This is a genomic window from Oribacterium sp. oral taxon 078 str. F0263 (assembly GCF_000469565.1).
In the GTDB taxonomy this organism is placed as follows: domain Bacteria; phylum Bacillota; class Clostridia; order Lachnospirales; family Lachnospiraceae; genus Oribacterium.
Genome location: NZ_KI273099.1, coordinates 47,153 through 103,246 on the forward strand (window position 1 = coordinate 47,153; position 56,094 = coordinate 103,246).

Here is a 56,094-nt window from a genome sequence, read left to right on the forward strand (position 1 = left end):
TCAGGCAGACTCGGAGCGTCCTTGAGTCTTCTCTTCGAGAAGTGCCTTCCGAAGGGAGGTCGGCTGATGCCTCCCGGGCGAAGCCGAGTCTCTGAGCGCAGAAGTCTGCCATCAGGCAGACTCGGAGCGTCCTTGAGTCTTCTCTTCGAGAAGTATCTCCCGAAGGGAGATCGGCTGACGCCTCCCGGGCGAAGCCGAGTCTTGAGCGCGGATGCAGCGAAGAAAAAGCGCAGAAGTCTGCCATCGGGCAGATTCGGAGCGCATTTATTCGGCAGACTCTTTTACGGCGTGGAAAATTTTGCTATAATAATGATCAAAGCATTGCTTCACTCACGGAAGAATCCGGTGTTTTTTTCTTTCCTTCTTTTTTCCTTCTTTATTTCTTCTTTTTCTTTCTTTTTCTTTTCGATCTCTCAGGTAAAAATTTCGTCCTTTCCCGACGCATCCTTCGGAGGTATTCCATGCTTTTTCGCCGTCCCCTTTTTCATGCCGCCGTTTTCTTTTTTCTGGGGGAGCTGAGTGTCGCCGCAGAGCTTTCCTCCCGGCTTCGGATTTTCTTCCTCTTCTTCGCTCTCCTGCTCCTTTTTTCTCTTCTCCTTCTCTCTTCTCCCGCGCCGCATGGATCTGAAAGCATGCGGATGCTCCGTCTTTTCCCCTGTTCTGACCGCCCCCTTCCTTCCCCAAAGAGGAAAATATCCTGTCCCGGGCGCGCACAGGTCCTATGCCTCTCCCTCCTCCCCTTCCTTTTGGCTGTATTTTCTTACCAAAGGGAAGCCCGCAGACTTTCTCTCTGCCGCGAGCGCCTCTCCGCGCTCTCGGATTTTTCTCTCTCCCTATCGGGGGAGGTGGAGTCCGTCCGGATCCTCTCCGGGAAAAGCCGTCTGATCCTGAAGGATGCCGTGCTCTCCAGCGCCTATGGAAGCGCGGAAGCTCTCCCGGAGGACGCGGATCCGCGTCTTCGCGCCCGCTATTTCTGTCCGGCCGGGCGCCTCCTCGTCTACTGCGAAGGGGAGGAGCGGCTCATTCCCGGACAGAGCGTAAGGCTCCGCGGGAAGCTTCTTCCGGAGCGAAGGGCCAGAAATGAGGGAGAATTCGATTTTTCCCTCTACGAAAAGACACAGGGACTGAGCGGCTCTTTCCGCGCGGAGGAGCTTTCTCTCCTCAGAGACAGCGCATCCCCCTGGCAGCGCTTTTTGCAAAGCGGGAAATATTTCCTCTCCGACTCCCTGAGCGCACTCTATCCAAAGGAGGAGCTTGGAATCTGCAAGGCCGTGCTTCTCGGAGAGAGCGGAGAACTCGATGCCGAGAGCCGGGCGCTCTTCCGGGAGAGCGGAGCCGCACATCTTCTCGCGATTTCCGGCCTCCATCTCTCCATTCTGGGCACCGCCTCCTATGAATTTTTCCGCTTCCTCGGACTCTCTCAGGCCTATTCCGGCCTCTTCGGCGGGATCCTGATCCTCTGCTACGGCATCCTGGCAGGAGCACATGCCTCCATCCTCCGCGCCCTCATCATGCTCCTCCTCCATTTTCTCGAAAGGGCCGCCGGAAGAAGCTATGATATGCTCTCTTCCCTCTCCCTGGCCTTCCTCCTTCTCCTTTGCTTTCAGCCCTTTCTCCTCTTTCACGCGGGCTTTCAGCTGAGCTTCGCCGCTCTGCTTCCGCTCTCTCTTCCGAAGGGCCGAAGAAGCAGGCGCCTTCCCCATAGCCGGGGACAGCTCCAAATGCTGCTCTCCCTCCTCCTCACGGCCCTCAGCGGCAGTCTGAGGCTCTCCCTCTTCCTGATTCCCCTCATGCTCTGGCATTTCTTCCAGTTTCCGCTCTACGGCGCCGCCCTGAATCTCTTCCTCCTTCCGCTCCTTCCCTATCTTTTGGGAAGCATCCTTCTCTCCCTGCTCTTTTATTCTCTCGTTCTGCTGCTCCCTCTCCCTCCGCTCTCCTTTCTCGCCTCCGTCTTTTCGGGGAGCGGCTGCTTCATCCTTTTTCTCTGGCGGAAGCTCTGCCGTCTCTCCCTCTCCCTTCCCTTTTCGCTTATTACTCTGGGGCGCCCGAGGGCGGAGCGAATCCTTCTCGCCTACCTCCTGCTCTTTTTCCTCGGCTTCCTCCGCTCTCTGCCGGAGAAGTCCGGCGGAAAAGGCCGCAGAGGGAAGGCCCCCTTCCGCTTTGGGAGCGTCTTTTCTATCCGCTCTATCCGCTCTATCCGTTCTCTCAGCTCTCTCCTTCCCGCCTCCCTTCCGTCTCCGAGGGCGGCCCTTCGGAAGCTCCTCTCCCTTCTCTCCCTCCTTTTCTTTTTCCTTCTCCTCCTTCCGGAAAGGCCAAAGGGACTTCTTATCAGCGCGATCGATGTCGGGCAGGGGGACGGCTTTCTTCTGGAATGCAAGGGGAAGGTCATGAGCGTCGACTGCGGCTCCAGCAGCAATGAACGTTTCGGGGAGAGGGTACTGGAGCCCTTCCTCCTCTCAAAGGCCGTCCTCACGATCGACACCGCCCTCATTACCCACTGCGACAGGGATCATCTGAGCGGAATCGAATATCTTCTCTCGAAGAGCACGCAGATCCGGATCCGGGAGCTCATTCTTCCGGCTCCCGCGGAGGAGGATCCCCGCTACGGCATCTTAAAGCGCCTTGCGGTCCGGCGCGGGTGCCGGATCCGCTATCTGAAAAACGGGGATATGCTCGCTTTCCCATCCTCTCTCCGCTGCTGCTATCCGGAAAACAATGAGCCAATCGAAGAGGCCAACAGTCATTCCATCGGAATGCTGCTGGCCTATGGGAATTTTCGGATGCTTTTCACGGGAGATATGCCGGAGGAGGCGGAAAAGAAGCTTCTCAAAAACCTTCGGGCCGCCGGAGCCCTGTGCGATATCGATATCCTGAAGGCCGCGCACCACGGCTCCAAGTACAGCTCCTCGGAGGAACTCCTCGACAGCCTGCACCCGGAATATGCGCTCCTCTCCTATGGGAGAGGAAACCGCTACGGTCATCCCCACAGAGAAACGCTCTCCCGCCTTGAGGAAAGGGATATCCTTCCCCTAAAGACCGGAGAGCTCGGAGAGATTCAGATCCAAAGCGACGGAAAGCGGTTCCATATCCTGGCTCCCTTCGCCAAAGGCTGAAGGAAGGCGAAATCAGGAAATCGAACACAGCTTCCGTTCTGCATCGCGGCGATCTCTAATATCCGAAAGAGTAAAGGAATCGAAGCGCCGACCGATCCATTACCTTGGTCCCGGCGCTTCCGGAAAAGCTGAGTCCCTGCACCTTTTTACCGCGGAAGTCGGAGCGAGAGCGTTCTGCATCGGACCGGGAGCGGCAGAAAACGCCGACTCAAAGCTCTTCTATCAGTGCAGCGCCGAGTCCGTTCTGACCAATGTGACAGGAAATCAGGAGAGAAAGCGGTTCCACGACAATTTTTGGATTAAGACGCTTTGGGAAGCTTTCCGAAAGCTCCGATGCGAACTGCTCCGCCTGCTCCGGGTTATCCGTGTAGGCGACCGCCAGATAGCAGTGACTTCCGTCCGGGTCCCCATGCTTTTTTCTGAGGTCCTCCCAGAGCCCGCTGATGATCGCCTCCTTTGCCATCTTCTGTGTGCGGACCTTCGTATAGGAGTCCAGCTTCCCGCCCCTTACGATCGTTAAGACCGGCTTAATGTGGAGAAGCGTCCCGATCGCGGCCGCCATCGGCGTGATCCTCCCTCCCCTTTTCAGATATTTCAGGCTGTCCACCGCGATGAAGATGCTGTTTCTCTCCGCGTTTTGGTTCAGGATATCCCGGATCTCCTCCGGAGCCTTCCCCTCCGCCGAAAGGCGCTTCGCAAAAAGACAGTGCTGCCGCTGTGTGACCGAGACGCCGCGGCTGTCCGGGACGAAAACCCTCCCCGCATATTTCTCTTCTTCCGAGAGCATGAGAGCGGTCTGCGCCGCCCCGGAGAGTCCGGAGGTGAGCGGGACATGGACGACGGCATCATTTTCCTGTAAAAGCGCGTCCCAGAGCTTCATGACATCCTCCGGCGAGGGCTGCGAGGTCGCGATCTCGCAATCCTTCTTCAGCTTTTCAAAGAATTCCTCACGGCTCAGATTGATGTCCTCAAAATACTCTTTCCCGTCGATGCGAAAGGGCATCGGGACGACAGAAATCCCGAGCTCTCTGCTCTCCTTCTGTGAGATTCCGGAACCGGAATCCGTCGAAACCGCTATCCTCATACTTACTGGCCTCCAAACTCCTGCCGCCCTTCTCCTTGGGCAGGCTTCTCTCCCCCATATCCCCTGCTCGGAAACTCCGCATCCCTTCGGCAGCCTTTTCCGCGCCGAAAGCTCCGCCGTCCATCGGTGGATTTTTCACGCTGCCGCCGGATCCGATATCACTCTCCGGCAGCAAGGTCAGGACCGGTCCCGCATTTCTTTCCCGGCCGCTTCTCAAGGCCCCTCCCCGGAGAAAAGGCTGTACTCCCCTCAAAGCTTCCAGAAAAAAATGCCCCTCCCCGCCCGTTTCCGCGCCATTTTTCGCGTCCTTGGGAGCGGGCCTGCCTCTGCTCCTTCAATACTGCCGGTTTTTTTCGTACTGCTGGCTGAACTCTAACAAAAATGCAAAAATCTGTCAATCGCTCCGCTCTTTCCGCCGCATAGAGGGTTTGCTTTTGAGAGCGAAATCATGCTATGATCCTGTTCAAAGTTGAGGAAGCAGAGACGGAGAGAGACAGATCTCGAGACAGGACCGCGAAAGAAAGCGCGGCTCAAAGTCCGGAGAGTGACATGCAAAAAGGCGCGGGGCAAAATGGGGCGGAAGGCGCCTCCCGCAGATAATGAGACAGTCGGAATGAAACAGGGAATCCGGGATCAGGCATCCGGCGGACAGGAGCGGGATCAGGAGCCGCTGTAAATGGAGGAATTTTCATGGTGAAGAAACTGATTTCCTGGAATGTCAATGGGCTTCGCGCCGTGCTCGGAAAGACCTTTCTGAGTGATTTTCACGCTCTGGACGCGGATGTCTTCTGCCTTCAGGAGACGAAGCTTCAGGAGGGGCAGGCGGAGCTCAGCCTCCCGGACTATCACCAATACTGGAACTATGCGGAGAAAAAGGGCTACTCCGGAACCGCCCTCTTTTCGAAGGAGGAGCCCCTGTCGGTGAGCTACGGCATCGGGATCCCGGAGCATGACCGGGAGGGACGGGTAATCAGCGCGGAATTTCCGGACTGCTATATCCTCACGGTCTACGTGCCGAACTCTCAGAATGAGCTCCAGCGCCTTTCCTACCGGATGGAGTGGGAGGATGCCTTCCGGGAATACATCCTCTCCCTGGAGGAGAAGAAGCCGGTCATCTACTGCGGCGACCTCAATGTCGCGCACCAGGAGATCGATCTGAAAAATCCTGCGAGCAACCATCATAACGCCGGTTTCACGGATGATGAGAGGGCAAAGTTCTCCCGCCTTTTGGACTGCGGCTACCTGGATTCCTTCCGCTTCCTCCACCCGGAGGAGCGCGATGCCTACAGCTGGTGGAGCTACCGCACAAAGGCGCGGGAACGGAATGTGGGGTGGAGGATCGACTACTTTGTGGTCTCGGAGAAGCTTCGGGAGCGGATCAGGGGCGCCTCGATCCATCCGGAGATTATGGGCTCCGATCATTGCCCCGTTGAGCTGGATCTCGCAGTCTGCCCTGAAGGCGCAGAGCGCGCGCTCCGCATCCGCGAAAAGGAAGGAGAAAAGCATTGATCGAAATAAAATGCGACGTTCACACCCATACTCTTTATTCCCGGCACGCCTTTTCCACCATTGGGGAAAACGTCCGGGCCGCCTCAGAACAGGGACTGGAGCTCCTGGCGACGACAGATCACTACTCTCCCATGCTCTATCCGGACTATAAGAATCTCAGAAATTATCAATATCTCTGCGTCTCTCATCTGATCCCCCGGGAATGGATGGGCGTAAGCGTCCTCCGGGGCTGTGAAGCGGATATCGTGGATCTGGACGGCCACCTCTTCGGCTATGACATTCCGATCCGGAACAATATCGACGACGATCCCTATCCGGACGGCGAAAAGAGCCTTCTCGAACGGGTCATAAAGCCGATGGATTATGTGATCGCGTCGGTCCACCGGATGAGCTTCACAAAAGACGCAGGGCGCAGGCAGTGTACCGAGCTCTACCTTAAGGCTCTGGAGCAGCCGAAGGTTCTGATTCTCGGGCATATCGGCCGAACCGGTCTTCCCCTCGAGCTGGACCCCATTTTGCTCCGCGCAAAGGAGCTCCACAAGCTGATCGAGATCAATGAGCACTCCCTCAGCGATGAGGGGGAGATCCCGAAGCGCTGCCGTGAAATCGCCGTCCGCTGCGCGGAGCTTTCCGTCCCGATTTCGACCGGAACCGACGCCCATATCTCCTTTAGGATCGGAAAATTCGATAAGGTCCGCGCCATGCTCTCGGAGATCCACTTCCCGGAGGAGCTCATCATGACCCGCTCCCGGGAGAGCTTTCTGGAGAATCTCCGCGCCGCCGGACTTTCTGCGAAAGGATGCTGAACGGACACGACTGCCGGAGAGCGGATTCCCGTCCCATCAGCAGCGGGGTGATTCCCGTCAGCGGCGATTCTTCTCCAGCCTGCCGTTTTTCTCGAGCTCTGTGATCATATCGACCCTCTCCTTATGGCGCCCGCCCTCAAACTCTGCGTTCAGCCAGGCATCCACGATCCTCTTCGCAAGCTCCGTTCCGACGACGCGCGCCCCGAAGCAGAGCACATTCGCATTGTTGTGCCGCTTTGCCATCTCCGAGGAGTAGGGCTCGCTGCAGGCAAAGGCCCGGATGCCCGGGACCTTGTTCGCGGCGAGGGAGATGCCGATTCCGGTGCCGCAGATCGCGATCCCGCAGTCCGCTTCCCCATCCGCCACTGTTTTCGCCACGTGATAGCCCGCGAGCGGATAGGGGTAGCGCTCCGGGCTGTCCGTCCCCACATTCAGGACCTCTATCCCCTTCCTTTTAAGATATTCCGCGATCTCCCGTTTCATCTCCAAAGCCGCATGATCATTTCCTATGACGATTTTCATTCCTCCATCCTTTCCCTCCGCTTGGATGCGAAAAGCCCCTTCGCTCTCCTTTGCATTCTTCCGCCATTCTAAAACATTCCCCCGCAAAAGTCTTGCTTTTTTTCCCGCTCTGGGCTAAGGTGATGAGGGTTTAAAAAGAAGAAAGGACTTTGCCATGAAGATAGAAAATGTAAACAATGTAGAAGGGCTCTTCGAGCTCCTGAACAATCTGAAGGGAAGCGTGGAGCTGGTCTCCCCGGAAGGAGATCGGATCAATCTGCGCTCAAAGCTCGCCCAGATGCTCATGATGTCCCGCCTCCTGGATAAGGCCTATATCAAGGAGCTGGACCTCATCGTCCATGAGCCGGAGGATATGAAGAAGGTCGTGGAATTTATGATGGGAGACGCCCACACGGAGGAGTGATCGATCCCTCCCCCTGCGCTCCTGCGAGTTCAGGAGACGGATCCTCCGGAGAGGATCTGAAAATCCTTTGAGAAATGAATCCGGGAAGAACGTCTTCAGAAAGGGCCCTTTGCCGCGGAGAAGTGAATCATTCGGAGAAGTGAATCATTCGGAGAAATGAATCATTCGGAGAAGTGAATCCGCTCATACAGAGGAGGAAGCATGCAGGAAACCATGCAGGAGAGGTCTTCTGAAAAAGAAGGACTCTTCGCTGATCTCATCGTCGTCGGCTCCGGCCCCGCCGGTCTCGCCGCCTTTGCCGCGGCCTCGGATCAGGGGCTTCAGAATATCCTCTGCCTAGAACGGGAAAAGCTTCCCGGCGGCCGCCTTCGAAGGAAGGATGAGGAGGAAGCGGGGAGAGAGATCTTTCATCGGGCGATCGGAAGCGCCGCCTGCCTGAAGCATTTCCTCTCCCTTCTTGAAAATTATGAGCTCTCCGTCAGCTGCGGCTGCGAGCTCCGGGAAACGAAGTTCTCTGGAGCGGATAGGGAGCGCCCTTTTTCGCTTCTTGTCCGGCAGTATGAAGGAAAAGAGAAGCATTTTTTCTGCCGCGCTTTGATCCTGGCAACGGGAGAAGCGTCCTCTCCCGAAGGACCTACGCTCCTTCCCTGCCCAGGAGAAAGCCCGGAGGCCTCTTCCCGCCCTCTCCCGGCGGGACTTTTCCTCGCGGGAGAACTCCGCCGAAAATGCCCCCTGCCAGACGATGCCGCAAGAGACGGTGCAGAGGCCGGGCGCAGGGCCTCCGACTACCTGCTTTCCGATCAGCCAAAGTCCAGATGATTTCCCTCCGGGTTTTCGATACTCTGGATATAAGCCGCCGGATCTCCGCCGATCAAAATCAAACGGAGCAGCGCCCTCCCGTAGCGCTCAATCATATAGATCCCCGTATAAATGCTGTCTCTCACGATATTTTCCGGAATATCCCCAAACTCCGAGGTAATGTAGACCTTGTAGCGGACCTCCCCGTCCGCATAGTCCAGTTCAAAGTTTCCGTTCCGAAGCCCGTAATTGGCGCGCGTAATGAACTCTGAGACCGCGGCAAAGCGATCCGGCTCCACCTTCAGGTTCAGCACGGAATAGACCTGATAATCGGTCTCACCGACAATAATATAGAGATTGACATTGCCAAGAATATTTTCAAGGTCTACTCCGCTTCGAAAGTAGCCCTTCTCCTCATAATAATCATAGCTCCAATGCTCGTGCTCAAAAAATTCCCGGAGCGACTCCTCTATTTTTCTCATATTCCTGTCCTCCTTTTCAACAGCACTTACACTCTTTTATATAATCCGATATAATCCCGCCATAAAATCTTGCCTCCACTTCCGTGAAAGCACGTCGTGGAGGCAGGCTTATGACACTGAAATCATTATATCAGAAAAAAAGGTTAAAATCTCCGTTTTATTGGCAAAATTTATAGAGGAGGACTGGCTGCATTGATTGTCAGTCGCCGGCCAGGAGCAGCTGCATCGCCTCCCGCTCTCTCTCGGAGAGCTCTTTCAACCTTTCCGAGGCCTCCAGGATATCTCTCCTGTCTTCCTCCTCGGCCACCTTTTCCAGCAGAGCGATCAGCTCTGACCAGCTCCTGGCAATCCCTCGGAAGCGCTCGTATGCTCTCCCTATCCCCTCCCTTTCCGTCAGCTTATAGGCCTCCCCGAGAAAATCCCGGTACAGATTCCGGAAGATCGCTCCGCCGGTTCCGGCTCTTTCCATCAGCATGGCGCTCATCCCAAACTCCTCTTTCCTGTTTTGAGAGCGGTCAAACCAAGCGACAATCTCCCTGCCCGCCTTCTCGATCCCCTTATAGCTCGAATTTTTGATAGGAGGGTTGAGATAGCATTCCGCATTATTTTGTATCGCGCTCTCTATGGCCTCTCTGAGCGGCGTAACCTCTGCTCCCCGCTCTATCACATAATAGAGGTTTCGGGAGGACATGGACCCCCTTTCAGCTCTCGCCTCCGAAAGACTTCTCAGCGAGGTCTTCGCCTCAGAGCCCTGCTGCTCGGTATCCACCAAAAAGGCGGATTCCTCGTCGTAGCCGACGATCGCGACATAGTGCCCCGCAAAGTGAATCGGATGAGAGAAATACTCAAGGTGGTAGCAATCCAGCTTCAGGCCCACCGCTTTTCCGCTGTCCAGAAGCTCCTTCACGGATCTCCACGCCCTCTCTCTGGAGGAGCTCTCCCGCACCGTGAGCCTTAAGCCCAGATTTCTCGCGATATTCTTCGTCAAAAGGTCCGGTTTGATCCTTCCTCCGAGAAAGGGATAGTCCATGGATTTCGTCTTCCAGAAGAAAAATGAGAGTCCCTCCCCGAGGCCGAAGAGCATCGGCTCGCTGAGTTCAAGTCCGATCTGCCGAAGAAGCGTCCCGGTCGCCGTCGTCTCGCAGTGCTGCCCACGATACGGTTTCAGATCCAGTTTCATCCTTTTCCCTCCATTCTTTCCAGCTCTCCCTCCACAAAGTCCAGCTCGGCGCGAAGCAGTCTCTCACTTAAGCGGAACAGACGCCCGGCAGAAGGAGACTTCTCTTCTTCCAGCGGAAGCTTTTTCTGAAGTGCCGCATAATCCCACGCAAGCTGCCGCCTTCTTTCCTCCAGGGCGAGGCGCCATTCCTCATCGCCGATGCAATGGCTGTTCGCAAGACCGGTCATAAGATGCGTATTGGAAGGTCGTCTCTCCGCAATCTGCCTTCTCGTCTCCTCCCTCAGACTTTCCTTCCCGGACTCTGTGATGAAGTAGCGTTTCTTCTCTCTCCCCCTCGACGGCTCCGCCGTGGCCAGTCCCTTTTTTTCCAGCTTTTCCAGCACATAATAAATGGAAGAAAAACCTATGTCCGCCCACTTTCTCATGTCCCGCTTCTCAATAATACCTTCAATCCTATAGCCGTACTCCGGCCCCTCCGAGAGAATTCCCAGAATCAGTTGCTCTGTCGATGTCGTTTTCATACTTTATATTCTAGTACTAGAATATATTTTGTCAAGAACTGTTCCTGAATCAATGGATAGGTCCCCATTTAACGACAGAATATCCCTCAGAGAAGAATCCCGATATAGAGAAGACGGCTCGCCCCAAGCTCCAGGATATCTCCATTTCGGAGAAGCGCAGTCCGGTAGCCGGCCTTCCCCTGAAGCCTCACGAGACCTCTGCACTTCTCCCCGAGAAGCAAGGCCCGCTTCTCCTCTCCGATGATATAGATGACCGCGTGCTCCTTCTCCCGAAGCCCGGGGGAGGAAGGAAGGGAAATCTCCATCAAAGCTCCGCTCCCGATCCGGTTCCACCCATCATAAAGCGCCCAGAGTCTCCCGGCCCCCGCTCCGTCGATACAGAGAAGAAAGCCCTCTACCGCTCCCCGCTCCTCTCTCTCCTGGCCTTCCTCTTTCCTGAGTCTCTCCCACCTCTCCTCCCTCTCTCTTCTAAGATCCTCCTCTCTCTCCTTCTTATAGCGGGAAAAATGCTCCCGGAACTCGGGCTCCCTCTCCGCCCTCTCCCGGTATCCTCTCTCTGTCCTGAGAATTCCGCCCCAGAGCCTTCCGTATTTCCCGTCGAGCTCCAGATAGCGAAATCTTTTCCCGGAGAGCTCCAGGATCATCTTGTCCCGGAGCACTGCCGCCTCGTGGACCATCTCCCCCTCCAGCCGCACGATCCCTCTCCCTCTCGCGGGAAGGAGAGAGCAGCACCTCTTTGTCTCATCATAATAGAAGGCCGCATGCCTTTTCAAAAGGGAGGGCTCATAGAGAAGATCTGCCTCTCCGGATCCCAGATATTGGAGACCGAAGCTGAGCGGGAAAAAGCCTCCTGCCTTCTCATCCGAAAGGGAAAGAAGCAGGGCGGTGCAGGGCCGCTCCTCAGAGACTGAAAGTCCAAAGCGCGCCCGGAGCAGAAAATAGCGCCTCTCCGGAGAGTCCATCCGAAATCCGCAGACCGGACAGATAAAAGGAGAGCGGCTCCGGGAGAACCAGTGCCCCCTGGGACAGATCCGAATATTTGACATGGCTGCTCCTTTTCTCCTCTTCGCCCCGGCTCTTTTCGGCAATCGCTCCTCTTTCTATAGCTTTTCCGGAGTCCTTATGCTAGGATAGCGGGAATGCGAATAGCCTGAGCATTCTTGAGTCTTCTCAAGGAGAAGTGCCTCCCAAAGGGAGAGCGCGGGCTTATATTATGGTAGTGCCGCTATTCCGGCATGAATTATCAAAAGGGGAATGAAAAGCAATGGAAAAGAAGAATAAACGGAGCAGCTTCTCCTCGAAGCTCGGCTTCGTCCTGTCCGCAGCCGGTTCCGCGGTGGGACTTGGCAATATCTGGAGGTTTCCTTACCTCGCCGCAAAATACGGCGGCGGGATCTTCCTCCTCGTCTATCTGCTCCTGGTCATGTCTTTTGGCTATACCATGATCATTGCGGAGTCCGCCCTCGGAAGGATGACCAGAAAAAGTCCCGTCGGAGCCTATCTTCATTTCGGACGCGACTGGATGTTCCGGGCCGGAGGCTGGATCAATGCCGTGATTCCGATCCTCATCGTCCCCTATTATTCCGTAATCGGGGGCTGGGTCTGCAAATACCTTTTCGGCTATCTCCGCGGAGAGGTCTCAGTCCTCGCATCGGATACTTACTTCTCCGGCTTTATCGGAAGCTCTCAGGCGGAACCCTGGTTCCTGCTCTTCTCCCTTCTCACCATGCTCGTCATCTATATGGGAGTGCAGAACGGGATCGAGCGGGTCTCCACTCTGATGATGCCCGTTCTCGTCGTGCTGGCCGTCATCATCTCCGTCTATGCCATCACCCGCCCCGGCGCGCTGAGCGGGGTGAAGTACTTCCTGATTCCGAATCCGAAGAACTTCTCCTGGATGACCGTAGTCGCCGCGATGGGGCAGATGTTCTACTCCCTCTCCATCGCGATGGGAATTCTCGTGACCTTCGGCTCCTATATGAAGGATGATCTCTCCATTGAGGCTGCGACGACCCATGTGGAGATCTTCGACACGGCGATCGCGGTTCTCGCGGGGCTCATGATCATCCCCGCGGTCTTCGCCTTCTCCGGAGGAGATCCCGGCGTCCTGAAGGCGGGTCCCTCCCTGATGTTTATCACCATGCCGAAAATCTTCGCGAGCATGGGCTTCGGCCGCCCGGCGGGCATCATCTTCTTCCTGCTGGTTCTCTTCGCCGCACTGACCAGTGCCATCGCGCTCGCGGAGAGCGCGGTCTCCACCTTCCAGGATGAGCTGCACTGGGGCAGGAAGAGGGCAAGCCTCGTGCTCTTTATCATCATCGCGCTCCTCGGAAGTCTGAGCGCGCTCGGCTACGGCCCTCTCGCGATGGTGAAGATCGTCGACATGCAGTTCCTGGACTTCTTTGACTTTTTGACGAATTCCGTCATGATGCCGCTCGCCGCCATGGCGACCTGTCTCCTCATCGTCCGTGTGATCGGCGTGGACAAGATTGCGGCAGAGCTCACGAAGAACGGGGCGCTCTTTCAAAGAAGAGCTGTCTTTAACTTCATGATTAAGTATCTCTGTCCTTTCTTTGTCGCGATCATCCTCTTCAGCTCCCTCGCGAGTGTGTTCGGACTGATCAGCTTCTGATCTCTCCGTCATCTCTTCCTTTTACGCCGTCCAATGAGGAGCCGCTCCCTTTGCCGCCCCGGCGCTTTGCGATGCGGCATTAGGATGCGGCAGTCGGAGCGAGAGCATCCTGCGTTAGAGCCGCCGCTCGTCAAAGATGCTCATCCCTGCTCCGCACCCTGTTTCCCTGGTTAAAACGCTTGCCGTAGCAGGGAGCTGAAGTAAAATGTAGCTCAGCCTGCTTCGCGCCCTGCTCCCCTGCTTAAAGCGCTTGCCGCGGCAGGGAGCTTACGCAAAATGATGACTCAGCCCTGCTCCGCTGGTTAACGCGCTTGCTGCGCGGCAGGGAGCCGAAGTAAAATGATGGCTCAGCCTGCTTCCCTAGAGCTGCTCGATCCGCTTCATCATATGGTAGAGGTGAGAGGCGGGGAGTCCCATGACATTATAAAAATCCCCGTTGATCCCACGGACATAGCGGGAGAAGACGCCCTGGATTCCATAGGCTCCCGCCTTATCCATCGGTTCCTCCGATTCCGCATAGTCCCTTATCTCCTCCTCTGTCAGCCTGCATATACTGACCTCCGTCCTCTCGGTGAAGCCGAGCTTCTTCACTCCCGCCCTCTCTGAGAGCGGGAGCTTTTGATTTTCAGCTCCGTCCTCCGGGAGAAGGATCAGACTGACCCCGGTATAGACATAATGCGTCTTTCCGGAGAGCTTCCTCAGCATCTCTCCCGCCTCCCGGTGGTCCCCCGGCTTTCCGAGGATCTCCCCCTCCAGGTGGACCACGGTATCCGCCGCAATCAAAAGAGCCTCTCCCTTCACGCGCGCCGCGACATCCGCCGCCTTTTGAAAGGAAAGCTTTCGGACGAGCTCCTCCGGATCGTCCGTATCTCTCTCCTCTTTTAGCGCACTCGGGATGATCTCCGCCTCGATTCCGATCTGCCGAAGGATCTCTCTCCTCCTCGGAGACTGCGATGCCAGTATGATTCGATGCATATCTCTTCCTTTCTTCCTAAATGAAGGTCCTGCCGGAATTCCCGGCCTTCTGCCACTCTATTGTAGCAAAGAAGAGAAGAGGCGCAAGCGATCATCAGCTCAGAAAGATCCTCTTCCGCCCTTCTCTCCCCGGCTCCTCCGTCCCTCTTCCTCCCTCTCTCTTTAAAAGCTCTGAAAGCCCCTCGTAGAGCTCCAGATTCGAGAGCTCCCGGTATTCTCTCCGGAGGCGCCTCGCGATGTAATGCTCCAGACTCTCCCGGCAAACCCCCTCCGGACGGCTGAGAAGGAGCTGGCAAAAGAGGAACTCCTCCTCGCACAGCCCCTGAAGGCGAAGTCCTTCCAGGGCGTAAAGTCGGAGGAGCTTCGGATGAAAGGCCGGGCGAAAGGGCCCCGCATAGTCTGCATTTCGAAGATCCAGTGTATCAAAGGCGGCGGCGCAGTCCCGAAAGTCAAGATAGCGGTCCCGGAGCCGAAAGCCGGGGCGAAGGCAGAAGCTCCCGAGCAGAAGGCCGTGCTCCCGCTTCTCCTCTCTCTGAAGGCGGTAGGAAAAGGAAAAGCACTCCCAGTCTCCATCCCTCTCCTCTCCCTCGAGGGAGAGGTAGAGATAGCTCCTGTGCCCGTCCGCCGGACAGGCGAGACACTTTTCCTCCGGGAGAATATGAATCCTCCCGCGGTATTTCACGATGCCTCCCCCGATCCGAAGTCCGTCCCCCTTCTCAGAAGAGGAGAGCTCCAGGCCATAGAGCACCCCGGCAGTATAATTCTCATAACTAAGCCTAAGATACTGCTCCGGGTAAGTCCGGAGCGCTTCCAGCATCTCTCCCTTCAGGATCCGTCCTCTCGTAAATACCGGATAGCGGCTCTCCATCTTCCTCCTCCTCGATCGCATAGATTTTTTCCGGCCCCGCAAAAAGCCTGTCCTCCCGCCTGAAGATCCCGATCAGGGAAAAGCTCCAGCGCTCCGGGAGAAAAAAAGCAAAGACCCTGAGCTCTCCGTTTCGGATATCATCGGTGTCCTCCTGCCGGATCCTCCCTTCGCTAAGGAGAAGGAGCTCCTCACGACCGATCTCCTCCGCCTCTTCCCGGAAAAAGGAATAGGAAAGCTCTCTTTTCAGCCTGCCGGAAAGATCCCGAAGGCAAAGCGGAAGCAAAAGCTCGGAGAGATTTCTGCGTATGCTCCCTCCCTCCGCGATGCGGCGGCCGTCCAAGAGTATACTTTCCCTCCCCGATATTTCCCGGAAGAAAAGCAGGCAGGGGATCGCTATCTCACCCCGAAGAAATCGCACGCGGCAGCTCCCCTCCCGCAGTGAAAGCTGATACAGGAGAAGAGCATCGGACAGAGCAGTCCTCTCGGAAGCTCCATTTCCGCCGTCTCCCTCCATCATCCTCCCCGGTATGAACTCCTTCAGGCTCTCCCGAAACAAGCCGCTCCGGGAAAGGCCTCCGAGAAGAGAGAGCATATCATAGCGAAAGAGCTCCCCCGCCTCATAGTCCTCCTCTAAAAAATCCTTTAAAAGCCGATCCAGCTCTTCTCTGAGAGCGCGGGAAAGCTCCGTCCGACTGAAGCTAAGCCCTGGGAGCTCCCGGAGGGGAGAAAGTCTTCCCCCGCGGAGAAACGAGAGCTTCTGAAAATTCTCAGCGGGCCGCGCTTTCTCCCCGCCCTCCCTTGAAAAAGGCTCTAAAGGCTCAAAAGAGGAGAACAGCAACTCCTCCAGGAGCTCGGATGCGATTCTCCGGAGAAAATAAAAATTTTTCCGGATCGGCTGCCTCTCTTTTCCCTCACAGCGCCAAAAACAGATCGGAATCCGCCCCCGTTCCCCGCCGGAAGGATCCGGGAGCTTCCCCCTCTCTCCCGGGAGTGCCTCTTCGATCCGGACCTGGAGGAACTGCATCAGGCGGAGAAGCAAAAGCTCCGTTCCAAAGCAAGGATCCCCCTTCCGATAGGACTGCCGGATCGAAAGCTCCCGGAGTCCCCTATCCGAATGAAGGGAGAAGCCGCATTCGCTCAGGGATGCGCCGAGACCGGAGACCGAGAGCAGCAGGGCCCGATAGTCTCCGTCCGGGAGCCTTCCCCTCCGCTTCTCCCGCAGGAAGATGCTTCGAAAGATCCCGGCCTCCGCTTCGCTAAGAGAGAGGGAGAGGGAGCAGGAGAGTCTCTCCTCCGCTCTCTCCAGGAAACGACGGAAGGCCTCTCTTTGCGGGAGCGGAGCGGAAAGGCAAAGCTCCGAGGTCCTGCACTTGTATTCCGCCCTCGTCCTTTCCAAAAGATAGCGGAGGAAGGAAAGCAGCAGCTCGAAGCGGGGGATCCTCCGGTAATTCCCCTCCCGGTCGAAAAGCGCCTCCTCCTGATCCGGCTGGAGGATCCATGCCCGCAGATTCCGAAAGAGGCTTCCCCCGGACCGGCTCTCCTCCGCCCTCGCAAGCGCCTCCCAGCCAAAGTCCAGTACAGGCGCTCCCTCCTTTAAGGAGCGCACATAAATCGCATTCGGAACCCAAGCCTCCGGATGGAGCTCTCCCTCTCTCCAGTGCGGAAAATGCGTGTGGGAGATGCCCGGCTCCGTTTCCCATGGCGAAGGAGAAGAAATGGAATAGAGGGAGAGGGAAGAGCCCATACTCCCGAAGGAGAGCGCGATCGGATGAGAAAGTGCGAGAAGCTCCGGATTCTCACAGAGAAGGCTCCTCTCATAGGCTCTCCCGGCCCGAAGCTCCGATAGAGGGAGCGAAAGCTCTTTTTCGGTGAGCCGGAAGGAGAGCGCGGAAAGCCGCTGATCCAGGAGGATCAGGCGGAGCTTTCGTTTCTTTCCCGCGAGAAAAAAGAGCTCCTCTCCTCTCCTGAGATATAAAAATTCCCTCTCCCCTCCCCTCGGATTCACATGGAGTACGGCCTCCAGCTTTCCCTCCCCGTTCAGGAGGAAGGCATTGGTATTGATAAGCTCCTCCCGAAAGCTAAGGCAGCAGCAATCCGAAAAATCCAATCCGGCCCCGCGGTAAAGGCGGAGCTCTCCGGGACTCTTAAAGTCCTCCGGGAGAGGGGAAAAGCGAAGCTCCCGAAAGAAGCACTCAAGCCTCCCGGCCGCTTCCTCCGAGATCTCTGTGATAAGTGCCTGCTCTCCTGCGCCAAAATACGAGAGGATCCTCTTCCGTCTCTCCTCCTCCCCGCAGTCCGGGCGAAGGGCCCGGATAATCCGTTCTCTCTCGCAAATCTCCCGGAGCTCGGAATTGTCCATCCCGAGAAGCTCTTCCCTTCGATAGCGGTATCCTCTCCCTTCCTCCATCTCCAATCCCTCCCCTCCTCTTTCCTCCCCGGGAGAATGCCGCTCCCGGGCTCCTTCCGTCCCCTCGCCGCTTCACAGCCTTCCGCCTCATGGAAAGCTCTCTCAAAAAAGCGCGCACTCCCCGATCCTTAAGCTCTCCGCTACTCCTAAGATCCCGAAATGCCTGTCCCAGAAGAGCACGAGCTCGATATAGAGCGGCAGGAAAAGCTTCCGAAGGAGGGAAAAGCGCCGCCTCTCCCTCTCATTCTCCGGGACTCCAAGGCTCAGGATCATCTCCCCCTCCTCCGCCCGGAGGTAGAGAAGACTCTCCGGATAGAAAAATCCGACCGCTCTTTGAAAAATCCCAAGCGCCTCCGCCCCTTTTTCAAGGGAGAGGAGCCCGTAGAGCAGGAGCTTTTGCTCCGAGAGAGAAAAAAGAGAGAAGTCCTCCCGGAGGAAGCGAAGCGCTCCCTCTCTTAGCTCCGCGTGGAGCCGACTCGCCAGAAATTCCTCCCTGGTATAGGAGCTTCGAAGATCCCAGAGCGCGAGCAGATGAAAGAATGCATCGAAAAGTACAGAGCGCTGCCCGCGGAGTCCCGGATACTTCAGCATCGGAGAAAGCTCCGCCCCAAAGCGGTAGAGCGGGTTTAATTCGATCTCTCTGCTCTCGATTTTCTCCTGATTGAGGAGCGGGAAAGCGCTCTCCATATAGGGGCTCGGATTCCTGCTCTCCGAAAAGCGGAGCTCCGAAAGCAGAAAGCCGGATTCCCTCGCGTGAAGTAAAATTTCCCAGACACAGTTCATTCTGCCTCCCGCCCGTAAATACTGTCAAAAAACGCTGCCCTAGAGGAAACAGCCCGCAAAGCGGCAGTCCGGAAAGCTCTCCCCCATGCTTTCCAAAAGATAGCGGAGTATGGACTCCGAAAAGACATCCCCGCCTTCTCTCCGGAATGCCAGAAGGAGAAGCGGTCCGAGACCCCGGAGCATTTGCTCCCTGTCCCCGGGAAAATACAGCCCCTCCGGGAGCAGCTCCCCCTCCCGAAATCCCCTGATCCCTTCCAGAGAAAGGCCGGAGGAAGGGAGCAGGGAGGACGCCTGCCGGCGAAGCTCCGCCTCTGTGAGTGCGGGGGGATGCGACATCTCCCGAAGGCGTTCCAGGAGACTCTCCTCCCTTTGATTGCTGAGAAGTCCCTCCGGCTCCCGCCTCTGCTTTTCTTCGATCGGATGGATCAAAAAGCCCGAAAGATGCGGGAGATTCGCCCTGCTCGTCCGAAGAATCAGCTTTCCCCTCTCTCTTCGAAGGGAGAGGAAGCCCTCCTGATAGGAGAGGAGCGGGAAGGCCCCCTCTGTCCCCGCGCTGATCTCATATTCATAGTAGACGCCGTCCTCCGCGGGACTCAGAAAGTCCCGCGCGGAAAAGCGATGCGCTGAGACATTCCAAAGAAGCTCAAGTCCCCTCCTGACATAGGGGGAGAAGCTCCCGAAGGAAAAATCAGGCCCCTCCGCCCCCTCAGGAAGCGCCGGGAACTCCAGGATAAAGCAGTGCTCCGGGTAGGCCATCGGAATGCAGTGCCAGGGGAGAGCGCAGAAGAGGAAGGCCTCCCGGAGCTCCCGAACCCTCTCCCCTGCTTGATTCTCCCTTCGGACAAAGGCGGTGCCCTCTGTCTCTCTGCCGTCCAGGCGGTAGTGAAAAGGGAATTTCCCTTCCCGCAAAAAGGCCTCGCAGACGGAATCCTCCGCGAAGAGGAAGATCCTCTCCTCCGTTCCCCGCTCCTCTTCCTCCTGAAGGATCGGATGGAAGCCCTTCGGTCTCTGCCTCCTCCCGGAGGGGTCGAAGGGAAGCATGCCAATCTCCGGCGGGCTCTCCCTCTGCGCTGCTTCCCGGAAGACCCGATCGGCGAGCTCCTGGAATCTTCCCTCCAGAAGCTCATTCATCCGAAGGAGAGCATCCATCAGGATATCCATGCCCTCTGAGGCGGGGCTCTCCCCGCATCTCTCTCTGAGATAGTCTGAAAATATAAAATCCTCTCCCAGAAATCCCCTTCCCTCTCTCGTCATCCGCTCTCTCCTTCCGCCTCTTCCCTCTTCCCTTTCCTACGGCCAGCGCTCGCTCCCTGTCTCCGCGGAGAGCATCGCCTCTTCCACTCCCCCGCTCCTCTCCGCGCCCTTTTCCTTTTCTCTTCCGCCGCTTTCCTCCGAGACCTTTTCCGTTTCTCTTCTCTCGCTCTCTCCGGAGGTCTTCCCATTATCCCCCTCTTCTCCCTTTCCCTCCCTTCTTCCGTCTCCCGTCTCCCTTTGTCCCTCCTCGTTCTTCTCCTCTTCTCGCTTCCTCTGCATCTCCCGGATCCTTTGATCCAGCGAGATCACCTCGATCTCCTCCCGGAGCTTTTGGTATATTCTCCTGGCATAGTCATAATTTTCCTCCGCCTTATCATATTCTCCCCTCTGCGCGGCGTCGTCTCCGGCCTGCCGATAGCGAAGCGCGGCTCTCCCCTCCTCCTCGTCCGCCTGGATCCGCTGACTGAGAGAATCCATCTTCTCCGAGAGCGAGTCTGCTCCCGCGCTCTCCCCGCTCTTTTCATAGAGCGCCTTCGCTGTCTCATAATTCGCCTTTGCGCTCAGAAGGTCTCCGTCCTTCAGCGCCTGATCCCCGGCGCTGATCAGACTGTTTGCCCGGACGAGCTGCCCCGCCTGCTCTTCGGCCGCAGATTTCTCCTCGCTCTGCTGCTTTGCAAGCTCCTTCTCCAGCTTCGTGAGCTTCTCCTCCGCACGGATCTTTCCTTCCTCATAGCTGAGCTCCCGGGACAGATCCTTTGCCTCCCGGTAGCGCTCCCTTGCCCCCTCATAGACTCCGGCCTCGAACAAAATCTCCCCGTCGTTAAGCTCCCTTTCGACCAGCTGAGAGCCGTCGATGAAGCGGATCCTCTCCCGGATATGATCCAGTCCCACATTGTCCGCATAGGGCAGGCGCCGGAGCAGAAGCTCGTAGTCGGACTTCGCATCCTGATAGCGCTTCTCCGAAAATTTCTCATCCGCATCCAGGATGGCGGAGAGGGCCTCTAAGTAGCGGTTCAGGCTCTCCCTCTCCTCCCTGTCCCGGAGAAGCTCCGCCTTCTTCTCCGCCTTCTCACATTCCTCGCGGGCTCTGCCGAAGTTCTCAAGCTCCAGATAGCTCTCCATCCGAAGCCGGTAGCTCTGAAGATCCTCCCTGAGCTCCCGCCTCCACTTCCGATAGAAGAAGGAAGCGAGAAAAAGAAGGAAGAAAAGGAGGAGACAGAGGAGGAGGGCGCAGATGATCCGTCTCCGGCGCCGCCTTTTTCCGGAGTCTGTCTCCAGAAAGACCTTGTCGACATAGATCGCCGCCGCACTGTAATTATCGAGGCGGGCAGGGTGCCGATCGAGAAGGCTTTTTTCCAAAAGGGCGAGACTCTCCTCCCCGTCCGCGCCGGAATGCTCGAAAATCTCCGCGATCTCCCCCTCATGAAGATTCTCCCAGATCCCCTTCGTATAGAGAAGAAGAATATCCGAATCGGAGAGGGGGATTCTCTTAGAAAGGTAAGGATGAAAATGCTTCTGTCCGAGATAGGCGCTCAGGTTCTGCCTCTCCTCGTGTAAAGATACCGCGTCCTCCGGGATCTCCTCCCGCGCCGCAAGCTCTGCCGCATAGGAATTGTCCCGGCTTTTCAGTATGGTCTCTCCATTTCGATAGAGGCGGAGCCGGACATTTCCCGCACCGGCATAATAAAAGCTCCGGTAATCCGTAAGGACAAGAAGGACAGAGGCCTCCGGCCTCTCCTCTCCCTCCTTCCGAAAGCTCTCATTGGCTCCCCGAAGATAAGAGCGAAGCGCCCGCTTCGAGCAGGCCGGGCGGGCCTGAAAGCGGCTCAGAATCTCCTCCGCTGCCATCCTCCCGGGATCCCTTTTAGATGGCCCCGGAAGCCCGTCCGAAAGCACATAGCAGGCGAAGTCGGAGAGCTCGATATAGGAAAAGCAATCCAGATTCCGAAGCTCCGTCCCCTCCTCCGAGAGGAAGGAAGTCTTAAACTTGCTGTTCTGCTTTCTCATCGCGCTTTCCTCCGCCTCCCCTGCTTCTTGTCCTCCTCCGCTTCCCCTGCCGCCCGGTCCTTTGCCTGTCACGGCGTCTCTCCGCCTTCTCCGGCAATGCTTTTCCTATCGCCGGGGGCGGAGGCAGTCTTTCTCTCAGGCTCTCAGAAGAAGGACTCCCGCGTTCCCTGCCTCTCCTACGCTCCTCTCCCTCGCTTTTTGGATTAGGATCCCGCAGAGCCTCCTTCCCGGGCGATGGTGCCGGATCAGATTCTCCAGTTCCCTTCGGCCGAGCACACTGGAGATCTCCTTATTTAAGAGAAGGAGGAGATCACCTCTTTTCAGCCGGAGCCTCTCTCCGGCTCCCGCAAAGCCCTGGTAGTCCTCTCTTCCGAGATAGCGGAAGCTTCTCTCCCTTCGGAGGAGCCGCTCTGCCGCCTCCCGGGAAATCCTTCCCCTCCGAAATCCCTCCCGTATCATAGCCGCCGCGGACTGTCCCTCCGAGAGAAGCAAAAGCTCTCTGCCCCGGTAGAGGTAGAGCGAGAGCTCTCCGGAGATCCCATATCGAAGCTCTCCCCCGGAGGCAAAGAGCGCTCCGACAGAGGCTCTCCCCTTCTGCCCGTAAAAAATCCGGCAGAGCCGCGAGTTTGCCTCCCGAAAGAGCTCTTCCAAAAGCTCTTCCTCCCTCTCCTTCCGGGAAAGCTGGAAGCCGGAGCAAAAGCAGCGGACGGAAGAGAGCGCCGCCGCCTTTCCCGAGATCCCGCTCCCGGAAGCGTCCGAGAGGACGGCGAGCGTCCCGTCTCCCCTTCCAAGATAAGCGTAGGCCACCGCCTGCTGCTGTCTCTGCCCGATCGCGCGTTCCCCATAGACGCGGCAGCCATCTCCTCTCCTCCCAAAAAGGAGAAAGAAAAGCTGAAGGAGGAGCATGAAAAAAGAAAAGAGAAGCAGAAGGAACACGGCGAGAATGTAAAAAATCATAGCCCCTCCGCTCTCTCCTCCTCTTCCCAGGAGAAGTTCTTCCCCGCAAAGGGGAGATAGAGAAATTCGCTTCCCCCGATCGCGATCAGATCATAGGCGGATAGCGCTGTCGGGAGATAAAGCGCCCTCCCGTTCAGATAAAGCATGCCGCCGTTTTCAGACGGAAGCAATGTCCCCTCTCCTTCCCTGCTGTCGAAGGAAAGTGCCGCGTGGTCTTCCTCGGAGATCTCATTGTCCCCCAGGATCTGGATCTCCATCCGGTCACTCCGCCCGATATAGTTTTTTCCGGAGACAATGCGGTAATCCCTTCCCCTCTGCGCCCCCCGGATGCAGATCAGCCAGGCGCAGACCGGCTTCACACTGAGCTTCCAGAGACTCTCGAAGAGCTCCTCCTCCGTGAAGGATTCCTCCCTCCTTTTTCTCTCCGATGTATCGATATGGCAGTAGGGACAGATATCTCCGCAGCGCCGCCTGGAAAACATATGTCCGTTTCTGCAGCGAATCAGGTTTCCCATACTCCCTCCTCCTAGAGAAGCCTGAGACGGTTTCGCCCGATCTGAATCAGGTCTCCTCTCCTGACAATGCTCCGCCGCTCCATAAGCCAAAGACTCTCCCCGCTCCCCGTAAGATGCAGCAAGGTCCCCCCTCCGCTTCCAAGATCCTCCAGATACCACTGCCCTCCGGCGCGGTTTAGGACCGCGTGCTCCGCTGCGAGCTCCTCCTCAAAGTCCTGTCCGGAGAGGTCGACCTCCGGCCTCTCTCCCTCCCCGCCTCTTCCGATCCGAAGGGAGCTTCTTCCGAGGAGACTCCAGCTTCGAATCTCCCGCCCCTCCTCGTTTAAAAGGAGAAGGGAAGAAAGCGGAAGAGCATCGGATTCCCCGGACTTCCCCCTCTTTTCCCTTCCCGAAAGGAAGAGAAGGAGAAAAAGAGAGGGGAGAAGGAGGGCGGAGAAGAGAATGGCCGGAAGCTTCAGGCTCCATTCCATGCTGTAGAGCAAAAGATCCGCAGAGAGCACGCAGAGGATCGAAAAGATCAGCCCGGCCTTTCTTTCATCCACCCGGATCCCCTCCCTTCTCATTCCGCGGCGTAGCCGCCTTCCACGACAAGCTTAGCCATCTGATCCTTTTTCTGTCTTAAGACGAGCTCGAAGCTCCCCACCCCCTCCTCATCCCCGTGCCTCTCCCGGTAGGAGAGCACGAAGGCATTCGGAAAGATATACTTCCGCTTCGTAATGCCGGCCACGATCTGCTCCGCCGTCACCCTTCGATAGCAATCCGGCTTCTGCGCCGGCACCATGGACCAAAGGGCGAGCTGCCTCGTAGAATCCCGGCTGTCCCCCTCTGTCGAGGCGAGGATCTTCCCCTCTATCGTCATGGTGGCACCCGCATCGTTCGTCCGCGCATTGGAGTCCGCGGGAATATCCGTGGAGAGGGAGACGCTGCTCACACACTCCTTCGCGATTTCAAACGCTCCCCCGCCCTCAACCTGTACCCTGTATGCCATATCCACTCCTCTCTCTACTCACCGGCATAGCCGCCCTCGACCGCCGCGTCCCTGTTCTGATCCTTTTTCTGCCTGATGTGAATGTAAAACTCCCCGATCCCCCGGACATCATCCGCCTTCTCGGAATACTCCAGTACAAAGGCATTCGGGATCCGGTACTTCCTGACGACCTGCCCCGCGGAGATGACGCTGAGCTCCGCTATGCGGTAGCAGTCCGCGCTCTCCGACGGAATCTGAGACCAGCGGGCGAGCTTTAAAACATCGTCCGTATCTCCGCCCACCGTGTAGAGCACTCTCCCCCAGACCTTGAGTCCGATCCCGTAGTCCGTCGCCTTTGCGTTCGAATCCCGCGGCGATTCCGAGAGAAATTCCGCATTTACAATGCTCCTCTCGTCAAAGTCCGCAAGCTCCGATCCCGCCACCCTAAAACGAATCCCCATAATCTTTCCTCCCTTCTATTTTCTTCCTGCTATTCTCTTTCTACTATTTTCTTTCTCCTGTTCTCTTTCCTCTCTTTGCATCCCTTTCACAGCGCCTTGCCTTCCCCGCCCTGCGCTCTCCCTCTCCGTATGGATCCCGGTGGCGAAGAGCCGGAACGCACGTTGTCCGAAAAGTAAAAGGAACAGTCTGCTGGAAGCGCTCAGGCGCTGTCTCCCCGATTCAGGAGAAGCTCCAGCCTCTTTCTGCTTCCGTGGAAGGAGAGCTCCACAAAGCAAGTCCCCGCCGCCTCATCGATCTCGTAGTCCATCTCGTCCCTTGCGTCGAGGATGGCATTCACCTTATCCTTTCTCGCAAGCCAGAGACTCTTCCGGCTCGTCGGATGATTCGAGAAAAACCGCGCGAGATTTTCCGGCTTGAAGTCTCCGGTCGCGTGTCTTAAAATCCGCTCGATATAATTTGCCGTCTGCGTCTTGTAGATCGCCTCGTATCCGCCCTCCGAGAGCTTTAAGTTCCGGGCCTTATAGACCATGACCGCATTGATATCCTCCCCCTCCAGGACCGCATTTTCCGAGGAAAAGACGAAGCCGAAGCCTCTTCTCTTGATATCCTCCTTCACACTGTTGGTAAAGCCTGTGATCTCCCTCGACATCGCGGTATGCGCCCGGAGCGGATTGTTTCCGGACTCGATGTCAAAGCGGACACCGGGGAGCTCCGGGTCCACTCCCCTCCGGAAGCGCTCCTTCAGATACTCCGGCGACTGACAGGCCGCCATAAGTCCCGCCGCGACGAATGCGGCCCCGATATAGATGCCGTCGATCCACAGCTTCAGGAGATCCTCCTTCGCCTCCGAAAGCTCCGCCGCCTCGTGCTCGTTCACGAGCATCCTGCTCTCCAGCCGGACGCCGGATTTCTCCTTCGGGATGATGGTGAAATTCGGCACGCAGGGGATCAGGTATTCCGAAAAGGACTTCCCGCTCAGGCTCTGGCAGCGCTCATCAAAGAATGCGACACCGCTTGTCGCCATGCTGTTAAAGCTGGTCCGATCCCCCGTCTCATAGCTGTAAAAGCACTGAACCCCATAGTCCTTTAAGAGATCCGCTGTCCTGACCATGGACTCCACGCTCACGCTGTCTGACTTCGGGGATCCGCTTCGTCCCCGGAAACGCTCCCTCGCGCCGCTCATCCGGGATCTCTCATCCAGGGAGACAGACGGCAAAACGGCATACCAGACCGTGTCGCTGTAGTCGTTCTTTTCATTGACCGTATTCAGATAGGCCGCAAGCTTCGGCAGATTCAGACTGCTAGCCAGAAGCTCATTCCGCACATTGGCGACCAGCATGCTGGGGCGCATCCCCTTGAGTCCCTTCGGATACTGCTCGAAAAAAGCCCAGACTCCGAGAAGCTTCTCCGCAAGAGGCTTCACTGCCCTGATGAAATCCTCCTTCGCGTTCTTATAAAACTCAAGGTAAGCGTTGTAGTGTTCGACCTCTCTCCGGACATCGATCTCCGCCTCCGCTTTGGACGAAAGAGGGCAAAAGGTCCGGACCACCAGCTGCCTTACATAGCTGCTGCCGTTTTCATTCAGGGCGTCATAATCCTCCTCCAAAGCCTTTATGAGCCCCGCATTCTCGTGCTCATCGAGGGGAAGCAGGGCAGCTTCTCCGTCCTTTGGCGCTTCTATCACTTTGAGCTCCCCCTCCTCCGACATGGTGAGAACACCGAGTGCGAGCGCCTTTCGCTCCTCCTTTTCCTTCGTCCTTCCGAGAAGGAGCCGGGTCCGGATATCCGAGATCGCGAGGGGGATCATCGCCATGAGGTTTTGATAGTTCGCGCTCGCCTCCTCAAACATCGCGTTGAGCTTATCCCCGAGATCCAGCTTGTAGGGATCCCCGTCCTCAAGCTTCGCATATTCGGAATAGCTGTACTGCAGCTCCTTCCGGATCTGCCTTATGTCCTCCATGACCTTTCGGGGGGAAATCATCTCCGTGAGCTTTTCAAAGCGAAAATCCGCGTTGATGATCCCCTGACTCCGCTTCGTCTCGACGAGCGTCATGAGCATTTTCAGGAAATCATTGTGCAGATTGAGATGTACCGCGCTCAGCATATTTTCCGGAATCCCGGCGGGCTTTTCCTCCGTATAGACGACGCTCTGCGTCGCCGCATTAAAAAAGGAATAGATCGTCGGGTCGAACTTCTCGAGAAACTCCCCGAAGCTTCGGACGAGGAGTGTCTCATTGATTTCCCGGATCTTATCGTCACTCAGGCTGTCCATCCCCCTCACATCTCCGATCAGAGTCAGGAGATTCCGTTTCTCCGGATTGATTTCTTCGAGAAGAAGCGTCCTGTTTGTCTGTCTTATAATGCTTTCCGCCATCATTTCCTCCTTCCGCTCGCAGCTTCCGAACTGTCCCGCTCCTCTGCCTCCCCTCCGCTCTCCGAAGGCTTAATAGAAATGCTTTCCCCGGGATCCCCCCGCGCTCTCCGAAAAATCCGAAGAGATACTTCGCCCGCGCTCTCTTATCTCCCGCCTCTCCCGCTCTGCGCGTCTTCCGAGAGAAAAGAGAAGTGCACCGGAGAAAAGGAGAAGGGAGAGAATCAGCGCAAGGGGCCAAAGACTTTTCTCCTCCCCGCCCTTTTCCCCGGTATCACGCGGGGTTCCCGCTCTGTTCTCTTGCCCTGTATCACGCGGGGCTTCCGCTCTATCCTCACTCCTTCCGTCAGGCGGAGGGGAGCTATAGAGAAGAGATGGTCTCAGAAGAGGAAGGGAAAAGGAGGGGAGCTCCCCTTTCCGGGGGGCATCGAAGGGCTCCGTCCTCTCTTCCTCACCGTTTCCCCCCTCTCCCTCTTCCGGCTCCCATGCCCTTTGGATATCGGAGAGCAGAGCCTCCCTCCCAAGGGAATGATAGAAGAGCACCCTCCCGCCGCTCTCCTCCGCCGCGCGGCAGAGCGCCGTATATTCCTCCCCTTCGGAAAAGGAGTATACCGTGAGGGAGATCCCCCGCTCTCTCGCAAGAGCTGCCCCCTCCATGAGCCTGGAAAAGGAGAGATCCCGATCCCGGGCACTTTTCATGTCGGTTTCCCCGTCGGTAAACCAGAGGATACGGCCCCGGTCCGCCGTCAGAGACAGCGCCTGCAAAAGTCCCTCTCCGGAATTCGAATAGCCGGAAAAGGGCTCCTGAGGAAGAAGCTCCCGATAGAACTCCGCGGAAGCGTCCGCAGAGACAGACTGAGAGGGTACGGAATGATACGATAGATAGGAAAAGTCCCTAGAATCGGGAAAAGAAGAAAAGGAATCAAAAAGAATGGATAAAAGTACTTCCCGCACTCCCCTCATAGAAGCGCTCACATCGACCAGAAAAGTCGTATCGGAGGGGGGCGGAGGAGACTCCGCCTCTGCGGAAAGCCTCCCCGGGGCCTGGAAAAACAGAAGACAGATTCCGACTAGCCCCGATAAAAAATATGCTTTTTTCATGGAATCACTCTTTCTCTTGGAAAGAGCATAGCATTCCTGCCCAAGATTTTCAAGTAAAAAGCCGGGGTTTACGGCTTTTCTGCGATATTCCCAGAATTTTCTCCTCCCGCTATGGAAGATCGACAAAAAGCCTTCGAGAGCGGTAGAAAGCTTTCAAGACAAAACAAAAGCGCCGTCTTCCGGCGCTTTTCCCCGAAAGGGCTGTCTTCCTCCCCGGGGGCAGTATAAGCATAAAGATCCGTTTTACGCATCGCTTCGCTTCTTTGAGGCCCGGGAGAACCACCACTCCTAGTCTGCGATCAGTCCGGCGAGCTCTGAGGCACTGATCCGATAGACTGCGCCCTCCGCGCCGTGCTCCCGCAGTGCCCGGAGAACGGACTCGCGGTCAAAGCTCACCCCGCAGAGTGCCCCGCAGAGCTCCGAAGCGTCCATCGTGCTGAAAAAATCTCCAAAGACCGAGGCCGACTCGATCCTGCCGTGGACGACCTTCAGGCGAAAGACGACCTTTCCCCCCGCGAATCTCCCGCTTTTTTCGATGTTGAAGCTGGGATTTTTCCCGTAGATGCTCTCCCAGTTATTGAACTTCTCTCCGGCGAGGGTCTCGATCCTCTCCCGGTCCTCCTCCGTGAGCGCATAGCGCTCTTCCTTTCCGCTCCCGGATAAAATGGCGGAAATCATCGCCTCCTTGAACTCCAGCGCGCTGAGGGAGGCTGCGCTCTCCGGCAGCATCTCCCGGATATTGCAGACCCTCTCCCGCACGGACTTAATGCTTTTCGAGAAGATCTTATAGCTGTCCACCGTCGTAGCGCGCACCATGCTCTCGATATCCGTATCAAAGAGGAGGGAGCCGTGGTGAATCATGCTGTCCCCCAGCCGGTACTGCGCATTTCCGGAGATCTTCCTGCTCCCGATGCAAAGGTCATTCCGCCCGTTGAAGGAGGCCTCCACGCCGAAACTCCCAAGCGCCGCGATCACCGGCCCGATATAGCGCTGAAATTCGATCTCATTTTCGCGCAGGCGGTCAATGAAGGTGAACTGCCAGCCCCCGAGATCCGTGTAGATCGTCCCGCCCCCGCTCATCCTCCGGACGATGTGCATCCCCCGCTCCTTCGCATAGGGAAGATTGATCTCTTCCGCCACATTCTGGTACTTTCCGAGCATCAGGGTCGGCTCCGTCCTCCAGAAGAGGAAGACCGTGTCCTCAAATTTCTTCTCCGACGCGAAGTAATACTCACAGCCGAAATTGTAGTAGACATCCGTCGATCCCGTCTCAATATATACCATGTACATCCTCCAGGGCCTCGATCGCCCGGTAAGAGCTTCTCGCAAGCGGCGCGGAGGCGACATAGCGGAAGCCCTTCGAGAGCGCGAGCTCCTTATAGCGGCGGAAGTCCTCCGGCGTCGCATAGTGGGATACGGGGTAGTGGGCGGGAGAAGGCTGAAGATACTGCCCGATCGTCAGGATATCGCAGCCCGTATCCAAAACATCGTCCATAAGGCGCCCGATCTGCTCCTCCGTCTCTCCGAGTCCCACCATAAAACCGGTCTTCACCCGGATCTTCGGCTGCTTCTCCTTGCAGTAACGCAGCACGCCGAGGGATCTCTCGTAGGCCGCCTGCGGTCTCACCGCCTTCTGGAGCTCCTTCACCGTCTCGACATTGTGATTCAGGACATCCGGACTCTCGGAGAGCACGATGTCCAGGGAAGCCGGATCGCCCTTCATGTCGGAAATCAGGGTCTCGACCGTGGTCCCGGGGCAGAGTCTCCGGATCGCCCGGACCGTCTTCGCAAACTGCTCCGCACCCCCGTCCGGAAGATCATCCCTCGTGGAGCAGGTCAGGACGACGTGCTTCAGATGAAGCTTGGCGGAGGCCCTGGCCACATTTTCCGGCTCCTCCGGGTCCGGAGGAGCCGGACGCCCCGTGCAGACATTGCAGAATCGGCAGTTCCTGGTGCATATGCTCCCGAGGATCATAAAGGTCGCCGTGTGCCTTCGATAGCACTCCCCGAGATTCGGGCAGTTTGCCTCGCGGCAGACCGTATTCAGCCTGAGATCCCGCATAAGCTCCGCGACCTCGCTGATCGCCTCCTGATTATACTTTACCTTAAGCCAATCCGGTTTCCTCTCCATCTTTCCCTTCCTCAGCGCTCTTCGATGACGGCAACAGCCTGCTCTGCCTTTACGGTATCCCCCTCCTCGCAGAGGCGTTTTTTTAGGACGCCCCCGCAGCTCGCCTCTACCTGCACCACGACCTTGTCGGTCTCGATCTCATAGACCGGCTCCCCGGCCTCCACGCTGTCGCCGTCCTCCTTCAGCCAGGCGCAGAGCACTGCATCCTCCATCTCCGGTCTGAGCTTCGGTACCACAAGTTTCTTCTCCATATCTGCTCTCCTCTTCTCCTAATTCCAAACAAAAGGCTCTGCCCGCCGCCCTGCCGCTTCCCCTCCCGGATTTAAGCCTTTCTCCGCCGCAAAGTATTGTCGCAGCATGGAGACAGGCCTACTCCTTTCTCTTCTCCGCCGGGAGCAGCGGAGAAAGCGGGAACGCACTGTACCGGACGGACAAAAAACAAGAAGGCAAAAGCACTAGAGCAGGAGGCGGAGAAGCTCCTCTCCGTCCTCCCCGGCAAGCCTCTCCGAAAGCTCCGAGAAGCTCTCCGGGCCGAAGCGGCTTCCCTCGAAAAGGGATCTCGCCTCCTCTTCATCCAGGTCAGGCGAGCGAAGGGAAAACTCCTCTACGACGCCCCTTCTCGCACTGTAGGAGATCCGGACCTTATCCCCCCGGAAGCTCCCCTCCCGCTCGAAATGAAAGCCCGGCGTCTTCCCCCAGGTCCAGTCCCAGCTCCTGTATTTTTCTTCGGAAAGTCTCTCTATCTCAGAAAGCATGCCCTCATCCGGCGTAAAGCGCTCCGCCCCCTCTCCCGAAAGCTCGGAGAGCAGCGCCTCCGCAAACTCCTCCGCGGAAGCATCTCCCCAGAGCCCCTCCCGCCTGATACTGGTCACAGTACAGATGGCGGATTCTGAGGCCTTGGAGCAAAAGCTTCCGCTCTTTCTCCCGGTCGTGATCTCATCGAGGAGCGAGAGCTCCGAATCGAAGAGAAGCGTCCCGTGGTGGAGCACTCTCCCTCCCGATACCTTCTGCGCGCTCCCGGAGATCTTCCTCCCAAAAAGCGCGATATCGCAGGAACGCCTCCTCTCCGCCGGGATACCCAGACGGCCGAGCGCCGCGATCACCGGCGTGAGAAAATCCTCATAGGAGACAAAGCCCTCCCTCCGGAAAAGCATGCTGTAATTGATATTCCCAAGATCGTGGTAGACGGTCCCGCCGCCGCTGATCCGTCGAAGCATCGGAATGCCCCTTCGGAAAAGAGAGACGGCGTCGACCTCCGCCGCGATATTCTGATAGCAGCCCGCGACAACTGCCGGGGCATCCCGATAGACTATGACCGCATCCTCGTCCCGGAGCCTCTGAAAGAGAAGCTCCTCCAGCGAGAGATTGAAAAAGGGATCTGTCGAGACACTTTGATATGCGATCATATTTTCTCTCTTCCTTCCCTCTCCTCTGCCGTTTTCCGGGGCCGCCGGCTTCCCCCGGCTCTTCCCCGCCCGGAAGGTCTTCCGGGCGGAGTCTTCTCCGTTCTCTCTATCGTTTCTTTGGCGCCGAGTGGATGGAGGAGCCGAAAACCTCCTCCAAGGCCTCTCCGACCGCCTCATTGTAGGTGGGGTGTGCCCGCATAGCCCGGAGAAGCGCAGGGACCGTGAAGCGGTTTGCGACCGCGCCTCCGAACTCCCCGATCATATCCGTCGCTCTCGCGCACATCATCTGCGCTCCCAGCACCGCGCCGCTCTCCTTCTCCGCGAGGATCTTGATAAAGCCCCGCTCCTCCTTCGAGATCAGCGACTTTCCGTTCGCACTCATCATGAACTTCCCGACGGAGAACGAAAGCCCCTGCTCCTTTGCCTGCGCCTCCGTGAGGCCGACGGAAGCGATCTCGGGGTCCGTGTAGACACAGGCCGGCACGACGGAGAGGTCGATGCTCCTCTCCTCCCCGGCGAGCTCCTCCACAAGGCAGATTCCCTGCGCGCTCGCAAGGTGGGCAAGCTGCATCCCCTTTATGAGATCCCCGATCGCATAGACCCCCTCCATCGAAGTCCGGAAATGCTCATCGACGACGACCCGTCCTCTCTCGAGGGCGATCGAGACGCCCTCCCCGAAGAGTCCCTCCGTATTCGGCCTTCTCCCGGCCGCACAGAGCACATACTGCGCGGAAATCCTCTGCTCCGCCTCCTTCTCCGTATAGGAGCAGCTCATCCCCTCCTCTCCCCGCTCGATCTTCGTGACGGAGACTCCGGTATGGATATCCACACCGCGCTTTTTCAGGATGAGCTTCAGGTTCTGGGCGAAGTCCTTGTCCATATTGGCGAGGATCGATGGCAGGACCTCGAGTATCGTCACCTTCACGCCGAGAGAGGAAAATACCGAGGCGAACTCCACTCCGATCACTCCGCCTCCAATAATCACGAGGCTCTTCGGAAGCTCCGTAAGCTGAAAGAGCTCATCGCTTGTCAGGACGCCCTCCTGCTCGATCCCGGGCACGGGGATCAAGGCCGGGCGGGAGCCCGCGGCGAGGAGGACATGCTTCGCCCGGAAGCTCTTCTTCTCTCCCTCCTCCGTGACGCTGACGGAGCTGTCCTTCTCCAGCACAGCGGAGCCCTTGATATAGGAGACACCGTTCGCCTTAAAAAGCTGCTCCACTCCGCCGCAGAGCTTGTCCACGACATCCTGCCGGTAGGAGAGCATCCTCCCGTAGTCGAAACAAAGCTCCTTCGCGAAAATCCCGAACTCCTCCCCGCTCTTCATCTCCCGGAAGAGCTCGCTTGCATGGAGCATCGCCTTCGTCGGGATGCAGCCCCGATTCAGGCAGGTTCCGCCCGCCCGGTCCTTTTCCACCACCAATGTCTTCATCCCAAGCTGCGCTGCCTTGACAGCGGCCACATAACCGCCCGGCCCCGCCCCGATGATAATCAGGTCAAAATTATTTTCCATGTTTTCCCTTCCTGCCTGCCCGCTATACTGATTCGGACATGGACCCGAGGGCCCATGTCCGCGCTGAATCATCCTATGGAATCCTACTTCCACTCGTAGCGAAGGACCGGTTCCCTCGCCGCCTTCACCTCATCCAGCCTTCCGACCGGCATCGTGACAGGTGCCTCGTGAAGCTTCTCCGGGTTCTTCTGCGCCTCCTCATAGAGCATCCGGTAGACACGGATGGCGTCATCCAGGGTATCCTTGGACTCTGTCTCCGTGGGCTCGATCATCAGAGCCTCATGCACGATCAGCGGGAAATACATTGTTGGCGGATGCATCCCGTTGTCGAGCAGCGCCTTTGCGATATCCATTGCGGATACGCCGGTCTTATGCTTGAGATCCTCGAGACTCATGACGAACTCATGCATGCAGACCTCGTCGTAGGCCATGGTATAGATATCCTTCAGCTTGTCCATCATGTAGTTCGCGTTCAGAACCGCATTGTGGCAGGCCTCGGGGACTCCCTCTTTTCCGAGCGTCTTGATATAGGCCAGCGCGCGGACGACGACCAGGAAGTTCCCGTAGAAGTTCTTCATCTCGCCGATGCTTTTCTTCGGCTTCTCGAAGTGCTTCTCCTTCTCTCCCACCACCATGAGAGAGGGCAGGAAGTCCGCGAGGAAGGCCTTGCAGCCCACCGCTCCGCTTCCGGGTCCTCCGCCGCCGTGCGGGGTGGAGAAGGTCTTATGGAGATTCAGGTGGATGACGTCGAAGCCCATATCGCCCGGCTTCACGACGCCCATGACCGCGTTCAGATTCGCCCCGTCGTAGTAGTTCAGGCCGCCGCAGTCGTGAACCAGCTTCGTGATCTCCAGGATGTTCTTATCGAAGAGACCGACCGTGTTCGGATTCGTGAGCATAAGGCCCGCGATATCGTCCCCGAGCACCTCCTTCAGCTTCTCCAGATCGACACAGCCATCCGGCCCGGAGGGCACGGAGACCACGGAAAAGTCCGCCATCGTCGCACTGGCGGGATTCGTGCCGTGCGCGGAGTCCGGGATGATGATCTTCTTCCGCTTGCTGTCGTTCCGGCTCTCATGGTAAGCCTTAATGAGCATGATGCCCGTAAACTCTCCGTGGGCACCGGCGGCCGGCTGCAAGGTCATGCTGTCCATCCCGGTGATCTCGCAGAGATACTTCTCGGCGGTCTGGATGACCTCGAGACAGCCCTGGACCGTGCTGATGGGCTGCAGCGGGTGGATCTCGGTGAAGCCCGGGAGCGCCGCCATATCCTCATCGATCTTCGGATTATACTTCATCGTGCAGGAGCCGAGCGGATAGAAGCCGTCGTTTACGCCGCGGGCCTTCTTCGCAAGCTCCGTATAATGTCTGCTGATCTCCGTCTCCGAGAGCTCCGGGAGGTGGAGTTCCAGCTCCCTCTTATCCTTCTCCGGCACCGCTGCCGGCTCTACGTCACAGGGAGGGAACAGCGTACAGCCTCTGCCGGCTCTGCTTTTTTCGAAAATAAGCATCACTTCACCTCCTTCAGGATCTGCACTGCCTCGTCGATGCCGCGCTTGTCGTTCACCTCGGTACAGCACCAGAGAATTCTCTTCTCATCCAGCGGATAGCCGCCGAGGATCCCCTGCTTCTCCAGAGCGGCGAGCGCCTTCTCCGACGGGGTCTCAGAGACCGTCACAAACTCATGGAAGAAATCCGCCTTGTAGGCCGGCCGGAAGCCGATCTTCTCCAGCTCCTTCGCCATATAATGGGCCTTCGCGGTCGAAAGCTCCGCAGCCTGTCTCAGGCCCTGCTTCCCCACTGCCGAGAGATAGACCGCGACAGCGAGCGCGCAGAGCGCCTGATTGGAGCAGATATTACTGGAGGCCTTCTCTCTCCGGATATGCTGCTCTCTCGCCTGCAGCGTGAGCACATAGCCGATTCTGCCTTCCTTGTCATTGGTCTGTCCGACGATACGTCCCGGCAGATTTCTCTTGATCTTGTCCAGGCAGGCCATAAAGCCGAGATACGGTCCGCCGAAGGCGAGCGAGAGCCCCAGGGGCTGTCCGTCTCCGACCGCGACATCCGCGCCGTACTCTCTCGGGGACTTTAAGATACCGAGTGAGATCGGATTCACGCTCATGATGTACTTCGCACCGGCCTCATGGCTGAGATCCGCGATCTGCCGCGCCGGCTCCAGATTCCCGTAGAAATTCGGGTGCTGGATGAGTACGCAGGCGATGCTGGGATCCAGATGCGCCTTCAGGTAATCTATATCTGTCAGACCGTCCTTCTCCGGGATGAATTCAAGCTCCATGCCGTTTCCATGGCAGTAGGTCTTGACCGTCTCCAGCGTATCCGGCTGCATGAGCGAGGAGACCAGAGCCTTCTTCCGCTTCCGCTCCCTGCACATCGCAACCGCCTCTGCGGCCGCCGTCGCCCCATCATAGACCGATGCGTTCGAGACATCCATGCCGGTGAGATCGCAGATCATTGTCTGGTACTCGAAGATCGACTGCAGGACGCCCTGGCTGGTCTCCGCCTGATAGGGTGTATAGGAGGTCAGGAAATTCTCCTTTGAGATCACACTCTTTACGATGGACGGGATAAAATGCCGGTAGGCCCCGGCGCCTCGGAAGATGACCGGAAAGATCTTGTTCTTTTCCGCGAGCTTCGTCATATCCCGCCTGACCTCAAGCTCCGAGAGGCCGGAGGGGATGTCCAGCTCTTTCCTCAGCTTCACTTCCTCCGGAACATGCGCAAAGAGCTCATCAAAGGAAGAAAAACCAATTTCCGAGAGCATCGCCTTCTGCTCCGCCTCTGTATTGGGAACGTATTTTCCCATTGATTCTACCGCCTTTCTCAAAATCGCCCATCAGGCGAGGGTCTTCAGGTACGCCTCGTACGCCGCCGCATCCATAAGCTCTGCCTTATCGGAGACATCCTTCACCCGGATCATCCAGGAATCGTAGGGAGCGCCGTTGATGCTGGCCGGATTGTCCAGCACCTCCTCGTTGACTCCGCAGACCACGCCGGAGAGCGGAGAGTAGACATCCGACACTGCCTTCACAGACTCGACCTCGGAGAAGGACTCTCCGACCTTCACCTCATCTCCCTCCTCGGGAAGATTCACAAATACAAGATCACCGAGCTCAGACTGCGCATAGTCACTCAGTCCGACTACCCAGACATCGCCCTCCTCCTTCACCCACTCATGAGACTTCGTGTACAGCAGTCCTTCCTTCACTGACATAGCATTCTCCTCCTTAAAATGACGGCGGCCCTGCCGCCTGTGATGCACTTTCCCATAAAACGAAGCGAAACGCTTCGATATCCTTTCCGTTTACCTCGCTCTTCTTCCTTCTTATTTTTTTGCTCTCTTATAGAAGGGGAGCGGTACGACCTCGGCCTCTACCGACCGTCCTCTGACCGAGACCTCGAGCTTCTGTCCGAGCTCAGAGTATTTCGGATCCACCAGAGCCATCGCGACCGGATAGCCCAGGAAGGGGCAGTGCGTTCCGGAGGTCGTGTGTCCGACGACCTTTCCGTCGACAAGCACATCCTCCGCCTCGCGGATGACTCCTCTTCCCGTCACCTTGAGTCCCACTCTCTTGATCTTCGGCTCTCCCTTCGCCTCGATCGCCGCCTTTCCGATGAAGTCGGGCTTGTCCATCTTCACCGCGAAGTTGAGGCCTGTCTCGAGAGGAGTGATCTCATCGTTCATCTCATGCCCGTAGAGCGGCATCGCAGCCTCCATCCGGAGCGTATCTCTCGCACCGAGTCCGCAGGGGATCAGTCCCTCTTCCTTCCCGGCCTCCAGGAGCTTGTCCCACATCTTCTCCGCGTACTGATTCTCGAGGTAGAGCTCTACGCCGTCCTCTCCGGTGTAGCCGGTCTTCGAGACGATGCAGGGCATCCCCGCGACCTCAGCGTTGAAGACCGCGTGGTAATACTTCTTCGGGATATTGTCCTCGGTCGTGAGCTTCCTAAGGATCTCCATCGCCTTCGGTCCCTGGAGGGCGATCTGAGAGTAGTCCTTCGAGACATTGGTGAATTTAGCATCTCCGAACTGATGATCCAGCATCCACTGGAAATCCTTGTCCTGATTCGCGGCATTCACGACGATAAAGTAGTCGTTCTCCCCTCTCTTATAGACGATCAGATCATCGACGCAGCCTCCCTTTTCATTGCACATCAGACTGTATCTCGCCTGTCCGTCCACCATATTGTCAAAGTTATTGGTGAGGAGCTTCTGCAGATTTGCGAGCGCATCCGGGCCCTGACAGAGCACCTCTCCCATATGGGAGACGTCAAAAAGTCCTGCCTTCTCGCGGACCGCCATGTGCTCCTTGATCACACCCGTCTCGTACTGCACGGGGAGCAGGAAGCCCGCAAAGGGCACGATCTTCCCTCCGGCCTTCACATGCGCATCATACAACGGTGTCTTCAATTCCATGTTTCTGCCTCCTTTACCGAAAATTCCCGAGGATGGGTTCTGACATCCCGGTCTGAAATGGATTCTCAATCAAACAAAGTTTCTCTTTTCTACAAATTATAAACTCTATTCTCCGATGAATCCGTTATATTTTTTATTATAGTGCAAAGCTTCTCCCTTGTCGATAGCGAATAGTCAAATAATTGACGGATATACTTACTATATTTTTAAGCTCCTCCTATACAAAACGTCGAAGTCCGTCTTTCGCGGGCCGGAAATGCAGTCCCGGAGACAAAAAGGATGGAGCTGATGCGAAGGATCTTATAGCATAGCTTTCTCGTCAACTTTCTGAGCAAGGCTTCATAACAGCGCGACAAGTTCTCAAAATATTTCTCTTCATCGGTCCGGCGATAATTTCCGAGTGCCTCCGCAGCCTTCGCAGCTCTCTCCCTATCAACCATAAGAGTCTCCTTTCTCAATGGTTAATAAGAAGTTGTTCGCAGAATCAGAAACGAACGAAGAAAAGACTGAAATTCTATCTTTCCGGAAATACTATCCATTTACATCCCTAGGGAGTATTATATAAACAATGAAGATTGACGAATGCTTCTATTCTGTATAAGTGGTGAAGCCATGAAAGAAGAAGCTCTTTCTCCCAGTCCGATTGACAGGTTTTTCACAAAAGCAGAAAGATTAGGAAGAAAAATCATGGAAAGAAAAAACAATGACCCCTCTATTCAGTGGGAAGCTTATACACGTACCTGGGGATTTAAAAAATTTTATCTGAGAGTCTTTTGGGACACCGGCATTTATCAAAAATCGGTCGTGTTCAAGATCCAGCTGATTGGTTTTCTGTTCCTTTTTATGAAGACACTTTATTTTTTTAAGATCAAATGGTATCAGCTGTCTGATCTGATTTTTAATTTTATCTTGCTGTGCATCGCCCTAACCGCAGTATACTTCACTCCTATTATTGCTTTTTCATTAAGCCGTTTTAGAAAGCCGAATCCTCTCAAAAAGAATATCTTTTCTTCCCTTACAAAGGAAGAAATCCTGGGCAAAGCCTGGATGAAGGGGCTCTCGGTCAAAGAATATGAGGATGGGATTGTTATTTACAGTTCTAAAAGGCTTGAACTCCTGCTTTATAAACCCATGGTAAGCAATGAAAGATACCAGCGCATCAGAAATTTTCTCTTGTCATAGTATACGGACTATATCAAAAAACTATCTATTTACATCTCTAAGAGGTATTATATAAGCAGCGAAAGATGGAGAGTGATTTTATTTCTATCTTTCAAAAGCACCTATTCCAACGAAAAACATTCGGGTCTTAGATCGCAGGAAGAAAAAGATGGAAAAAAAGGAAATAGAAGCAATTTTCTTCAGTCGGGAATTTAAACGCTTTCTCATAAAAGCCGGGGATCAAGTTCCTATGCGAAAGCTCATGAAAAAAATTGTCCCTCTTTATGTCGCAGTTCTTTTCCCTATCATGCAGTTGTTTGATATGCATCTACATAAAAGTTCTTTCTTGTCTACACTTTTGTTGATTTTGTTTTACGAGTTTTCCGCCCTGTTTCTCTACTTTTTTCCACACCTCTTTCTTTCTGTTCTGATATATCTCCGAAAAAAGAATATCCTTCCCCCAAATTCTCATGTGAAATTCATGAATGGCATGTCTGCAAAAGAAATCTTGGAGGGAAGATGGAAGTCGAAGATGAGGGCAGTTGAGCTCCAAGATGGAATTGTATTTTTCAATTTTTTCCGTTTAAAGGCTTATATCTATAGACCCCTTTTTAGCGAAAGCACTTATGAAGCCTTACGGCTTATATTCCTTACGCAGGATCTCCACTCAAAAAACAGGGCCAATTCATCAGAAGCTTCCTGAATCGGCCCTATCTTCAAATGATTCTCTGCATTGTCTTACCGTCATAGACTCCGCAGAAATAACGCGGCCTCTTTGGCGTTCTCAAAAATAAGATCTTCCATAGCATAAGCGCAACGGGATGAATGCCCGATTCGCGAATTCATTCAGGAGATCAACGGCTGCATCCGCCGGTATTGCTCCGATCGGCTCATGTCATCCGTTGGCTTTTGGCGCGGAGCGAAATAAGATACTCATGAGTTGTCAACTCATAAGTATCTAAATCCGACGCTGCTTCGAAGATATGTGCCGGGAGCATCTTCTTAATCATCCGGAAGTACTGCCATTCCCGATTTCTGAAATTGGAGAAGGATGGGCAGGCGCCTCAAGCTCTGGTCCCCTTAAATCGTTTCCGCTCCGCTTACCGCAGCAGTCGGAGCGAGAATACCCTCTTTGTTCTCCTGAAAGAGGATAAGCCCTCCCCGAGGCGAATAGCCGGTCTCCCACAGCGCGTCGAGCTTCACCCATTTCGCCTCAGAGTAAGTGAGTGTGAGGACGGAAAAGTCCGCTTCCTCTGAAAGCGGATCCTCCCCCTGATAGCGGCAGCCGATCAGAAGAAACCAGTGCCAGACATAGTCCTCCAGCGCCGGATCTTTGTGATTTAAGATGAGGCAGGGGACGGGAAGAGACGCATCGATCTGACGGAGAACCGCCTTCTTTGCCTCCTCCGGATCGCTGCTCCCCTCCAGGGTTCCGATCCCGATCCCATGCTCCCCCCGGTCCTCCAGATATTTCTGATAGCCCTTTGCAAAGAGGGAGAGCTTATCGATCCCGCTCCAGCGCGGATGAAGATAATGCTTCATCTCCTCCGTGAAATAGAGATAACGGTCTCGATCGATCCTCTCCGGATCCCCGGGATAGAGCGCGCGATGGCCGCGGCGAAGCGCAAAGTAAATGGAACAGTCGCAGGCCGTGACAGCCGCGCAGCCGCCAAGCTGCATCATATGATCCAGACACCAGTCCTGATTCCCACCCAGAGAATCCCCTATATGGAAGAATTCAAGCTCCTTTTTCACCACAGATCCCCCTCCTCAAAGAACGCCCCCTATTGTAGCAAAATCCCGTATTTTTTCAATGCCCGAGAGCCCTTTGACATCCCCCAGAATCTCCGATACAATGATTCCAGCAGTGTCGAAAGTTCCTTCTCCGCGACGTGCTTGCACGAGAGGGGAGAAGGAACTTTATGACACGCCCCCCCCTCATGAGCATGCAGCGGGGCGCAGCCACGCGGGAATGCGAATGAAGGGCGCGGGGCAGGAGCGGCTGAGCCGCGAAGCCACGCGGGAATCATTGTTCGTGTGAGAACATACTCTTCCGCGACGTGCTTGCACGAAAGAGGAAGAGGGACTTTATGACACGCCCCCCTCATGAGCATGCAGCGGGGCGCAGCCACGCGGGAATGCGAATGAAGGGCGCGGGGCGGGAGCGGCCGGGCCGCGAAGCCACGCGGGAATCATTGTTCATGCAGGAACATGATCTTCTCGAAAATCATGCTCTGCGAAGAAAGTCCCTCTTCCGCAACGTGCCTGCACGAAAGAGGAAGAGGGACTTTATGACACCGGAATCATACTCTACGAAGAAAGTCCTTCTCCGCGATGTGCCTGCACGAAAGAGAAGAAGGGTCTTTATGACACCGGAATCATGCTCTGCGAAGAAAGTCCTCTTCCGCGACGTACCTGCACGAAAGGGGAAGAAGGGTCTTTGCACAGGAACATGATCTGTAAGAAATCATAATTATGATCCTTGCGGAATGATGTGCTTCGCGAAATCCTATGCTGCTGCACGGCGAAGCTCCGAAAAATCACGGGGCCCGCGGAATCATGATCCGCAGATGGAAAAGCGAAGCAAGGGAAATATTTCAGGAAAAGAAAAGAAAGGGAGAGCTGGGAAGATAAGATGATCGCTGCAAGCAATGTAACCTACAGAGTGGGAAAGAAGGCACTCTTTGAGGATGTCAATATCAAGTTTACCGAGGGAAACTGCTACGGGGTAATCGGCGCAAACGGCGCGGGAAAGTCCACCTTTTTAAAGATCCTCTCCGGCGCGCTGGAGCCGGGCTCCGGGGAGATCATCGTGACGCCGGGGCAGCGCCTGTCCGTCCTCGAGCAGGATCAGTTCAAGTACGACGCCTATCCTGTGATCGAGACGGTCATCATGGGAAATTCCCGCCTCTATGAGATTATGAAGGAAAAGGACGCCCTCTATCAAAAGCCCGATTTCTCCGATGAGGACGGCATCCGCGCGGCGGAGCTCGAGGGAGAGTTCGCCCAGATGGACGGCTGGAACGCGGAGACGGACGCGGAGACCCTTTTAAACGGCCTCGGGATCGGAACTCCTCTCCACCGCGAGCTGATGTCCTCCTTAAAGGGCTCCGAGAAGGTCAAGGTCCTCCTCGCAAAGGCGCTCTTCGGAAATCCCGACATTCTCCTCCTCGACGAGCCGACGAACCACCTCGACCTGAACTCCATCGAATGGCTGGAGGACTTCCTCATCGGCTTCGAGAACACCGTCATCGTCGTCTCCCACGACCGCTACTTCCTGAATAAGGTCTGCACGGGCATCGCGGATATCGACTACGGGAAGATCACGCTCTTTGCGGGGAACTATGATTTCTGGTTCGAGTCCTCCCAGCTCATCGTCCGCCAGCAAAAGGAGGCGAACCGGAAGAAGGAGGAGAAGATCAAGGAATTGCAGGAATTCATCCAGCGCTTCTCCGCAAACGCCTCGAAATCCAAGCAGGCGACCTCCCGGAAGCGCGCCCTCGAAAAGATCGAGCTCGAGGACATCAAGCCCTCCTCCCGCCAGTACCCCTATATCCAGTTTAAGCCAAACCGCGAAATCGGGAATGATGTCCTGGAGGTAAAAAACCTCACAAAGAGCATAAACGGCGTAAAGGTGCTGGACAATATCAGCTTCAACCTAAACCGGACGGACAAGGTCGCTCTCGTCGGCCCGAACGAGCTCGCAAAGACCGTGCTCATGCAGATTCTCTCCGGGGAGATGGAGGCGGATTCGGGGGACTACAAGTGGGGGCTCACGACCAGTCAGTCCTACTTCCCGAAGGACAACAGCAGGGAGTTTCAGTCCGAGGACACGATCGTCGAATGGCTGACGCAGTACAGCCCGGACAAGGACACCCAGTATGTCCGGGGCTATCTCGGCCGTATGCTCTTTAAGGGAGATGACGGCGTGAAGAAGCTGAATGTGCTCTCCGGAGGAGAGAGAGTCCGCTGTATGCTCTCAAAGCTCATGATCTCCGGGGCGAATGTTCTCCTTTTGGATGAGCCGACGGATCACCTAGATATGGAGGCGATCTCCGCCCTGAATGACGGCTTAAAGAATTTCCCGGGCGTCCTCCTCTTTTCCTCCCGGGATCACCAGGTGGTAGAGACCACGGCGAATCGGATCATGGAGATCATCGACGGACATCTGATCGATAAGCTGACGAGCTACGACGAGTACCTCGCCTCCGATGAAGAGATCAAGAAGCGCTTCACCTTTACGCTCTCAGAGGCCGACGCAAGCGACAATTAAATGGATTCTCGGATTCTTTAAGAGGGAGCTCCTGGACCGGAGAGCTCCCTCTTTTTGCGCGCTTTCTGCACGCTCTTTGCCGCTTTTCTTGATGGAAGCTATGTCCTTCCCCGCCGATTTTTGATGCTTTCGAGTTTCTCAGGAGACAGGATCTCCCGCGGGGAACCTTCTTTCCTCCTTATAGCGGAGCAGGCGGTCAAACTGAATCTTTAAAAGGCTCCCGACAGGGACCGCGATCAGCATGCCCAGGAAGCCGCCCGCCGCGCCTCCGATCAAAAGAGAGGCGATGACAAGGAGCGGGTGTACATTCACACTGTCGCTTAAGAGCTTCGGATTTATGATATTTCCATCCAGGGTCTGGATCACAAAGAGGAGGGGGAGCGCGATCAAAAGTCTCCGGTAATCTCCGTAGAGGAGACAGATCAGGAGAGTCGAGCCATAGGCGACCAGGGGTCCGGTATAGGGGATCAGATTTCCGATCCCCGTGAGGATTCCGATAATGAGGGCGTATTTCACGCCGACCAACGCCAGGACGGCACTGACCAGGACCATCATGATGACGGCGTCGATGATCTGCCCGCGGATATAGCCGGAGAAGGCCCGGTCCGCATCCGAGAGAAAGACGCCGAGAAGGCGGAAGATCCGCTCACCGAAGAGGAGGCGGAAGGCTCTCCCCCAATAGCGGGCGATATTTTCCCCGTCCAGGAGAAAGTAGATGCAAAAGATCAGAGCGAAGACAAAGCTTGAGAGGAAGGAGCCCACATTCCCGAAGGTCGACAGGATCCCCTGCAAAAAGCCCTGGAGGAAGGACAGTCCCGTCCCGACCCCATCCTGCAGATATTGGCTGAAGTCGCTCCCCCCGACCGGGAGCTTTGAGAGCTTCTGCAGGATATCCTGGTAGAAGCTGTTTACGGCGGCGGCAAAGCCGGAGGCCATCTCCCAGAGATTATCCATGTCAGCAAGCTGCACGCTGCTTGTGAGCGCGGAGACCAAAAGGGACAAAAGCAATGTGACGGAAAGGATCACGAGGAGGAAGGTTAAGAGGAGTGCGGCGGGCCGGCATCCTCTCCGCTCCCCTCTTCCCTTCCCTTTCTTTTCCCCTGCACTTCTTCTCTCCGGGAGGATCTCCTGAAGTCTCTTCTCCCAAAATTCCACCACCGGACTCAGAAGATAGGCGAAGGAGAAGCCGAGCGCAAGGGGCTTTAGGACGATGAGGAGCCAGCCGAAAATCCCCTCCGCCGACTTCAGAAAATCCCCGAAGTGATCCACCAGCTTGCTTCCGATATAGAGGAGCAGTGCAGTCGCGATCACATAGAGAGAAAGGATGAGGTACTGCGGTTTCAAAAGCTTCTTCCAGTCCATTTCCATCGATCTCCTTCCCTTCGTCGATTTCTTCTGCCTCCGTCTCCTTCTCCTGATGCATCCCTCTTCGCTCCCTTCTCTTTGGAATGGGAGCCTCCGCCTCTCGCTTTCCCGGAAAGAGGGGAGCGGAGGACGGCTCCCGGGAGCCTTACCGAATCATTTTGATCTCAGATAGGGCTTTCCGTTTGCGGCCGGGACATGTCCCGCCCCGACGAAGAGGATCAGGGTGAGCAGCGTCACGACATAAGGGATCATGGAGAGAAGGTGCGGTGAGATCAGGTTCGAGCCGCCAAGAAGAGAGCGGAGCCCGTTGCAGAGCCCGAAGATCAGGCAGCCGAGGAGGGTCCCCTGCGGCGTGAACTTCCCGAAGATCACCGCCGCGATCGCGATGAAGCCCTGCCCCACGATGACGGAGGGGCGGAACTGCGAGACCGTCGCCAGCGTCACAAACGCTCCCCCCAGCCCCGCGAGAAAGCCCGAGAGGATGACCGCGGTATAGCGGACCCGGTAGACATTGATCCCGAGCGTCGCGCAGGCCTCCGGGTGCTCTCCGACGGCCCGGAGCCGCATCCCGTAGCGCGTTTTGAAAAAGACGAACCAGAGAAGGAGGACGAGAAGGAAGCTGAGATAGGCCACGGAATAGGTCGAAATCACATTGTAGGCGAAGGAGCCCGCCGGAAAGACTCCGACGAACATCTTCGGAAGCTTCGCCGCTGTATCGAGCGCCGGGCTGTCGGAGGAGTTCTCAAAGATCGCCTTGCACAAAAACACCGCGCAGCCGGGGCCGATGAAGTTGATTGCCGTGCCCGCGATGGTCTGGTCCGCATGCAGACTGATGCAGGCCACGGCGTGGATCAGGCCGAGGAACGCCCCAGCGAGCCCTCCGCAGAGGAAGCCGATCCAGCCGCTGTTGGTATAGTAGGCGGCGAGAGCGCCGACGAAGGCGCCGATCGTCATCATTCCCTCGATGCCGATATTCACAACGCCGGATCTCTCCGAGAAGCAGGAGCCGAGTCCCGCGAGGAGGAGCGGCGGCGTGGAGATGAGCATCGCATTGATCAAAAGTCCGAGATAGGTGAGCAGCATACTTATTTCCCTCCCTCCCCTCTGACGGCCCTCAGGAGCACCGTGCGGACCGACGGGGTGATCGCAATGAAGAGGATGATCGTCCCCATGATGATATTTACGACCTCCGTCGGGACATTCACGACGGTCAGCTTATTCCCTCCGTACTTCATGGCCCCGTAGAAAAGTCCCGAGAAGATGCATCCGATCGGATTCGTCCCGCCGATCAGGGCCACCGTGATCCCCTGGAAGCCATAGCCCTCCTGTGAGGCGAACTGGGCGATCCGCTCCGCCATGCCGAGGACCTGCACCGCCCCGCCGAGCGCCGCCAGCATGCCGGAGATCCCCATCGAGAGGAGAAAGACTCTCTTCGAATCGATGCCGGCGTATTCCGCCGCCGAGCGGGAATAGCCCACCGCGCGAAGCTGATAGCCGAAGCTCGTCTTCGCCATGATAAACCAGATGAGAAGCGCCGCAAGGAGAGCGAGCACGATGCCCCAGTGGATATCCGTACAGCCGCTCAGGCGCGAGAAGAACTCCGGCATGCGGATGCTCGCGCTCTTTAAGATATTCTTGCTGGCATCCGCCCCCTGCTCCGTGTGGATCACCTTTTGGTTGATCACATAGTTTGAGAAGTAAAAGGCGATCCAGTTCAGCATGATGTAGGAGAGGACCTCATTGATCCCCTTCTTCACCTTGAGAAGACCCGCGAGAGCGCCCCAGAGCCCTCCCGCAAGAGCCGCCGCAAGCAGGCACACGATCGCGTGAAATGGCGCCGGGAGCGGGACGAGGAGACCCACGACAAGCGCCGCGAGGCTTCCCATGATATACTGCCCCTCTGCCCCGATGTTGAATACGCCGGTCCGGAAGGAGAAGGCGACCGAGAGCCCCGTAAAGATGAGCGGCGCGGCATAGACGATGCTGTAGACGACGAACTTCGGCTTTCCGAAGATCCCGTTCCAGAGCTTCCCGTAGGCCACCGTGGGATTTACGCCGATCAGAAAGAGGAGGATCGCGCCGAGCAAAAATCCGAGCGCGATGGAAAGAAGCGTATAGAGCGTCGGACTTTTCAAAATTTTCTGTTTCATTCCGCTTTTCATTCCGCTTTTCCTCCCGCCATCAAAAGACCAAGCTGATACTCGTCCGCATCCTTCCCGGGCATCTCCCCCGCGATCCTTCCGTCGAAGATGACGGCGATCCGATCCGAGAGCCCCATGATCTCCTCCAGCTCGAAGGAGACCAGAAGGATCGCGCGGCCCTTGTTCCTCTGTCCCAGAAGATAGCTGTGCACAAACTCGATCGCGCCGACATCGAGCCCTCTCGTCGGATTAAAGGCGATCAGAAGCTCCTTGTCATTTGTCACCTCTCTGGCGATGATAACCTTTTGCTGATTCCCTCCGGAGAGCTGTCCCGCGGGCCGCTCCTCGCAGCCTGAGGGGCGGATATCAAAGCGCTCGATCAGCTCCGCCGCATGCCTTCGGATCGCCCCCTTGTTGAGGATCCCCCGATGCGAATACGGCCTCTGCCCGAAATTCTGTAATATGAGATTCTCCGCCACGGTGAAGTCGAGCACCAGTCCGTGCTTCTGCCTGTCCTCCGGGATGCTGGAGACCCCCTTTAAGAAGGTATCGCGCGGCGTATGATTTAAGATGTTTTCTCCCCCCATCCTCACCTCGCCGGACTCCGCCTTGGAGAGGCCGGTGAGAATCTCCACAAGCTGGGACTGCCCGTTTCCGTCGATCCCGGCAAGTCCCAGGATCTCTCCTCCGCGGATTGAGAGACTGAGCCCCTTCAGGATCTCCGCGCCGCGGTAGTCCCTCGCCCGAAGCTCCTTTACGGAGAGGACCGTCTCCCCCGGATTCCTCTCCTCCTTCTCCGCCCGGAGGCTGACCTTCCGCCCCACCATGAGCGATGCGAGCTCATCCTCCGTGTGCTCCGAGACCTTCACCGTATCAATATACTTTCCCCTCCGGATGATCATACAGTGATCTGAGCTCGCCTTGATCTCCTTCAGCTTATGCGTGATTAAAAGGATGGATTTTCCGGCGGCCGTGAGGCTTCGGATGATCTCCATGAGCTCGTCGATCTCCTGTGGCGTGAGGGACGCCGTCGGCTCATCCAGAATCAGGATCTTCGCCCCCCGGTAGAGGACCTTCAGGATCTCCACCCTCTGCTGCATTCCGACACTGATGTCCTCGATCTTCGCGTCCGGATCGACCTTCAGATTGTAGCTCTCCGAGAGCTCCAAAATCTTTTTTCTCGCCCCCGCAAGGTCCAAACTGAGCCCCTTCCTCGGCTCTGAGCCGAGCACGATGTTCTCCGTCACACTAAAGGGCGGAATCAGCATAAAGTGCTGGTGCACCATGCCGATACCGAGCGTGATCGCCTTCTCCGGGCTGTCGATCTCCACCTCTTTTCCCTCGACCCGGATCACGCCCTCCGTCGGGCGGTACATGCCGTAGAGCACATTCATCAGCGTGGATTTCCCCGCCCCGTTCTCTCCGAGTACCGCGAGAACCTCCCCTTTGTGAAGTTTAAGATCGATATGATCGTTTGCGACGAAGTCCCCGAAGCGCTTCACGATGCCGCGCATCTCGATGACCACGGTCTTCCCGTCCATGTTGCTTCCCATATTTCTCCCCTGCTCCCTTTCCCGTCTTCCCTACAGAGTCAATACCTTCGCCGCCCCCTCGCTTTTTGCGATTTCCAAGAGGCGGGACATCTCCTCCTCCGTCGGGCTCTCGAAATCCCGATATTCCGCTCTCACGCCGTTCTTCCGAAAGGCGATGATCTTATAGCGGACCTCCGGGTAGGGCCGGAGCATCCTCGCGCATTCCCGGATGCAGCCCTCATAGTCGAAAAGCCCCGGCACCACCACAGTTCGAAGCTCATAGAGCTTGCCGCATTGCAGGAGAGCGCGCAGATTTCCGAGGACCTCCTCATTGCCCGTTCCGGTGACTTTTTCATGCTCCTCTCTCTTCCAGGCCTTGAGATCCAGCATGACACCGGAGAGGAGCGGAAGCAGTCCCGCGGGATCCTCCGAAAAATCATAGCTTCCATTCGAATCGAGCAAAAGCTCCAGCCCCTCCGAAAGAAGGAGGGCGGCGAGCTCCCGGAGGAAGGCCGGATAGAGGGTGCACTCTCCGCCGGAGACCGTCACTCCCCGGATAAAGGGACGATTTTTGGACAGCTCCCGGAGGAGCTCCTCCGGACTCATCCAGCGGATGCGCGGGCTCGCGTCGTGACGACATATCCGGATGCAGCGATCACAGCCAATGCACTTTTCCGGAGAAAAGAGCACCCATCTCCCGGAATGGGGGCTTTCCCGCTCTCTCTCCTCCGAAATGCCCTCTCTTTTTTCTTCCCCCCAAAAAGGGCAGGAGGATAATGCAGACGCCCCCAGTCCGGACTCTCCTCTCTCTTCCCCCGGAAAAGGGCGGGATGCGGAAGGAAGAGGAGAATCGGAGAAATACAGCGCGCCTCCCGGACAGCCCTCCACGCAGTCCCCGCAGTGGATGCACAGCTTCCGGGTCTCCGGATTATGACAGTACTTACAGTTGAAATTACAGCCCTGTAAAAAAACGGCGGTCCGGTTTCCCGGCCCGTCGACTGCGCTGAAAGGGATAATCCGGTTGACCGGAGCCCTCATCAGCGGACTCTCCTCTCCAGAATATGGCCATTTTGCTTTGCGCCCATGCCGAGCGCCGTCGTATCATGCTTCACATTCCCGCCCTTCTCGAGAGTTTTGATCTCCGAGCGCTTCACGAGATAGCCGGTGATCCGGATCACATCGGAATCACTGGAGTAGAAGGAGAGGTAGCGGAGCTTCTTCTGAAAGGCTCCCTTAATGATATCCATGATATATTCCGGATTCCGGTGCACTGTCCGCTCAATCGGAAAGATATCTCCCGTCCCGGAGGGAAAATAGCGGTGGAAGCGGCTCAGAAGCTCCAGCTGATCCACAAGCTCCTCCGGCTCCTCCCCGATCGGAATCCTGGTCCCGGGGCTGATACCGATGTCACTGGAGATCCCGACCTGCGCGTGCAGGAGAAAATGCCCGCCGCTCACCTCGCAGTAGGGATTTCTGTGCGCCTCGTTAAAGGCGGAAATTGTGTCCATGATGCGGACGCCGAGCGACGCGGCCTCCTCGGAATGCCCGAAGCGAAGGCCCTTCTTCCCCTCTTTCTCGAGCAGGAGATTGACCGCCTCCGCGAGTCCCACAAGGCCGAACATCGCCGTAAAGCGCTCCCTTCGGATGAAGCCCTCCTTCGCGAGGAAATTGTTCTCGAAGAAGCCGGACTCCTCGACGATGAAGCGGATCCGCTCATCCATATAGCGGGCCTGAAGATCCATCACATAGGGGAGCTCCCGGGAGAGGAAGTCCTCAATCCCCTTCGCGCGCTTTGCGATATTTCCGAGGATCAGACGGCAGAGCGTATAGGAGCCTCCTCCCTCGGGGAGACCGTTGTAGCAGGATGCGATGACATAATCCGGCCCGAGCTCCGAGCGAAACATCGCATCGTTCGCAAAGCTCGGCTTTGCGCTCTCCAAAGCGGCGCGGACCGCCTCCAGCAAAAACGCATCCTCCGTCAGGGAGGCGTCATACTTCATCGTCATATTCGGGACCGCGTCCTTCGTCTCCGCGATCGCACGGAGGATGAGACTTCCCGCCTTCGTCCTCTCAGGGCCGATGTTTCCGTGGGAGAAGGAGTCCAGGATCGTCCGGTCCATATGGATGAAGAAAGCCCGGATCAGCCGATAGGCCTCCTCCTCGTCCATGGAAGAGACAAAGGGCTCCAAAAGCCGGTCCAAAGCCCCCACATAGACCGGATAATTCGTGACGGAGGGGACATGCTTATAGAAAATCTCCAGCGCATTGATCGCCTCATAGAGATCTCCCGGCGCCCCGAGCTCCAGGAAGGAGGAGCCTCCCTTTAAAAAGCGCCCGTAGTCCGGAATGATGTATCGGGGGCGCATCGGCGCGTGCCCCTCAAAGAGATCGCAGATGCACTGCGTCTCGATCGGTGCATCGAGGAGCTCGGAGAGCCCCTCCGGGAGGTTCAGCACCTCCAGGAGGGAATCCGCGAGGGATGCCATCGCGGCGACCTTCTGCTCATGCGTCAGCACGGGGGATTTCACGGTCTTAAGCATCTCCTCCCGTGTCTTCTCCACCCTCTCCATCGTGATTTCTCTCATTTTTCCCATTCGCTCCCTCCGTCCGAAGGCCGGGCGGCTAAACCTCTGTCTCTCCCTGCTCCTTAGTCGTCCAGCTCGTAGACAGAGCCGTACTTTGCCTCGAACTCCGCCTTTGTCTTCGGGACCGTGATCTCCCCGGAGATGATCTTCTTCTTGAGCTCCTCGACCTCAGAGAGCACGGTCGGATCGATATTGTCCGTGACCGGCGCGAGATCCACGCCCTCATCTGCGAGTGCGTAGGTCTTGACTCCCGGCTCCAGCTTCCCTTCCGCGAGCTCCTTTGTGACATCGAAGACCGCATTGTCCACCCTCTTCATCGCGGAGGTCAGGATTGTCTTCGGTGCGATAGAGCTCTGGTCGGAGTCCACGCCGATCGCCCAGATTCCGGCCTCCTTGCAGCCGTCGATGACGCCGAGTCCCGTGCCGCCCGCCACCTGGAAGATGACATCCGCTCCCTGCGCGACCATATTGTTCGCCGCGGTCTTTCCGGCAGCAGTGTCCGCGAAGGAATTCGCATTGGTCTGGAGCACCTTGATTCCGGGATTGGCGTCGATCGCACCGGCGAGATAGCCATATCCGAACTGGTGCATGAGATCCGTCGCCATGCCGAGCACGATCCCGATCGTATTCTTCTTCGTCGTCTTTGCCGCCACATAGCCGGCCAGATAGGAGACCTGCGCCTGCTCAAACATGAGAGAGGTCACATTTTTCGCATCCGCGAGGGAAGCGTCGTCCACGATTGCGAACTTCACATCCGGATGTGCCGCGGACTCCTCCTTCAGCGCATCCGCAAGCGCATAGCCGATGCAGATGATGAGATCATAGTCCTCGTCCACGAAGTTTTCGATATTCGGCTTATAATCCGCATCTGTGTGCGATTCCTGGTACTTCGCCTGCACACCGAGCTCCTTCTCCGCCCTCTGGAGGCCCTCCCAGGCCGACTGGTTGAAGGATCCGTCATTGACCCCGCCGACGTCTGTCACGATCCCGACCTTAAGGCCGGAGGCATCGGCTTTTTTCTCCTTGCTCTCGCCCTTCTCCTCCGCTGCGCTGCTCCCCTTCTCCTCCTTCCGGGACTCTTCCTTTGTCCCCTCGGAGGCGGCCTTTGTGCTCTCCGCCGCGGAGCCTCCGCAGGACGCGAGAGACGCCGCCATGAGAAGCGCCATCATTGCCGAAAGAATTCTCTTTTTCATAATACTCCTTCCGCCTGCCGCGCAGGCAAAACCGCACCGTGACGGAAAGACTGCCTCTCCTCCGCCCGATCTTTCTTATTATTATAAGGAAATATGCACAAAACCGCAAGAATAAGAAAAGAAAAGTCTTGACAGCATTAGTTTAGCATGGTAACGTGTTATCACGCTAAACTAATGTCGGAAGGAATTCGACACCGGCAGAAATCCAGCTTCCCGCCTCACTGCAGCGCGGCAGAAAAGAGAATAACAGCAAAAGCCGCGGATCCTGCGAGGCAGGCGGAACTTCCGCAGGGAGGACATCTCAAAAAGAGTATTATGGAGGGTATTATGAAAAGAAAGCTTTGGATCGGAATCGCAGCGATCGCGGCGGCCGCACTGCTCAGCGGCTGCGGAGGAGAGAGCTCCGAAAAGGCGACGATGCAGGGAACGGAAAAGGTGACGGAGAAGGCCGAGGAGAAGAGCTCCGAAGGCTCTGCCCAGGCGGAAAAAGGCGAGGCGGAGAAGAGCGTGAGCAAGGAAGGGAGCGTGAAGACGCCGAGCGGAAAGTTCACCGTCGGCTTCGATCAGGAATTCCCGCCGATGGGCTTCGTCGATGATAAGGGCGGCTACCAGGGCTATGACCTGGAGCTCGCGGAGGAGGTCGCAAAGCGCCTGGGGCTCGAATTTGTCCCCCAGCCGATCAACTGGGACGCAAAGGATATGGAGCTTTCCTCCGGCAATATCGACTGCATCTGGAACGGCTTCTCCATGCAGGGGCGGGAGGACAAGTACAGCTGGGTCGGCCCCTATATGGCAAATGAGCAGGTCTTTGTCGTAAAGGATAATTCCGGCATCGAGACGCTCGCAGACCTTTCCGGAAAGGCCGTCGAGGTTCAGAAGGACTCCTCCGGACTGGACGCCCTGAAGGAGGAGGAAAATAAAAAGCTGAAGGAATCCTTCTCCTCCCTCACGGAGGTCGCGGACTATAATACCGCTCTGATGGATCTCCAGTCCGGTGCCTGCGATGCCGTATGCATGGATTCCGTCGTCGCTGGATACCAGATCACAAATTCGGAGAAGAAGAATCCGAGCTCCGAGGAGAAGATGAGGATCCTCTCCGACACCCTCTCCGCAGAGGAGTACGGGATCGGCTTCCGAAAGGGAGAGGACGAGCTCGCGCAAAGTGTAAAAACTGTCCTTCTTGAGATGGAAAAGGACGGAAGCACGGCGGAGATCTCCCGGAAATGGTTCGGAAAGGACGATGTCTTCACTCTGAAATAGCGCTCCTTCCCCTCCCGGAAGCTCCCGCAGCTCTTCTTTTACTTCCCAAACAGAAAGGATTTCGGAATGGCGGAGATACTTCTTCCTCTTCTCAAGGGCCTCGGCGTGAGCTTTCAGATCTTTCTGATCACGCTTATCCTATCTCTTCCTCTCGGCCTCCTCGTTTCGCTCGGGAGGATGAGCCGAAACGGCCCCCTCTCCGCCTTGATCCGGATCTATATCTCCATCATGCGGGGGACGCCGCTCATGCTGCAGCTCTTTGTGGTCTACTACGGCCCCTACTATCTCTTCCGCATCCGCTTAAGCCCCGGCTACCGGAATATCGCGGTCTGCATCGGCTTTGTCATAAACTACGCCGCCTATTTTGCGGAGATCTACCGCTCCGGCATCCAGTCCATCCCGAAGGGGCAGTATGAGGCCGCGGAGATCCTCGGCTACAGCAGGGCCCAGAGCTTCCTCCGCATCATTCTCCCCCAGGTCATAAAACGGATCCTGCCTGCCGTCACAAATGAGGTCATCACCCTGGTAAAGGACACCTCCCTCGCCTTCTCCATCTCGGTGATGGAAATGTTTACCGCGGCCAAGGCCCTCTCCTCCGCTCAGAGCTCCATGACCCCTCTGATCGCCGCCGGAATTTTCTACTATATCTTCAATTTTATCGTGGCCTTTTTGATGGAGAGGCTGGAGAAGCGCCTCGATTATTACAGCATCTGATAAATGGAGAGGACGAAATGAATGTCTTGGAAATGAAAAATGTGCGGAAGGATTTCGGCTCTCTGGAGGTGCTGAGAGGCGTCGATCTCAGCGTCTCGGAGGGAGAGATCGTATCCGTCATCGGTCCCTCCGGCTCGGGAAAGTCCACGCTTCTCCGCCTGGCGACGCTCCTCGAGCGAATGGACTTCGGAAGCCTCTCCTATGAGGGCATCGCGGCGGCCTATGAGGGCATCGCGGCGGCCTATGAGGACGAAGGCGGCCGATCGGTCTACGCCTCTCCGAAGACATTGAAGGAGCTAAAGTCCATCTACGGACTCGTCTTCCAGAGCTTCCACCTCTTCCCGCACTGGAATGTGCTGCAAAATGTGACAGACGCCGTAATCCACGTGCAGAAGCGCCCGAGGGCGGAGGCGGAGGAGAGGGGGCGGGAGCTCCTCTCCCGGATGGGTCTCCTCGAAAAGGCGAGGAGCTACCCCTGCGAGCTCTCTGGAGGACAGCAGCAGAGAGTCGCGATCGCAAGAGCCCTGGCCCTCCGCCCGAAGCTCCTCTTTTTCGACGAGCCGACCTCCGCCCTGGACCCCGAGATGAGCGGGGAGGTCCTGAAGCTGATCCTCTCCCTCCGGGAGCTGAAAATCGCCATGGTCATCGTCACCCACGAGATGGGCTTTGCGAGGGAGATCTCCGACCGCATCCTCTTCATGGCAGAGGGCTCCGTCCTCCTCTCGGGGCCCCCGGAGGAGGTCTTCCGCTCGGAAAATGAGCGGATGAAGAGCTTTCTCAGCAGGGTCCGGGGCTTTTCGGAGAGCTCATAGGAAACGGCTTTTCGGCGGGTCTCTCAGAGGGAGCAAGTGAAAGAAGAGGTTCCGCTTTGAAGGATCAGCTTCCATCCCTCCCCTCGGGAAGATTGATTTCCCACATTTCTCCCATATTCAGCATACTTTCCCCGGGGATGCAGCCCCCACAGGCACTCTCTCCGCCTTTTGCACCTTCCGTACAGCCTGTACAGCCTCCGCAGGCGAAGGTGAGAGAGACTCTCCTTATGATCCCCATATGCTCCATATACTCCAGCTTCCTGCTTATGTCTTCCGGAGTCGTATGCAGTTCGGAAGCCAGCATGACGGTTGTGCGGCTATGACCGTCCTTTAACAATTCCAGCAGCTCTTGCATAAATCCCTTTCCAAACATTGCGCTGACACAGTCTCCCATCAGAAGATCAGCAGGCCGATATGGTAAGCAATCGCTGCGATCAGCAGCGCAGTTATCGTATAGTACAGCGCAATTCTCAGCGTCCACTTAACCGAATGAATCTCCTGATAGGTCGCCGCGAGCGCCACCACGCACGGCATGTTGAACGTGATTGCGAAGATAAAGGCCAGGGCCTCCGGCTTGGATATATTGGACAGCAGAATTTCGTTCAGATCAGAGGCCCGTGCACCGCCGCTCATTGCGGCGTTGAAAGCGCCCGAGAAGCTGCCGCCGGTAAAGAGCGCGCTGATGACGCCGAGTGCGCCCTCCTTCCCGACCGAGGAGGCGATGAAGGCCACAAAGAGCCGCCAGTTCAGGCCAAAGAGCCTGGTCAGCGGCTCGATGGCAGCGCCGAATCGATACAGAAGCGGCACGCTGTCCGCAGAAAAAGAATAGCTCAGCAGCCAGAAAACCGCACACACAAGCAGGACGACCTTGGTGACACGGATAAAGGTATCCTTTGTACGGCCAAGGACATAGCGGAGCAAAGCGCCCCATTTCGGCCTGTGATAAGGCGGAAGTTCCATGATCATGCCGCAGCGGTCCTGCTTCCTGACCAGCCCCCGGCCGAATATTCCGGCCGTGATCCGCATATGGAGCAGCATGGTCAACAGGATTGCGATGATGATTATGACTGCGCCTGAACCGAAGAACAGCGATGAAAGCATCGGGACCACGGCCCACGCGGCGCCGCAGGGAACCGACCACGCGAGCGCGATGGTCAGGACCTTCTGCCCCCAATTATCGATGACGCGAGTGCCCGCGGCACCTCCTATCGTGCAGCCGAAGCTGACAAGAAAAGGCATCACGGATTTGCCCTGAAGGCCAAGTTTCCCCATCGTATTGTCAAAGACATATGAAATTCTGGCCATGACCCCGGCCTCTTCCAGAAGGCCGAATACCAAGGTGACACCGAATACGAATCCGAGCATCTGAAAAATATAAGCCAGTGACTGGATCAAAACGGTACAGACAATCGCCACGATGAAATCCGGACATCCCACGGATTGAAGAGCGGCGCCTACCGGTGCCTTGAGCGTGGAAAACAGCCAGCCAAAGCCCATCAGCGGAAGAGCTGGAATAAAAGAGAGGATGAGTCCTGACAGAATCGTGAGGATAACGGCCGGTTTCCCCCAGATCCTGTGCGTATAGATTCGGTCCAACCTGCCGAGTACGACGTTCTGCTTTTTCTCTTGGACCGCATCGGAAAGAATTTCATCGATCCAGGCAAACTTCGCTCCTCCGGTTTCCACGGCCCCCTGTACCCCATTTCGGAATGCGTTGATTCTGGAGACCTCATTTTCATCCATCGTGTTTCTCAGCTTTGCGAGGACTACCGGGTCATTTTCCAGCGCCTTTGCGGCGAGCCACATAGAGGAGCAGCCCGGAATCAGGTCCCCGGGCATCCTTTGCTGAATCTCCGTAT

50 protein-coding genes (1 of these 50 running past the window's edge) are annotated in these 56,094 nt (G+C 56.7%); 12 read left to right on the forward strand and 38 right to left on the reverse strand.

What is annotated here, in order from left to right; genetic code table 11:
- The first annotated feature begins 461 nt into the window (after positions 1-461).
- Entirely contained in the window at positions 462-3,113 is a 2,652-nt protein-coding gene (locus tag HMPREF1986_RS03445) for a ComEC/Rec2 family competence protein (RefSeq protein WP_036599130.1), read from the forward strand.
- A gap of 208 nt (positions 3,114-3,321) precedes the next feature.
- Here HMPREF1986_RS03445 and HMPREF1986_RS03450 read toward each other — a convergent pair whose 3' ends face one another.
- A complete protein-coding gene (locus HMPREF1986_RS03450; RefSeq protein ID WP_036599133.1) occupies positions 3,322-4,197 on the reverse strand; it encodes a DegV family protein in 876 nt (291 codons plus the stop codon).
- A 693-nt stretch (positions 4,198-4,890) separates the two neighbouring features.
- Between HMPREF1986_RS03450 and HMPREF1986_RS03460 the strand changes: the two genes are divergently transcribed.
- Together HMPREF1986_RS03460 and HMPREF1986_RS03465 are read left to right on the forward strand one after the other, a co-directional pair.
- Positions 4,891-5,706: an exodeoxyribonuclease III gene (locus HMPREF1986_RS03460; RefSeq protein WP_050761890.1), complete on the forward strand. Its 816-nt coding sequence runs from the start codon at positions 4,891-4,893 to the stop codon at positions 5,704-5,706.
- The gene (locus HMPREF1986_RS03465) at positions 5,703-6,512 is read left to right on the forward strand and encodes a PHP domain-containing protein (protein ID WP_021773381.1); all 810 of its coding nucleotides are present in this window, start codon (positions 5,703-5,705) and stop codon (positions 6,510-6,512) included. Before HMPREF1986_RS03460 ends, HMPREF1986_RS03465 begins: the two co-directional genes overlap by 4 nt.
- Before the next feature lie 57 nt (positions 6,513-6,569).
- Here the strand turns inward: HMPREF1986_RS03465 and rpiB are convergent, their stop codons facing one another.
- Positions 6,570-7,034: a ribose 5-phosphate isomerase B gene (gene rpiB, locus HMPREF1986_RS03470; RefSeq protein WP_036599197.1), complete on the reverse strand. Its 465-nt coding sequence runs from the start codon at positions 7,032-7,034 to the stop codon at positions 6,570-6,572.
- A gap of 154 nt (positions 7,035-7,188) precedes the next feature.
- Here rpiB and HMPREF1986_RS03475 point away from each other — a divergent pair, with 154 nt between their 5' ends.
- On the forward strand, positions 7,189-7,437 hold the full coding sequence (locus tag HMPREF1986_RS03475; protein WP_021773383.1) for a hypothetical protein: 249 nt from the start codon (positions 7,189-7,191) through the stop codon (positions 7,435-7,437).
- A gap of 201 nt (positions 7,438-7,638) precedes the next feature.
- Entirely contained in the window at positions 7,639-8,256 is a 618-nt protein-coding gene (locus HMPREF1986_RS03480; RefSeq protein ID WP_021773384.1) for an FAD-dependent oxidoreductase, read from the forward strand.
- Here the strand turns inward: HMPREF1986_RS03480 and HMPREF1986_RS12505 are convergent.
- From HMPREF1986_RS12505 to HMPREF1986_RS03500, 4 genes are all read right to left on the reverse strand, one after another.
- The gene (locus HMPREF1986_RS12505) at positions 8,238-8,717 is read right to left on the reverse strand and encodes a YbjN domain-containing protein (RefSeq protein WP_009213620.1); all 480 of its coding nucleotides are present in this window, start codon (positions 8,715-8,717) and stop codon (positions 8,238-8,240) included. The genes HMPREF1986_RS03480 and HMPREF1986_RS12505 overlap by 19 nt on opposite strands.
- Before the next feature lie 199 nt (positions 8,718-8,916).
- Positions 8,917-9,897, reverse strand: coding sequence for a BtrH N-terminal domain-containing protein (locus HMPREF1986_RS03490; protein ID WP_021773385.1), 981 nt, complete (start codon positions 9,895-9,897; stop codon positions 8,917-8,919).
- Positions 9,894-10,418 carry a helix-turn-helix transcriptional regulator gene (locus HMPREF1986_RS03495; RefSeq protein WP_021773386.1) on the reverse strand — a complete coding sequence of 175 codons (525 nt, stop codon included), beginning with the start codon at positions 10,416-10,418 and terminating at the stop codon, positions 9,894-9,896. The genes HMPREF1986_RS03490 and HMPREF1986_RS03495 overlap by 4 nt, the downstream gene beginning before the upstream one ends.
- An 86-nt stretch (positions 10,419-10,504) precedes the next feature.
- The gene (locus tag HMPREF1986_RS03500; RefSeq protein ID WP_155978757.1) at positions 10,505-11,464 is read right to left on the reverse strand and encodes a hypothetical protein; all 960 of its coding nucleotides are present in this window, start codon (positions 11,462-11,464) and stop codon (positions 10,505-10,507) included.
- A 218-nt stretch (positions 11,465-11,682) separates the two neighbouring features.
- Here HMPREF1986_RS03500 and HMPREF1986_RS03505 point away from each other — a divergent pair, with 218 nt between their 5' ends.
- A complete protein-coding gene (locus HMPREF1986_RS03505; protein WP_021773388.1) occupies positions 11,683-13,050 on the forward strand; it encodes a sodium-dependent transporter in 1,368 nt (455 codons plus the stop codon).
- A gap of 360 nt (positions 13,051-13,410) precedes the next feature.
- Here HMPREF1986_RS03505 and HMPREF1986_RS03510 read toward each other — a convergent pair whose 3' ends face one another.
- From HMPREF1986_RS03510 to gcvT, 22 genes are all read right to left on the reverse strand, one after another.
- The gene (locus HMPREF1986_RS03510; protein WP_021773390.1) at positions 13,411-14,025 is read right to left on the reverse strand and encodes a Maf family protein; all 615 of its coding nucleotides are present in this window, start codon (positions 14,023-14,025) and stop codon (positions 13,411-13,413) included.
- A gap of 94 nt (positions 14,026-14,119) precedes the next feature.
- Positions 14,120-14,893: a hypothetical protein gene (locus tag HMPREF1986_RS03515; RefSeq protein WP_051273865.1), complete on the reverse strand. Its 774-nt coding sequence runs from the start codon at positions 14,891-14,893 to the stop codon at positions 14,120-14,122.
- Positions 14,802-17,306 carry a hypothetical protein gene (locus HMPREF1986_RS03520; protein WP_036599139.1) on the reverse strand — a complete coding sequence of 835 codons (2,505 nt, stop codon included), beginning with the start codon at positions 17,304-17,306 and terminating at the stop codon, positions 14,802-14,804. The genes HMPREF1986_RS03515 and HMPREF1986_RS03520 overlap by 92 nt, the downstream gene beginning before the upstream one ends.
- 96 nt (positions 17,307-17,402) lie before the next feature.
- Complete coding sequence (locus HMPREF1986_RS03525) at positions 17,403-18,083, reverse strand: hypothetical protein (protein ID WP_021773393.1); 681 nt, start codon at positions 18,081-18,083, stop codon at positions 17,403-17,405.
- A 39-nt stretch (positions 18,084-18,122) separates the two neighbouring features.
- Entirely contained in the window at positions 18,123-19,337 is a 1,215-nt protein-coding gene (locus tag HMPREF1986_RS03530; RefSeq protein ID WP_021773394.1) for a hypothetical protein, read from the reverse strand.
- 36 nt (positions 19,338-19,373) lie between these two features.
- Positions 19,374-21,344 carry a serine/threonine protein phosphatase gene (locus tag HMPREF1986_RS03535; RefSeq protein ID WP_155978758.1) on the reverse strand — a complete coding sequence of 657 codons (1,971 nt, stop codon included), beginning with the start codon at positions 21,342-21,344 and terminating at the stop codon, positions 19,374-19,376.
- A gap of 135 nt (positions 21,345-21,479) precedes the next feature.
- Positions 21,480-22,301, reverse strand: coding sequence for a hypothetical protein (locus tag HMPREF1986_RS03540; protein ID WP_021773396.1), 822 nt, complete (start codon positions 22,299-22,301; stop codon positions 21,480-21,482).
- Positions 22,298-22,816: an FHA domain-containing protein gene (locus tag HMPREF1986_RS03545; protein ID WP_036599141.1), complete on the reverse strand. Its 519-nt coding sequence runs from the start codon at positions 22,814-22,816 to the stop codon at positions 22,298-22,300. Before HMPREF1986_RS03545 ends, HMPREF1986_RS03540 begins: the two co-directional genes overlap by 4 nt.
- An 11-nt stretch (positions 22,817-22,827) precedes the next feature.
- On the reverse strand, positions 22,828-23,358 hold the full coding sequence (locus HMPREF1986_RS12510; RefSeq protein ID WP_196806097.1) for an FHA domain-containing protein: 531 nt from the start codon (positions 23,356-23,358) through the stop codon (positions 22,828-22,830).
- A 17-nt stretch (positions 23,359-23,375) separates the two neighbouring features.
- A complete protein-coding gene (locus HMPREF1986_RS03555; protein ID WP_009213605.1) occupies positions 23,376-23,804 on the reverse strand; it encodes a hypothetical protein in 429 nt (142 codons plus the stop codon).
- A gap of 14 nt (positions 23,805-23,818) precedes the next feature.
- On the reverse strand, positions 23,819-24,244 hold the full coding sequence (locus tag HMPREF1986_RS03560; protein WP_009213604.1) for a hypothetical protein: 426 nt from the start codon (positions 24,242-24,244) through the stop codon (positions 23,819-23,821).
- A gap of 200 nt (positions 24,245-24,444) precedes the next feature.
- The gene (locus HMPREF1986_RS03565; RefSeq protein ID WP_036599142.1) at positions 24,445-26,619 is read right to left on the reverse strand and encodes a hypothetical protein; all 2,175 of its coding nucleotides are present in this window, start codon (positions 26,617-26,619) and stop codon (positions 24,445-24,447) included.
- Positions 26,620-26,688: 69 nt separating this feature from the next.
- On the reverse strand, positions 26,689-27,717 hold the full coding sequence (locus HMPREF1986_RS03570; RefSeq protein WP_021773400.1) for a vWA domain-containing protein: 1,029 nt from the start codon (positions 27,715-27,717) through the stop codon (positions 26,689-26,691).
- Between the two features lie 288 nt (positions 27,718-28,005).
- Positions 28,006-29,001: a lipoate--protein ligase gene (locus HMPREF1986_RS03575; RefSeq protein ID WP_036599147.1), complete on the reverse strand. Its 996-nt coding sequence runs from the start codon at positions 28,999-29,001 to the stop codon at positions 28,006-28,008.
- A complete protein-coding gene (gene lipA, locus HMPREF1986_RS03580; protein WP_021773403.1) occupies positions 28,988-29,848 on the reverse strand; it encodes a lipoyl synthase in 861 nt (286 codons plus the stop codon). The genes HMPREF1986_RS03575 and lipA overlap by 14 nt, the downstream gene beginning before the upstream one ends.
- An 11-nt stretch (positions 29,849-29,859) precedes the next feature.
- On the reverse strand, positions 29,860-30,099 hold the full coding sequence (locus HMPREF1986_RS03585) for a lipoyl domain-containing protein (RefSeq protein ID WP_009213591.1): 240 nt from the start codon (positions 30,097-30,099) through the stop codon (positions 29,860-29,862).
- Between the two features lie 204 nt (positions 30,100-30,303).
- A complete protein-coding gene (locus tag HMPREF1986_RS03590) occupies positions 30,304-31,254 on the reverse strand; it encodes a lipoate--protein ligase family protein (RefSeq protein WP_021773404.1) in 951 nt (316 codons plus the stop codon).
- 106 nt (positions 31,255-31,360) lie between these two features.
- Positions 31,361-32,764 (reverse strand): dihydrolipoyl dehydrogenase, encoded by a 1,404-nt coding sequence (gene lpdA, locus HMPREF1986_RS03595; RefSeq protein ID WP_021773405.1) that lies wholly within the window; start codon positions 32,762-32,764, stop codon positions 31,361-31,363.
- A gap of 83 nt (positions 32,765-32,847) precedes the next feature.
- Positions 32,848-34,275, reverse strand: coding sequence for an aminomethyl-transferring glycine dehydrogenase subunit GcvPB (gene gcvPB / locus HMPREF1986_RS03600; protein ID WP_009213588.1), 1,428 nt, complete (start codon positions 34,273-34,275; stop codon positions 32,848-32,850).
- A complete protein-coding gene (gene gcvPA, locus HMPREF1986_RS03605) occupies positions 34,275-35,588 on the reverse strand; it encodes an aminomethyl-transferring glycine dehydrogenase subunit GcvPA (protein WP_021773406.1) in 1,314 nt (437 codons plus the stop codon). Before gcvPA ends, gcvPB begins: the two co-directional genes overlap by 1 nt.
- A 30-nt stretch (positions 35,589-35,618) precedes the next feature.
- Complete coding sequence (gene gcvH / locus HMPREF1986_RS03610) at positions 35,619-35,996, reverse strand: glycine cleavage system protein GcvH (protein WP_009213586.1); 378 nt, start codon at positions 35,994-35,996, stop codon at positions 35,619-35,621.
- Between the two features lie 111 nt (positions 35,997-36,107).
- A complete protein-coding gene (gene gcvT, locus HMPREF1986_RS03615) occupies positions 36,108-37,199 on the reverse strand; it encodes a glycine cleavage system aminomethyltransferase GcvT (RefSeq protein ID WP_021773407.1) in 1,092 nt (363 codons plus the stop codon).
- A gap of 687 nt (positions 37,200-37,886) precedes the next feature.
- Between gcvT and HMPREF1986_RS03625 the strand changes: the two genes are divergently transcribed.
- Positions 37,887-38,381 carry a hypothetical protein gene (locus HMPREF1986_RS03625; RefSeq protein WP_036599154.1) on the forward strand — a complete coding sequence of 165 codons (495 nt, stop codon included), beginning with the start codon at positions 37,887-37,889 and terminating at the stop codon, positions 38,379-38,381.
- A 148-nt stretch (positions 38,382-38,529) separates the two neighbouring features.
- Positions 38,530-39,063 carry a hypothetical protein gene (locus tag HMPREF1986_RS03630; protein ID WP_021773411.1) on the forward strand — a complete coding sequence of 178 codons (534 nt, stop codon included), beginning with the start codon at positions 38,530-38,532 and terminating at the stop codon, positions 39,061-39,063.
- Between the two features lie 377 nt (positions 39,064-39,440).
- On the opposite strand, the gene HMPREF1986_RS03635 is transcribed toward HMPREF1986_RS03630, so the two are convergent.
- Entirely contained in the window at positions 39,441-40,115 is a 675-nt protein-coding gene (locus tag HMPREF1986_RS03635; protein ID WP_242837346.1) for a hypothetical protein, read from the reverse strand.
- Positions 40,116-40,995: 880 nt separating this feature from the next.
- Here HMPREF1986_RS03635 and HMPREF1986_RS03645 point away from each other — a divergent pair.
- On the forward strand, positions 40,996-42,633 hold the full coding sequence (locus tag HMPREF1986_RS03645; RefSeq protein WP_021773417.1) for an ABC-F family ATP-binding cassette domain-containing protein: 1,638 nt from the start codon (positions 40,996-40,998) through the stop codon (positions 42,631-42,633).
- A gap of 138 nt (positions 42,634-42,771) precedes the next feature.
- Here the strand turns inward: HMPREF1986_RS03645 and HMPREF1986_RS03650 are convergent, their stop codons facing one another.
- The 7 genes from HMPREF1986_RS03650 to HMPREF1986_RS03685 all read right to left on the reverse strand — a co-directional run bounded on the left by HMPREF1986_RS03650 (position 42,772) and on the right by HMPREF1986_RS03685 (position 51,449).
- Positions 42,772-43,995, reverse strand: a complete 1,224-nt coding sequence (locus HMPREF1986_RS03650) for an AI-2E family transporter (RefSeq protein WP_036599160.1) — start codon at positions 43,993-43,995, stop codon at positions 42,772-42,774.
- Positions 43,996-44,151: 156 nt separating this feature from the next.
- Positions 44,152-45,081 (reverse strand): ABC transporter permease, encoded by a 930-nt coding sequence (locus tag HMPREF1986_RS03660; RefSeq protein WP_021773420.1) that lies wholly within the window; start codon positions 45,079-45,081, stop codon positions 44,152-44,154.
- A gap of 2 nt (positions 45,082-45,083) precedes the next feature.
- Entirely contained in the window at positions 45,084-46,160 is a 1,077-nt protein-coding gene (locus HMPREF1986_RS03665; RefSeq protein WP_021773421.1) for an ABC transporter permease, read from the reverse strand.
- A complete protein-coding gene (locus HMPREF1986_RS03670; protein ID WP_021773422.1) occupies positions 46,157-47,692 on the reverse strand; it encodes an ABC transporter ATP-binding protein in 1,536 nt (511 codons plus the stop codon). Before HMPREF1986_RS03670 ends, HMPREF1986_RS03665 begins: the two co-directional genes overlap by 4 nt.
- Before the next feature lie 30 nt (positions 47,693-47,722).
- Positions 47,723-48,709, reverse strand: coding sequence for a radical SAM protein (locus tag HMPREF1986_RS03675; RefSeq protein WP_036599165.1), 987 nt, complete (start codon positions 48,707-48,709; stop codon positions 47,723-47,725).
- Positions 48,709-50,265 carry a YjjI family glycine radical enzyme gene (locus HMPREF1986_RS03680; protein WP_021773424.1) on the reverse strand — a complete coding sequence of 519 codons (1,557 nt, stop codon included), beginning with the start codon at positions 50,263-50,265 and terminating at the stop codon, positions 48,709-48,711. The genes HMPREF1986_RS03675 and HMPREF1986_RS03680 overlap by 1 nt, the downstream gene beginning before the upstream one ends.
- 53 nt (positions 50,266-50,318) lie before the next feature.
- A complete protein-coding gene (locus HMPREF1986_RS03685) occupies positions 50,319-51,449 on the reverse strand; it encodes a BMP family lipoprotein (RefSeq protein WP_021773425.1) in 1,131 nt (376 codons plus the stop codon).
- A gap of 327 nt (positions 51,450-51,776) precedes the next feature.
- Between HMPREF1986_RS03685 and HMPREF1986_RS03690 the strand changes: the two genes are divergently transcribed.
- The 3 genes from HMPREF1986_RS03690 (at position 51,777) to HMPREF1986_RS03700 (ending at position 54,235) form a co-directional block, all read left to right on the forward strand.
- Positions 51,777-52,709, forward strand: a complete 933-nt coding sequence (locus HMPREF1986_RS03690; protein ID WP_036599218.1) for an amino acid ABC transporter substrate-binding protein — start codon at positions 51,777-51,779, stop codon at positions 52,707-52,709.
- A gap of 66 nt (positions 52,710-52,775) precedes the next feature.
- Positions 52,776-53,423: an amino acid ABC transporter permease gene (locus tag HMPREF1986_RS03695; RefSeq protein WP_009213563.1), complete on the forward strand. Its 648-nt coding sequence runs from the start codon at positions 52,776-52,778 to the stop codon at positions 53,421-53,423.
- 17 nt (positions 53,424-53,440) lie between these two features.
- A complete protein-coding gene (locus HMPREF1986_RS03700; protein ID WP_021773427.1) occupies positions 53,441-54,235 on the forward strand; it encodes an amino acid ABC transporter ATP-binding protein in 795 nt (264 codons plus the stop codon).
- Positions 54,236-54,299: 64 nt separating this feature from the next.
- Here HMPREF1986_RS03700 and HMPREF1986_RS03705 read toward each other — a convergent pair whose 3' ends face one another.
- Complete coding sequence (locus HMPREF1986_RS03705) at positions 54,300-54,590, reverse strand: hypothetical protein (RefSeq protein ID WP_155978759.1); 291 nt, start codon at positions 54,588-54,590, stop codon at positions 54,300-54,302.
- Between the two features lie 38 nt (positions 54,591-54,628).
- Positions 54,629-56,094, reverse strand: partial view of a ferrous iron transport protein B gene (gene feoB / locus HMPREF1986_RS03710; protein WP_021773429.1) — the 3' portion only. The gene runs 553 nt beyond the window's last position; only the last 1,466 of its 2,019 coding nucleotides appear in the window; its start codon lies beyond the right edge, outside the window; the stop codon is at positions 54,629-54,631.

What these genes read in the sequence shown, in the direction of transcription:
- HMPREF1986_RS03445 (WP_036599130.1), top strand. Translation starts at nt 462, where the DNA reads ATGCTTTTTCGCCGTCCCCTTTTTCATGCCGCCGTTTTCTTTTTTCTG.
- HMPREF1986_RS03450 (WP_036599133.1), bottom strand. Translation starts at nt 4,197, where the DNA reads ATGAGGATAGCGGTTTCGACGGATTCCGGTTCCGGAATCTCACAGAAG.
- rpiB (WP_036599197.1), bottom strand. Translation starts at nt 7,034, where the DNA reads ATGAAAATCGTCATAGGAAATGATCATGCGGCTTTGGAGATGAAACGG.
- HMPREF1986_RS03475 (WP_021773383.1), top strand. Translation starts at nt 7,189, where the DNA reads ATGAAGATAGAAAATGTAAACAATGTAGAAGGGCTCTTCGAGCTCCTG.
- HMPREF1986_RS03480 (WP_021773384.1), top strand. Translation starts at nt 7,639, where the DNA reads ATGCAGGAAACCATGCAGGAGAGGTCTTCTGAAAAAGAAGGACTCTTC.
- HMPREF1986_RS12505 (WP_009213620.1), bottom strand. Translation starts at nt 8,717, where the DNA reads ATGAGAAAAATAGAGGAGTCGCTCCGGGAATTTTTTGAGCACGAGCAT.
- HMPREF1986_RS03490 (WP_021773385.1), bottom strand. Translation starts at nt 9,897, where the DNA reads ATGAAACTGGATCTGAAACCGTATCGTGGGCAGCACTGCGAGACGACG.
- HMPREF1986_RS03495 (WP_021773386.1), bottom strand. Translation starts at nt 10,418, where the DNA reads ATGAAAACGACATCGACAGAGCAACTGATTCTGGGAATTCTCTCGGAG.
- HMPREF1986_RS03500 (WP_155978757.1), bottom strand. Translation starts at nt 11,464, where the DNA reads ATGTCAAATATTCGGATCTGTCCCAGGGGGCACTGGTTCTCCCGGAGC.
- HMPREF1986_RS03505 (WP_021773388.1), top strand. Translation starts at nt 11,683, where the DNA reads ATGGAAAAGAAGAATAAACGGAGCAGCTTCTCCTCGAAGCTCGGCTTC.
- HMPREF1986_RS03510 (WP_021773390.1), bottom strand. Translation starts at nt 14,025, where the DNA reads ATGCATCGAATCATACTGGCATCGCAGTCTCCGAGGAGGAGAGAGATC.
- HMPREF1986_RS03515 (WP_051273865.1), bottom strand. Translation starts at nt 14,893, where the DNA reads ATGGAGAGCCGCTATCCGGTATTTACGAGAGGACGGATCCTGAAGGGA.
- HMPREF1986_RS03525 (WP_021773393.1), bottom strand. Translation starts at nt 18,083, where the DNA reads ATGAACTGTGTCTGGGAAATTTTACTTCACGCGAGGGAATCCGGCTTT.
- HMPREF1986_RS03530 (WP_021773394.1), bottom strand. Translation starts at nt 19,337, where the DNA reads ATGACGAGAGAGGGAAGGGGATTTCTGGGAGAGGATTTTATATTTTCA.
- HMPREF1986_RS03535 (WP_155978758.1), bottom strand. Translation starts at nt 21,344, where the DNA reads ATGAGAAAGCAGAACAGCAAGTTTAAGACTTCCTTCCTCTCGGAGGAG.
- HMPREF1986_RS03540 (WP_021773396.1), bottom strand. Translation starts at nt 22,301, where the DNA reads ATGATTTTTTACATTCTCGCCGTGTTCCTTCTGCTTCTCTTTTCTTTT.
- HMPREF1986_RS03545 (WP_036599141.1), bottom strand. Translation starts at nt 22,816, where the DNA reads ATGGGAAACCTGATTCGCTGCAGAAACGGACATATGTTTTCCAGGCGG.
- HMPREF1986_RS03555 (WP_009213605.1), bottom strand. Translation starts at nt 23,804, where the DNA reads ATGGCATACAGGGTACAGGTTGAGGGCGGGGGAGCGTTTGAAATCGCG.
- HMPREF1986_RS03560 (WP_009213604.1), bottom strand. Translation starts at nt 24,244, where the DNA reads ATGGGGATTCGTTTTAGGGTGGCGGGATCGGAGCTTGCGGACTTTGAC.
- HMPREF1986_RS03565 (WP_036599142.1), bottom strand. Translation starts at nt 26,619, where the DNA reads ATGGCGGAAAGCATTATAAGACAGACAAACAGGACGCTTCTTCTCGAA.
- HMPREF1986_RS03570 (WP_021773400.1), bottom strand. Translation starts at nt 27,717, where the DNA reads ATGAAAAAAGCATATTTTTTATCGGGGCTAGTCGGAATCTGTCTTCTG.
- HMPREF1986_RS03575 (WP_036599147.1), bottom strand. Translation starts at nt 29,001, where the DNA reads ATGGTATATATTGAGACGGGATCGACGGATGTCTACTACAATTTCGGC.
- lipA (WP_021773403.1), bottom strand. Translation starts at nt 29,848, where the DNA reads ATGGAGAGGAAACCGGATTGGCTTAAGGTAAAGTATAATCAGGAGGCG.
- HMPREF1986_RS03585 (WP_009213591.1), bottom strand. Translation starts at nt 30,099, where the DNA reads ATGGAGAAGAAACTTGTGGTACCGAAGCTCAGACCGGAGATGGAGGAT.
- HMPREF1986_RS03590 (WP_021773404.1), bottom strand. Translation starts at nt 31,254, where the DNA reads ATGATCGCATATCAAAGTGTCTCGACAGATCCCTTTTTCAATCTCTCG.
- lpdA (WP_021773405.1), bottom strand. Translation starts at nt 32,764, where the DNA reads ATGGAAAATAATTTTGACCTGATTATCATCGGGGCGGGGCCGGGCGGT.
- gcvPB (WP_009213588.1), bottom strand. Translation starts at nt 34,275, where the DNA reads ATGCTTATTTTCGAAAAAAGCAGAGCCGGCAGAGGCTGTACGCTGTTC.
- gcvPA (WP_021773406.1), bottom strand. Translation starts at nt 35,588, where the DNA reads ATGGGAAAATACGTTCCCAATACAGAGGCGGAGCAGAAGGCGATGCTC.
- gcvH (WP_009213586.1), bottom strand. Translation starts at nt 35,996, where the DNA reads ATGTCAGTGAAGGAAGGACTGCTGTACACGAAGTCTCATGAGTGGGTG.
- gcvT (WP_021773407.1), bottom strand. Translation starts at nt 37,199, where the DNA reads ATGGAATTGAAGACACCGTTGTATGATGCGCATGTGAAGGCCGGAGGG.
- HMPREF1986_RS03625 (WP_036599154.1), top strand. Translation starts at nt 37,887, where the DNA reads ATGGAAAGAAAAAACAATGACCCCTCTATTCAGTGGGAAGCTTATACA.
- HMPREF1986_RS03630 (WP_021773411.1), top strand. Translation starts at nt 38,530, where the DNA reads ATGGAAAAAAAGGAAATAGAAGCAATTTTCTTCAGTCGGGAATTTAAA.
- HMPREF1986_RS03645 (WP_021773417.1), top strand. Translation starts at nt 40,996, where the DNA reads ATGATCGCTGCAAGCAATGTAACCTACAGAGTGGGAAAGAAGGCACTC.
- HMPREF1986_RS03650 (WP_036599160.1), bottom strand. Translation starts at nt 43,995, where the DNA reads ATGGACTGGAAGAAGCTTTTGAAACCGCAGTACCTCATCCTTTCTCTC.
- HMPREF1986_RS03660 (WP_021773420.1), bottom strand. Translation starts at nt 45,081, where the DNA reads ATGCTGCTCACCTATCTCGGACTTTTGATCAATGCGATGCTCATCTCC.
- HMPREF1986_RS03665 (WP_021773421.1), bottom strand. Translation starts at nt 46,160, where the DNA reads ATGAAAAGCGGAATGAAACAGAAAATTTTGAAAAGTCCGACGCTCTAT.
- HMPREF1986_RS03670 (WP_021773422.1), bottom strand. Translation starts at nt 47,692, where the DNA reads ATGGGAAGCAACATGGACGGGAAGACCGTGGTCATCGAGATGCGCGGC.
- HMPREF1986_RS03675 (WP_036599165.1), bottom strand. Translation starts at nt 48,709, where the DNA reads ATGAGGGCTCCGGTCAACCGGATTATCCCTTTCAGCGCAGTCGACGGG.
- HMPREF1986_RS03680 (WP_021773424.1), bottom strand. Translation starts at nt 50,265, where the DNA reads ATGGGAAAAATGAGAGAAATCACGATGGAGAGGGTGGAGAAGACACGG.
- HMPREF1986_RS03685 (WP_021773425.1), bottom strand. Translation starts at nt 51,449, where the DNA reads ATGAAAAAGAGAATTCTTTCGGCAATGATGGCGCTTCTCATGGCGGCG.
- HMPREF1986_RS03690 (WP_036599218.1), top strand. Translation starts at nt 51,777, where the DNA reads ATGAAAAGAAAGCTTTGGATCGGAATCGCAGCGATCGCGGCGGCCGCA.
- HMPREF1986_RS03695 (WP_009213563.1), top strand. Translation starts at nt 52,776, where the DNA reads ATGGCGGAGATACTTCTTCCTCTTCTCAAGGGCCTCGGCGTGAGCTTT.
- HMPREF1986_RS03700 (WP_021773427.1), top strand. Translation starts at nt 53,441, where the DNA reads ATGAATGTCTTGGAAATGAAAAATGTGCGGAAGGATTTCGGCTCTCTG.
- HMPREF1986_RS03705 (WP_155978759.1), bottom strand. Translation starts at nt 54,590, where the DNA reads ATGCAAGAGCTGCTGGAATTGTTAAAGGACGGTCATAGCCGCACAACC.